52 protein-coding genes and 4 pseudogenes (1 of these 56 only partly in view) are annotated in these 55,935 nt (G+C 71.2%); 35 read left to right on the top strand and 21 right to left on the bottom strand.

All coding sequences use genetic code 11. From position 1 onward, the window contains the following. From uraD to ACIBK0_RS43015, 5 genes are all read left to right on the top strand, one after another. Positions 1–509, top strand: partial view of a 2-oxo-4-hydroxy-4-carboxy-5-ureidoimidazoline decarboxylase gene (uraD, locus tag ACIBK0_RS43035; protein ID WP_399092977.1) — the 3' portion only. It extends 7 nt beyond the left edge of the window; the window shows 509 of its 516 coding nt (coding positions 8–516); its start codon lies beyond the left edge, outside the window; its stop codon occupies positions 507–509. After that, positions 506–907, top strand: a complete 402-nt coding sequence (gene uraH / locus ACIBK0_RS43030; protein WP_399092974.1) for a hydroxyisourate hydrolase — start codon at positions 506–508, stop codon at positions 905–907. The genes uraD and uraH overlap by 4 nt, the downstream gene beginning before the upstream one ends. 5 nt (positions 908–912) lie before the next feature. Then, complete coding sequence (gene pucL, locus ACIBK0_RS43025; RefSeq protein WP_399092971.1) at positions 913–1,836, top strand: factor-independent urate hydroxylase; 924 nt, start codon at positions 913–915, stop codon at positions 1,834–1,836. A gap of 161 nt (positions 1,837–1,997) precedes the next feature. Then, on the top strand, positions 1,998–3,374 hold the full coding sequence (locus ACIBK0_RS43020) for an 8-oxoguanine deaminase (RefSeq protein WP_399092968.1): 1,377 nt from the start codon (positions 1,998–2,000) through the stop codon (positions 3,372–3,374). A gap of 361 nt (positions 3,375–3,735) precedes the next feature. Next, complete coding sequence (locus ACIBK0_RS43015) at positions 3,736–5,067, top strand: nucleobase:cation symporter-2 family protein (RefSeq protein ID WP_399093041.1); 1,332 nt, start codon at positions 3,736–3,738, stop codon at positions 5,065–5,067. Between the two features lie 65 nt (positions 5,068–5,132). Here ACIBK0_RS43015 and ACIBK0_RS43010 read toward each other — a convergent pair whose 3' ends face one another. Then, positions 5,133–5,948, bottom strand: a complete 816-nt coding sequence (locus tag ACIBK0_RS43010; RefSeq protein ID WP_399092965.1) for a chitosanase — start codon at positions 5,946–5,948, stop codon at positions 5,133–5,135. 169 nt (positions 5,949–6,117) lie between these two features. On the opposite strand from ACIBK0_RS43010, the gene ACIBK0_RS43005 reads away from it, so the two are divergent. Continuing rightward, complete coding sequence (locus ACIBK0_RS43005) at positions 6,118–6,756, top strand: TMEM175 family protein (protein WP_399092962.1); 639 nt, start codon at positions 6,118–6,120, stop codon at positions 6,754–6,756. Here ACIBK0_RS43005 and ACIBK0_RS43000 read toward each other — a convergent pair. Beyond that, positions 6,692–7,014 (bottom strand): annotated as a pseudogene (locus ACIBK0_RS43000) (helix-turn-helix transcriptional regulator); the annotation flags it as partial. The gene ACIBK0_RS43005 and the pseudogene ACIBK0_RS43000 overlap by 65 nt on opposite strands. A gap of 80 nt (positions 7,015–7,094) precedes the next feature. On the opposite strand from ACIBK0_RS43000, the gene ACIBK0_RS42995 reads away from it, so the two are divergent. Continuing rightward, positions 7,095–7,256: a hypothetical protein gene (locus tag ACIBK0_RS42995; protein ID WP_399092959.1), complete on the top strand. Its 162-nt coding sequence runs from the start codon at positions 7,095–7,097 to the stop codon at positions 7,254–7,256. Here the strand turns inward: ACIBK0_RS42995 and ACIBK0_RS42990 are convergent. Continuing rightward, positions 7,229–8,710, bottom strand: coding sequence for an MFS transporter (locus tag ACIBK0_RS42990; protein ID WP_399092956.1), 1,482 nt, complete (start codon positions 8,708–8,710; stop codon positions 7,229–7,231). The genes ACIBK0_RS42995 and ACIBK0_RS42990 overlap by 28 nt on opposite strands. 103 nt (positions 8,711–8,813) lie before the next feature. Between ACIBK0_RS42990 and ACIBK0_RS42985 the strand changes: the two genes are divergently transcribed. Both ACIBK0_RS42985 and ACIBK0_RS42980 read left to right on the top strand, forming a co-directional pair. Then, positions 8,814–9,215, top strand: a complete 402-nt coding sequence (locus ACIBK0_RS42985) for a winged helix-turn-helix transcriptional regulator (protein WP_369250113.1) — start codon at positions 8,814–8,816, stop codon at positions 9,213–9,215. A 240-nt stretch (positions 9,216–9,455) separates the two neighbouring features. After that, positions 9,456–9,578, top strand: a complete 123-nt coding sequence (locus ACIBK0_RS42980; RefSeq protein WP_399092953.1) for a hypothetical protein — start codon at positions 9,456–9,458, stop codon at positions 9,576–9,578. Between the two features lie 36 nt (positions 9,579–9,614). Here the strand turns inward: ACIBK0_RS42980 and ACIBK0_RS42975 are convergent, their stop codons facing one another. The 4 genes from ACIBK0_RS42975 to ACIBK0_RS42960 all read right to left on the bottom strand — a co-directional run bounded on the left by ACIBK0_RS42975 (position 9,615) and on the right by ACIBK0_RS42960 (position 12,802). After that, the gene (locus ACIBK0_RS42975; protein WP_399092950.1) at positions 9,615–10,037 is read right to left on the bottom strand and encodes an acyl-CoA thioesterase; all 423 of its coding nucleotides are present in this window, start codon (positions 10,035–10,037) and stop codon (positions 9,615–9,617) included. Between the two features lie 76 nt (positions 10,038–10,113). Further along, positions 10,114–10,740, bottom strand: a complete 627-nt coding sequence (locus tag ACIBK0_RS42970) for a hypothetical protein (RefSeq protein ID WP_399092947.1) — start codon at positions 10,738–10,740, stop codon at positions 10,114–10,116. A 127-nt stretch (positions 10,741–10,867) separates the two neighbouring features. Next, positions 10,868–11,518 (bottom strand): histidine phosphatase family protein, encoded by a 651-nt coding sequence (locus tag ACIBK0_RS42965; protein ID WP_399092945.1) that lies wholly within the window; start codon positions 11,516–11,518, stop codon positions 10,868–10,870. Positions 11,519–11,593: 75 nt separating this feature from the next. After that, positions 11,594–12,802 carry a pyridoxal phosphate-dependent aminotransferase gene (locus ACIBK0_RS42960; protein ID WP_399092942.1) on the bottom strand — a complete coding sequence of 403 codons (1,209 nt, stop codon included), beginning with the start codon at positions 12,800–12,802 and terminating at the stop codon, positions 11,594–11,596. An 85-nt stretch (positions 12,803–12,887) separates the two neighbouring features. On the opposite strand from ACIBK0_RS42960, the gene ACIBK0_RS42955 reads away from it, so the two are divergent. Then, complete coding sequence (locus ACIBK0_RS42955) at positions 12,888–13,514, top strand: winged helix-turn-helix transcriptional regulator (protein ID WP_399092939.1); 627 nt, start codon at positions 12,888–12,890, stop codon at positions 13,512–13,514. A 144-nt stretch (positions 13,515–13,658) separates the two neighbouring features. On the opposite strand, the gene ACIBK0_RS42950 is transcribed toward ACIBK0_RS42955, so the two are convergent. The 3 genes from ACIBK0_RS42950 to ACIBK0_RS42940 form a co-directional block, all read right to left on the bottom strand. Further along, positions 13,659–14,507 carry a hypothetical protein gene (locus tag ACIBK0_RS42950; protein ID WP_399092937.1) on the bottom strand — a complete coding sequence of 283 codons (849 nt, stop codon included), beginning with the start codon at positions 14,505–14,507 and terminating at the stop codon, positions 13,659–13,661. Next, on the bottom strand, positions 14,507–15,772 hold the full coding sequence (locus ACIBK0_RS42945; protein ID WP_399092934.1) for a VWA domain-containing protein: 1,266 nt from the start codon (positions 15,770–15,772) through the stop codon (positions 14,507–14,509). Before ACIBK0_RS42945 ends, ACIBK0_RS42950 begins: the two co-directional genes overlap by 1 nt. Before the next feature lie 129 nt (positions 15,773–15,901). After that, positions 15,902–17,425: an IucA/IucC family protein gene (locus ACIBK0_RS42940; RefSeq protein WP_399092931.1), complete on the bottom strand. Its 1,524-nt coding sequence runs from the start codon at positions 17,423–17,425 to the stop codon at positions 15,902–15,904. Positions 17,426–17,525: 100 nt separating this feature from the next. On the opposite strand from ACIBK0_RS42940, the gene ACIBK0_RS42935 reads away from it, so the two are divergent. The 3 genes from ACIBK0_RS42935 (at position 17,526) to ACIBK0_RS42925 (ending at position 20,332) form a co-directional block, all read left to right on the top strand. Then, complete coding sequence (locus tag ACIBK0_RS42935; RefSeq protein WP_399092928.1) at positions 17,526–19,043, top strand: IucA/IucC family protein; 1,518 nt, start codon at positions 17,526–17,528, stop codon at positions 19,041–19,043. Positions 19,044–19,145: 102 nt separating this feature from the next. After that, the gene (locus tag ACIBK0_RS42930) at positions 19,146–20,060 is read left to right on the top strand and encodes a HipA family kinase (RefSeq protein ID WP_399092925.1); all 915 of its coding nucleotides are present in this window, start codon (positions 19,146–19,148) and stop codon (positions 20,058–20,060) included. After that, entirely contained in the window at positions 20,057–20,332 is a 276-nt protein-coding gene (locus tag ACIBK0_RS42925) for a SelT/SelW/SelH family protein (RefSeq protein ID WP_399092922.1), read from the top strand. Before ACIBK0_RS42930 ends, ACIBK0_RS42925 begins: the two co-directional genes overlap by 4 nt. A gap of 4 nt (positions 20,333–20,336) precedes the next feature. On the opposite strand, the gene aceB is transcribed toward ACIBK0_RS42925, so the two are convergent. Both aceB and ACIBK0_RS42915 read right to left on the bottom strand, forming a co-directional pair. Further along, positions 20,337–21,971 carry a malate synthase A gene (aceB, locus tag ACIBK0_RS42920; RefSeq protein WP_399092919.1) on the bottom strand — a complete coding sequence of 545 codons (1,635 nt, stop codon included), beginning with the start codon at positions 21,969–21,971 and terminating at the stop codon, positions 20,337–20,339. 196 nt (positions 21,972–22,167) lie between these two features. Then, positions 22,168–22,767 carry an NTP transferase domain-containing protein gene (locus tag ACIBK0_RS42915; RefSeq protein WP_399092916.1) on the bottom strand — a complete coding sequence of 200 codons (600 nt, stop codon included), beginning with the start codon at positions 22,765–22,767 and terminating at the stop codon, positions 22,168–22,170. A gap of 210 nt (positions 22,768–22,977) precedes the next feature. Here ACIBK0_RS42915 and ACIBK0_RS42910 point away from each other — a divergent pair, with 210 nt between their 5' ends. Beyond that, positions 22,978–23,298 carry a DUF5955 family protein gene (locus ACIBK0_RS42910; RefSeq protein WP_399092913.1) on the top strand — a complete coding sequence of 107 codons (321 nt, stop codon included), beginning with the start codon at positions 22,978–22,980 and terminating at the stop codon, positions 23,296–23,298. An 18-nt stretch (positions 23,299–23,316) separates the two neighbouring features. Here ACIBK0_RS42910 and ACIBK0_RS42905 read toward each other — a convergent pair whose 3' ends face one another. Next, the gene (locus ACIBK0_RS42905) at positions 23,317–23,946 is read right to left on the bottom strand and encodes a response regulator (protein WP_399092910.1); all 630 of its coding nucleotides are present in this window, start codon (positions 23,944–23,946) and stop codon (positions 23,317–23,319) included. Between the two features lie 257 nt (positions 23,947–24,203). Next, positions 24,204–25,391: pseudogene (locus ACIBK0_RS42900) on the bottom strand (sensor histidine kinase); the annotation flags it as partial. Between the two features lie 179 nt (positions 25,392–25,570). On the opposite strand from ACIBK0_RS42900, the gene ACIBK0_RS42895 reads away from it, so the two are divergent. Together ACIBK0_RS42895 and ACIBK0_RS42890 are read left to right on the top strand one after the other, a co-directional pair. After that, positions 25,571–26,608 carry an ABC transporter permease gene (locus ACIBK0_RS42895; RefSeq protein ID WP_399092907.1) on the top strand — a complete coding sequence of 346 codons (1,038 nt, stop codon included), beginning with the start codon at positions 25,571–25,573 and terminating at the stop codon, positions 26,606–26,608. A gap of 203 nt (positions 26,609–26,811) precedes the next feature. Next, complete coding sequence (locus ACIBK0_RS42890) at positions 26,812–27,561, top strand: ABC transporter ATP-binding protein (RefSeq protein ID WP_399092904.1); 750 nt, start codon at positions 26,812–26,814, stop codon at positions 27,559–27,561. 13 nt (positions 27,562–27,574) lie between these two features. Here the strand turns inward: ACIBK0_RS42890 and ACIBK0_RS42885 are convergent, their stop codons facing one another. Next, on the bottom strand, positions 27,575–28,378 hold the full coding sequence (locus ACIBK0_RS42885) for an IclR family transcriptional regulator (protein ID WP_399092901.1): 804 nt from the start codon (positions 28,376–28,378) through the stop codon (positions 27,575–27,577). 326 nt (positions 28,379–28,704) lie between these two features. Between ACIBK0_RS42885 and allB the strand changes: the two genes are divergently transcribed. Then, the gene (gene allB / locus ACIBK0_RS42880) at positions 28,705–30,045 is read left to right on the top strand and encodes an allantoinase AllB (protein ID WP_399092898.1); all 1,341 of its coding nucleotides are present in this window, start codon (positions 28,705–28,707) and stop codon (positions 30,043–30,045) included. Positions 30,046–30,103: 58 nt separating this feature from the next. Next, on the top strand, positions 30,104–31,219 hold the full coding sequence (alc, locus tag ACIBK0_RS42875) for an allantoicase (RefSeq protein WP_399092895.1): 1,116 nt from the start codon (positions 30,104–30,106) through the stop codon (positions 31,217–31,219). 106 nt (positions 31,220–31,325) lie between these two features. Here the strand turns inward: alc and ACIBK0_RS42870 are convergent, their stop codons facing one another. Continuing rightward, positions 31,326–32,093, bottom strand: a complete 768-nt coding sequence (locus tag ACIBK0_RS42870) for an SDR family oxidoreductase (RefSeq protein ID WP_399092892.1) — start codon at positions 32,091–32,093, stop codon at positions 31,326–31,328. A gap of 63 nt (positions 32,094–32,156) precedes the next feature. On the opposite strand from ACIBK0_RS42870, the pseudogene ACIBK0_RS42865 reads away from it, so the two are divergent. Then, positions 32,157–32,291, top strand: a pseudogene (locus ACIBK0_RS42865) (AIM24 family protein); the annotation flags it as partial. 77 nt (positions 32,292–32,368) lie between these two features. Next, complete coding sequence (locus ACIBK0_RS42860; RefSeq protein ID WP_399092889.1) at positions 32,369–32,995, top strand: dihydrofolate reductase family protein; 627 nt, start codon at positions 32,369–32,371, stop codon at positions 32,993–32,995. A 9-nt stretch (positions 32,996–33,004) separates the two neighbouring features. Here the strand turns inward: ACIBK0_RS42860 and ACIBK0_RS42855 are convergent. Beyond that, positions 33,005–34,142, bottom strand: a pseudogene (locus ACIBK0_RS42855) (IS200/IS605 family accessory protein TnpB-related protein). 276 nt (positions 34,143–34,418) lie between these two features. Here ACIBK0_RS42855 and ACIBK0_RS42850 point away from each other — a divergent pair. Then, positions 34,419–35,324 carry a DMT family transporter gene (locus tag ACIBK0_RS42850; protein WP_399092886.1) on the top strand — a complete coding sequence of 302 codons (906 nt, stop codon included), beginning with the start codon at positions 34,419–34,421 and terminating at the stop codon, positions 35,322–35,324. Between the two features lie 86 nt (positions 35,325–35,410). Beyond that, entirely contained in the window at positions 35,411–35,803 is a 393-nt protein-coding gene (locus ACIBK0_RS42845) for a ribonuclease domain-containing protein (protein WP_399092884.1), read from the top strand. Between the two features lie 61 nt (positions 35,804–35,864). On the opposite strand, the gene ACIBK0_RS42840 is transcribed toward ACIBK0_RS42845, so the two are convergent. Next, positions 35,865–36,077, bottom strand: a complete 213-nt coding sequence (locus tag ACIBK0_RS42840; RefSeq protein ID WP_399092881.1) for a hypothetical protein — start codon at positions 36,075–36,077, stop codon at positions 35,865–35,867. Between the two features lie 232 nt (positions 36,078–36,309). Here ACIBK0_RS42840 and ACIBK0_RS42835 point away from each other — a divergent pair, with 232 nt between their 5' ends. Next, positions 36,310–37,563, top strand: coding sequence for a sensor histidine kinase (locus ACIBK0_RS42835; protein WP_399093038.1), 1,254 nt, complete (start codon positions 36,310–36,312; stop codon positions 37,561–37,563). Between the two features lie 117 nt (positions 37,564–37,680). Here the strand turns inward: ACIBK0_RS42835 and ACIBK0_RS42830 are convergent, their stop codons facing one another. Next, positions 37,681–38,652, bottom strand: a complete 972-nt coding sequence (locus tag ACIBK0_RS42830; protein ID WP_399092878.1) for an NADPH:quinone reductase — start codon at positions 38,650–38,652, stop codon at positions 37,681–37,683. A gap of 291 nt (positions 38,653–38,943) precedes the next feature. On the opposite strand from ACIBK0_RS42830, the gene ACIBK0_RS42825 reads away from it, so the two are divergent. The 3 genes from ACIBK0_RS42825 to ACIBK0_RS42815 all read left to right on the top strand — a co-directional run bounded on the left by ACIBK0_RS42825 (position 38,944) and on the right by ACIBK0_RS42815 (position 41,420). Beyond that, a complete protein-coding gene (locus ACIBK0_RS42825; RefSeq protein WP_399092875.1) occupies positions 38,944–39,615 on the top strand; it encodes a response regulator in 672 nt (223 codons plus the stop codon). 97 nt (positions 39,616–39,712) lie between these two features. Continuing rightward, the gene (locus ACIBK0_RS42820; RefSeq protein ID WP_399092872.1) at positions 39,713–40,885 is read left to right on the top strand and encodes a cytochrome P450; all 1,173 of its coding nucleotides are present in this window, start codon (positions 39,713–39,715) and stop codon (positions 40,883–40,885) included. A 31-nt stretch (positions 40,886–40,916) separates the two neighbouring features. Further along, entirely contained in the window at positions 40,917–41,420 is a 504-nt protein-coding gene (locus ACIBK0_RS42815; protein ID WP_399092869.1) for a hypothetical protein, read from the top strand. 23 nt (positions 41,421–41,443) lie between these two features. Here the strand turns inward: ACIBK0_RS42815 and ACIBK0_RS42810 are convergent, their stop codons facing one another. Then, positions 41,444–42,457 (bottom strand): Gfo/Idh/MocA family oxidoreductase, encoded by a 1,014-nt coding sequence (locus tag ACIBK0_RS42810; RefSeq protein ID WP_399092866.1) that lies wholly within the window; start codon positions 42,455–42,457, stop codon positions 41,444–41,446. Between the two features lie 128 nt (positions 42,458–42,585). On the opposite strand from ACIBK0_RS42810, the gene ACIBK0_RS42805 reads away from it, so the two are divergent. From ACIBK0_RS42805 to ACIBK0_RS42770, 8 genes are all read left to right on the top strand, one after another. Further along, positions 42,586–43,323: a GntR family transcriptional regulator gene (locus ACIBK0_RS42805; RefSeq protein WP_399093035.1), complete on the top strand. Its 738-nt coding sequence runs from the start codon at positions 42,586–42,588 to the stop codon at positions 43,321–43,323. Positions 43,324–43,592: 269 nt separating this feature from the next. Beyond that, positions 43,593–44,597, top strand: a complete 1,005-nt coding sequence (locus ACIBK0_RS42800; protein ID WP_399092863.1) for a sugar ABC transporter substrate-binding protein — start codon at positions 43,593–43,595, stop codon at positions 44,595–44,597. After that, positions 44,594–45,655, top strand: a complete 1,062-nt coding sequence (locus tag ACIBK0_RS42795; protein ID WP_399092860.1) for an ABC transporter permease — start codon at positions 44,594–44,596, stop codon at positions 45,653–45,655. Before ACIBK0_RS42800 ends, ACIBK0_RS42795 begins: the two co-directional genes overlap by 4 nt. A gap of 14 nt (positions 45,656–45,669) precedes the next feature. Beyond that, a complete protein-coding gene (locus ACIBK0_RS42790) occupies positions 45,670–46,473 on the top strand; it encodes an ATP-binding cassette domain-containing protein (protein ID WP_399093032.1) in 804 nt (267 codons plus the stop codon). A gap of 119 nt (positions 46,474–46,592) precedes the next feature. Then, on the top strand, positions 46,593–47,738 hold the full coding sequence (locus ACIBK0_RS42785) for an ROK family glucokinase (protein WP_399092857.1): 1,146 nt from the start codon (positions 46,593–46,595) through the stop codon (positions 47,736–47,738). Beyond that, entirely contained in the window at positions 47,735–48,316 is a 582-nt protein-coding gene (locus ACIBK0_RS42780) for a sugar kinase (RefSeq protein WP_399092854.1), read from the top strand. The genes ACIBK0_RS42785 and ACIBK0_RS42780 overlap by 4 nt, the downstream gene beginning before the upstream one ends. Before the next feature lie 105 nt (positions 48,317–48,421). Then, complete coding sequence (locus ACIBK0_RS42775) at positions 48,422–51,358, top strand: DEAD/DEAH box helicase (protein WP_399092851.1); 2,937 nt, start codon at positions 48,422–48,424, stop codon at positions 51,356–51,358. 101 nt (positions 51,359–51,459) lie between these two features. Continuing rightward, a complete protein-coding gene (locus ACIBK0_RS42770; protein WP_399093029.1) occupies positions 51,460–53,877 on the top strand; it encodes an SWIM zinc finger family protein in 2,418 nt (805 codons plus the stop codon). A 161-nt stretch (positions 53,878–54,038) separates the two neighbouring features. Here the strand turns inward: ACIBK0_RS42770 and ACIBK0_RS42765 are convergent, their stop codons facing one another. After that, positions 54,039–55,142: a TauD/TfdA family dioxygenase gene (locus ACIBK0_RS42765; protein ID WP_399092848.1), complete on the bottom strand. Its 1,104-nt coding sequence runs from the start codon at positions 55,140–55,142 to the stop codon at positions 54,039–54,041. A 188-nt stretch (positions 55,143–55,330) separates the two neighbouring features. Between ACIBK0_RS42765 and ACIBK0_RS42760 the strand changes: the two genes are divergently transcribed. Continuing rightward, positions 55,331–55,935: AraC family transcriptional regulator ligand-binding domain-containing protein (locus ACIBK0_RS42760; RefSeq protein WP_399092845.1), on the top strand; the 605-nt coding region annotated here is incomplete at its 3' end.

The following is a 55,935-nucleotide window of genomic DNA, read 5'->3' as shown; positions in this document are numbered from 1 at the left end:
CGAGTACGACACCTGGCGGCCTCGCCCGGTTCAACGCCCTGGAGGAGCCCGCGGCCCTCGCCGCCCTCCACGAGGTGTGCGCTTCATCGGCGTACGGGAGCGGCGTGCTCGCCCGCCGCCCCTTCGCCACCGTCGACGACCTCTTCGCCGCGAGCGACGCCCTCATGGCCGAGCTGACCACCGCGGACCTGGAGGAGGCGATGGCGGGGCATCCACCGATCGGGCGCCCGAAGCCCGGGGACCCGACCTCCTCCCGGGAGCAGCGCGGCATGGCCGGCGCCTCCGAGGAGCTCAAGGAGGAGATGCTCGAACTGAACCTGGCCTACCAGGAGAAGTTCGGCCACGTCTTCCTCATCTGCGCCACCGGCCGGGCCGGCGAGCAGATGCGCGACGCGGTCAGGGAGCGGATCGGCAACTCGCCCGAGCAGGAACGCGAGATCGTCCGCGCCGAGCTGGGCAAGATCAACCGCATCCGCCTCGGCAATCTCGTAGAGGAAGAAGAGGCATGAGCACCGACACCACGGCCTCCGTGTCCACGCACATCCTGGACACCAGCGTCGGCCGCCCCGCCGAGGGCGTCGCCATCCAGCTCGCGGCCCGCTTCGGGCGTGACGCGGACTGGCAGGCACTCGGCGGCTCCGCGACCGACGCTGACGGCCGGTGCAAGGACCTTCCGGCGCTGCCGGAGGGGACGACCCACGTACGGCTCGACTTCGCAGTCGAGCGGTATTTCGAGTCGGATTCAGAAAAAAAGCAAGCCGATGCGCAGCAGGACGCCCCCGCGAATCGGGACAGCGGCGCGTTCTTCCCGGAAGTGGCGATCACCTTCGCCGTCGAGCCGGGCGAGCACTACCACGTACCGCTGCTGCTCAACCCGTTCGGCTACTCCGTTTACCGAGGGAGCTAGCAGACATGCCCACGATTCTGGGACAGAACCAGTACGGCAAGGCCGAGAACCGCGTCGTCAAGATCACCCGCGACGGCGACACGCACCACATCAAGGACCTGAACGTGTCGATCGCGCTGAGCGGCGACATGGAGGAGGTCCACTACTCGGGTTCCAACGCGAACGTCCTGCCGACGGACACCACGAAGAACACGGTGTACGCCTTCGCCAAGGAGTACGGCATCGAGTCCGCCGAGCAGTTCGGCATCCACCTGGCCCGGCACTTCGTGACGAGCCAGGAGCCGATCAAGCAGGCGCGCATCCGCATCGAGGAGTACGCCTGGGAGCGCATCGAGACCTCGGACGCCAACTCCAAGTTCATCGGCGCCGACGCGGTCAAGCACTCCTTCGTACGCAAGGGACAGGAGACCCGGGTCACCCAGATCACCTTCGACGGTGAGAAGTGGGAGGTCATCTCCGGTCTGAAGGACCTCGTCGTGATGAACTCGACGAACTCCGAGTTCTGGGGCTACGCCAAGGACAAGTACACGACGCTCCAGGAGGCGTACGACCGCATCCTGGCCACCCAGGTCTCCGGCCGCTGGCGCTTCAACTGGAGCGGCGACGAGCAGAAGATGCCCAACTGGGAGAAGTCCTACGACCAGGTCAGGAAGCACATGCTCCAGGCCTTCGCGGAGACTTACTCGCTGTCGCTGCAGCAGACCCTGTACCAAATGGGTTCGCGCATCATCAACCACCGCAGCGAGATCGACGAGGTCCGCTTCTCGCTGCCGAACAAGCACCACTTCCTGGTGGACCTGAAGCCGTTCGGGCTCGAGAACGACAACGAGGTCTACTTCGCGGCCGACCGTCCGTATGGGCTCATCGAGGCCACCATCCTGCGCGACGGCTGCGAGCCGCACATCCCGGTGGACCTCACCAACCTGTAGTACTGCACTGCAGGACTACTTGCTCGACCCCCGACGCGGGCGCCGGCGTCAAGTCCCAGGGGGAGAGCGGGGGCATCTGCGCAACAACAGCACCACGGATCCGGTCGTCACCCCGCTCGACCCCCGGGTCCGTCCACCAATGGGAAGAACGAGGAACCGCCGTGGCAGCTTCGCGCATCGTGATCGAGAACTGCGCCATCGCGACCGTGGACGCGGGCGACACCGAATACACCTCGGGCTACATCGTCGTCGCCGACAACAAGATCGAGTCGTTGGGCGCCGGAAAGGCCCCCGAGAACCTGGAGAACGTGGTCCGCCGCATCGACGGCACCGGCCACCTGGCAACCCCGGGTCTGGTCAACACCCACCACCACTTCTACCAGTGGATCACCCGCGGCCTGGCCACGGACCACAACCTCTTCAACTGGCTCGTCGCGCTCTACCCGACCTGGGCCCGCATCGACGAGAAGATGGTGTACGCCTCCGCACAGGGCTCCCTCGCGATGATGGCCCGCGGCGGCGTCACCACCGCCATGGACCACCACTACGTCTTCCCGAAGGGCTCCGGCGACCTGTCCGGCGCCGTCATCCGCGCCGCACGCGAGATGGGCGTCCGTTTCACTCTCGCCCGCGGCTCCATGGACCGCAGCGAGAAGGACGGCGGTCTGCCGCCGGACTTCGCCGTCGAGACCCTCGAAGGAGCCCTCGCCGCCACCGAGGCGACCGTCGACGAGCACCACGACGCGTCCTTCGACGCCATGACCCAGGTGGCCGTGGCCCCCTGCTCGCCCTTCTCCGTGTCGACCGAGCTGATGAAGCAGGGCGCCGAGCTGGCCCGCCGCAAGGGCGTACGCCTGCACACGCACGGCTCGGAGACCGTTGAGGAGGAGCAGTTCTGCAAGGAACTGTTCGGCATGGGCCCGACCGACTACTTCGAGTCGACCGGCTGGCTCGGCGAGGACGTGTGGATGGCGCACTGCGTCCACATGAACGACTCCGACATCGCCGCCTTCGCCCGTACGAAGACGGGTGTGGCCCACTGTCCGTCCTCCAACGCCCGTCTGGCGGCCGGTATCGCGCGTGTCCCCGACATGCTGGCGGCCGGCGTCCCGGTCGGCCTCGGCGTCGACGGCACCGCCTCGAACGAGTCGGGCGAACTGCACACCGAGCTGCGCAACGCCCTGCTCATCAACCGCCTCGGCGCCCACCGCGAGGCCGCCCTGAACGCCCGTCAGGCGCTGCGCCTCGGGACGTACGGCGGCGCCCAGGTCCTGGGCCGCGCCACGCAGATCGGCTCCCTGGAGGCGGGCAAGCTCGCCGACCTCGTCCTGTGGAAGCTCGACACCCTGGCGCACGCCTCGATCGCCGACCCGGTGACCGCGCTGGTCTTCGGCGCGGCGGCCCCGGTCACCCTCTCGCTCGTCAACGGCAAGCCGGTCGTTGAGGACAGCCGGCTGCTGCACGTCGACGAGGACGCCATCGCCCGCTCCACGCGGGAAGAGGCGCAGCGCCTGGCGCAGATCGCCGCGCAGGCCTGAGAGTCCCAGTCCTGGCCCCGTCCGGGGTCCGGGCCCATTTCGAACAACTGGAGATCTCCGGCTGAGGGGGACGGCCCTCGGCCGGTAGCCGTGGACCCGAGCGGGGTCCATGGCGGCCGTATCCGGGGCGTGCATGGACGTGCGCGCCCCGGAACGGTCTCCGTCGCAGAGACTCCCGTCTCCGTGACGGTCATCGTCCCGGTCCCGCACGACCGCGCATCACCTCCCTGACCCCCGCGTCAACGCCGACGTGTAACCGACCGGAGGAGCCGCCGTGGCCGCCCAGCCCGAGCCCAGCACCGATGCACAGCCAACTGGCCAGTCCAAGCACCCAGTTGACGAGAAACTCCCCGCCCTGAAGATGGCGACCAGCGGTCTGCAGCACGTCGCCGCCATGTACGCGGGAGTCGTCGCCCCGCCGCTGATCGTCGGCGCCGCCGTCGGTCTCTCCGGAACCGAACTGACCTTCCTCACCGGCGCCTGCCTGTTCACCGCGGGGCTCGCCACCTTCCTGCAGACCCTGGGCTTCTGGAAGATCGGAGCCAGGCTGCCCTTCGTCAACGGCGTCACGTTCGCGGGCGTCGCGCCCATGACCGCGGTCGTCGCCTCCGCCAAGGACAAGAGCGACGCCCTGCCGATCATCTTCGGCGCGGTCATCGTCGCGGGCATCCTCGGTTTCATAGCCGCGCCCTTCTTCAGCAAGGCCGTCCGCTTCTTCCCGCCCGTCGTCACCGGCTCCGTGATCACACTCATCGGCGTCTCGCTCCTGCCGGTCGCCTTCGGCTGGGCGCAGGGCCCCAACCCCTCAGCCGACGACTACGGTTCGACGACGTACCTGGGCCTGGCGGGCGCGACGCTCGTCATCGTGCTCCTTCTGCGCCGCTTCACGCGCGGCTTCGTCAAACAGATCGCCGTGCTCCTCGGTCTGGTCATCGGCACACTCGTCGCGATCCCCTTCGGCGTCACGGACTTCGGCCCGGTGGCCGACGCGGACGTCGTCGGCTTCCCGACCCCGTTCCACTTCGGCGTCCCGCAGTTCCAGGTCGCCGCGATCCTGTCGATGATCGTCGTGATGGTGGTCTCGATGACCGAATCGACCGCGGACATGCTCGCGTTGGGCGAGATCGTCGAGCGCCCCGCCGACGAGAAGACCATCGCGGCGGGCCTGCGCGCCGACACTCTCGGCTCGGCGATCAGCCCGCTCTTCAACGGCTTCATGTGCAGCGCCTTCGCGCAGAACATCGGCCTGGTCGCGATGACGCGGATCCGCAGCCGGTACGTCGTCGCGACCGGCGGCGGCTTCCTGGTGCTGATGGGCCTGTGCCCGATGGCCGCGTCGCTCATCGCCGTCGTCCCGCGACCCGTCCTCGGCGGTGCCGGCGTCGTCCTCTTCGGTTCGGTCGCGGCGAGCGGCATCCAGACCCTCGTACGGGCGGGCCTGGAGAAGGACAACAACGTCCTCATCGTCGCCGTCTCGCTCGCCGTCGGCATCATCCCGATCACCGCGCCGGACTTCTACCACGCCTTCCCCCAGACGGCGAGGATCGTCCTGGACTCGGGCATCTCCACCGGCTGTGTCGCGGCCGTGGTCCTCAACCTCGTCTTCAACCACCTCGGCAAGGGTCAGAACGCCGGCGAGGTCACGCATCCCATGGAGGCGGGGGAGGACCTCAAGGCTGCACCGGTCCACTGACGGCCCGGGCATACGGAGGGCGCGGCACCAGGAGCGTGCCGCGCCCTCCGCCGTACCGGGGGTCGTCAGCCGATGTGGTAGCTGTCCCCGTACACCTTCCAGTCCAGCGGCGGATCGAGGTTCAGATTCCGCTTGCGCAGGAAGACCCGCTGCTCGGTGTCGACCCGGCTGGTGTCGGAGTGGGCCTCCTCCTGCTTCATCGCCCACACCCGTGCGTCGAGGAAGGCGTTCAGATAGGTCACCTCGTCGCCGCCCCGGGAGGGCGGCTGGGCCTTGGCCAGTGCCCGCCTGCGGATGTTGCCGAAGCTGGTGCTGTCGCCGCCGTCGCCGTGCATCACGATGGCGTCGTAGTACGTGAACTGGCCGAGGACACCGATACCGTCGGCCTTGCCCTGTCGTACGGCCGGGTTGAAGTAGACGCGGTCGCGCTCGTCGTTCTGGGCCTGCTGGAACGCCGAGTCCTGGGCCGCCCTGCGCCAGTCGCCCTCGAAACCGGGGTCCAGGCCCTCGTGGGAGTCGCTGCCGTTCACCTCGCGCAGCGCGGGCAGGTACTTGGCCAGGACATTGCCGGGCTTGCGCTGCGTGTAGAGCTCGACGAGGTCGAGCATGTCGCCGGTGCCGGAGCAGAAGCCGATGATCCCGGCGGTGTAGCCGCGTCCGTCGCCGATGTCCTCGATGTACTTGTACTGCGCCTTCCAGTCCAGGGAGGAGTTCTCCGCGCTGGAGACCAGCTTCATGGCGATCTCCTTCTTCGCCGGGTCGTCCAGACCGGCCGGCGCGGCGGTCGCGGACTGGGTGGCGACGAGTGGCCCTGCCACCAGCGAAGCTCCGATCAGGGCGAGCAGGGTGCGACGTGAAGTGCGTATGTGGGGGGTGTGCACGGTACCTCCGATGGGGGAGTGTGTCGTTGCCGCGTACTGTTAGGAAAGTTTCCTACCAGAGATTGCAGGTCGCGTACACCCGTACGGCGAGGGCGAGTTGGTGATCGGGGAAAGCGGATGCTGGGCTACGGTCTGAGCGCAGTCATGACCACGAGGGGGATTTCACGTCATGAACGAGTCGGGCCGTGTGGAGGCCTTCAGCGACGGCGTCTTCGCCATCGCCATCACGCTGTTGATCCTGGAGATCAAGGTCCCGGAGGTCGGTGAGCACGGCGGCCTGTGGCACGCGCTGGGCGCGCAATGGCCCTCCTACGCCGCCTATGTGGTCAGCTTCCTGGTCATCGGCATCATGTGGATCAACCATCACCAGGTCTTCAGTTACGTCGCCCGGATCGACCGCACCGTGATGTTCCTGAACCTGCTCGTCCTGATGATCGTGGCCGCCGTCCCCTGGCCGACGGCGATGCTCGCGGAGTATCTCCGCGAGGACAAGGCGTCCCATGTCGCTGCGGCCGTGTACAGCATGGTGATGGTCGCGATGGCCCTGGCTTTCCAGGCCCTGTGGTGGCACCTCACCCGCACGGGCCACCTCTTCGACACCCGCGTCGACTTCGAGGGCGCCCGCCGCACCCGCGTCCGCTTCGCCCTCGGCTCCCTCGCCTACCCCGCCACGGTCGGCCTGGCCTACGTCTCGGCCCCGCTCACCCTGGCCGCGCACGGTCTGATCGCGATCTACTACGGCTTCAACCAGGTACCGGTGCCGACCCGAACGCCTGACAAGGCCGCGCTGCCGGAAGACGGCCGGTGAAGAACGACGTGGGCGGGACACCCATCAGCGAGCGGAAGTCGGCGGTCATGTGCGACTGGTCGTAGTAGCCGGTGGCGGCGGCCGGTTGGGCCCACGGGATGTCCGGGACCGGCGTGCGGAAGTGAGGATGTGGCGGACGCGGTCGATGCGGGCATAGTGCTTGGGCGAGACACCGACACCGTCCGAGAAGAGGTTGCGCAGCTGCCGCTCGCTGACGGCGAGACGGTCCGCCACCTCGCGTACGCCTACCGGGAGACGGCTCCCGGATCCTCGACCGGCCGGTCACCGCCGCCGACGTACCCCCGGACGCGCTCCACGAGCAGTTCCTCCGGGCCGGTATGTCCGGGACCTACGCCGAGGGCGTCCTGGCGTGCACGGCGTACGTCCGCAAGGGCGGGAACGCGGTGCTGACGGAGGACGTACGACAGGTACTGGGCCGTGCACCGCGTACCTATACCCGGTGGGCGTGCGATCACAAGGAGGCGTTCGCGCGGGACTGACGGCCGGCCCGCGGAGCCGGGGCGGTGACCGCGCGCCCCGGCCGCAGGAGCGCCGCCGCCAGCAGCAGAGCCGCCCCCGCGATGCCCGTGGCCACGGTGAACGCCAGTCGATAGCCGTCCGCCGTCGCCGCCACGGCGTGCTTGCCCCCGCCGATCAGCCGCTGCGTGCGGCTCGCCGCCAGCGTCGTCAGGACCGCGAGCCCCAGTGAACCGCCCACCACCTGGGTGGTGTTGAAGAGACCGGAAGCCAGTCCCGCGTCCTCCTCGCGGGCGCCCGACATGGCGAGCCCGGTCACCGCGGGCATCGCGGCTGCGAACCCGGCGGAGAGCAGGAGCAGCGGGGGGAGCACATCGGCGACGTACCTGCCGTCGACCGGAGCCCGGCTCAGCAGGGCCATGCCCGCCGTGATGAGGGCGAGCCCGGCGAGCAGTACGCGGTACGGGCCGAAGCGGGCGATCGTGCGCGCCGACAGGCCGAGCATCAGCACCCCGATCGCGATCGGCGCGGGCAGGAATGCCGTGCCGGTGAGCAACTCGCTGTAGCCCAGGACGCGTTGGAGGTACAGCGCACCGATGTACTGGAAGCCGTACATCCCCGCGATCATCAGGATCTGGACGCCGTTCGCGCTGGTCAGGGCGCGGGAGCGGAAGAGCCGCAGCCGCAGCAGGGGGCGGGCGGCCCGCGCCTGGCGGACGGTGAACGCCACGAAGAGGGCGAGCGAGACCGCCGCGAGGGTCAGGGTGCCGCCGAGCCCCCGGTCCCCGGCGCCCACGATCGCGTACACCGTCAGCATCAGCGCACCCGTGACCAGGGCCGCGCCGGGGTAGTCGGCGCCCCTGCCGAGACCGACTCCCTTGTCCGGGGCGAGAATCCGCAGTGCGGCGAGCCAGGCCACCACCCCGATGGGCAGGTTGATCAGGAAGATCCAGTGCCAGTTGAGCGCCTGCGTCAGAGCCCCGCCGAGAAACGTGCCGAGCGCCCCACCCGCCGCGCCGACGGCGCTGAACACCGCGATGGCACGGGCCTGTTCGCGCGGCTCGGGGAAGAGTGCCACGAGCATGCCGAGGACGACGGCGGAGGTCATGGCCCCGCCGACGCCCTGCAGCGCGCGGGCCGCGACGAGCGTGCCCTGGCCGGTGGCCACTCCGCACAGCACGGACGCCGCGGTGAACACCGCGAGCCCGGCGGCGAACATCCGCTTGCGGCCGACCAGGTCCCCGAGCCGCCCCACCAGGAGCAGCAGTCCGCCGAAGGGGATCAGATACGCGTTCACCACCCAGGCCAGCCCCGGTCCCGAGAAACCGAGATCGCTCTGGATCGCCGGCATCGCGACCGTGACGATGTTCCCGTCCAGGATCGTCATCAGCGTGCCCGCGCACAGGACGACGAGCGAGGCCCAGCGGGAGTACGTTCCTGGTGTCGATGGCGTGGGTGGCTCGGTCCGGGACAGCATGGCGACGACCTCCGTGTTCTCCGCAGGTGCACTCCATAGGTGCACGACTTGTAACGGGGTACATCGTGGGTGACCATGGAGACCGGTATAAGGAGGCACTTCGATGTCCCAGGGGAACACCGGTGTTACCTCGCAGGCAGTGCTCGCGCAGGCGTGCCCGGTCCGCGAAGTTCTTGACAGGGTCGCCGGAAAATGGAGCGTGCTGATCATCGTGGCCGCGGCGCACGGCCCCATCCGCTTCACCGAGTTGGAGCGGAGCGTGGAGGGAATCAGCCGCCGCATGCTGACCCTCACGCTGCGCAATCTGGAACGCGACGGACTTGTCACGCGGACCGTCCATCCCACGGTGCCGCCGAAGGTCGAGTACGAACTCACGCCGGTGGCCCGCGAGTTGCACGCGACCCTGCTGTCCCTGACCGACTGGGCCGAGCGGCACCGCGTGACCATCGCCGAGTCGCGCGCGGCCTACGACGCCCAGCACTCGCCGGAGTTGCTGGACGCGTAGGCCGGTTCCCTCAAGGGACCGCGAGCGCCTCGGTCGGCGACAGCCGCGACGCGCGGATCGCCGGATACGACCCGGCCAGGCCGCCGATCGCCGGGTGGACCCGATGCCGCTGGCCGGCGCCCACAGCGGCCCGACGGTCGGCCACCCCTGGTAGAGGGCGTACCCGGTGGTGACGGCCAGGCCCAGCAGGGACTCGGCGCGGAACTGCGCGTCGTCATCTCCAAGGGTGCGGCCCTCGGTTTGCCCATCGTCCACCCCATCGCCCGCGCCCACGACGGGGAGATCGTCGCCCGCCCACGCGAGGAGGGCGGCCTGACGGTGACCGTCACGCTGCCGCGATGCCCCGAGGACATGCGCCCGTGACGGCGACGGCTGGGCAAAGACTCATGCCCGTGACGGTCAGAGCCCGAAGAGCCGCGGATCGGTGGCCAGCGCCCGGAAGTACTCACGCGGGTCGGTGACCAGCCTGCGCTCCTTGAGGTCGAGCAGTCCGCCGACCGCGGAGATCTCGGCGGACACCGTGCCGTCCGTCTTCCGGATCGTCTGCTCGATGCGGAAGCTCTTGCCCTCGCCCCAGTGGAAGTCGCAGGTCACCTCGACCTCGTCCCCGGCGCGCAGCTCCCGTTTGTAGCGGATGGTGGTCTCCAGGGCCACCGGGCCCACGCCCTTGCCTATCAGCTCCGTCTGACCGATCCCGGCCGCTTGCAGCAGCGACCAGCGGGCGTGCTCGGCGTACTGCAGATACACGCTCTGGTTGAGGTGTCCCTGCACATCGGTCTCGTACCCGCGGACGGTCACTGCGACGGAAAACGGCTCTGTCACGACTTCCCCTTTTCAACGGCGGTCAGGACTGATCCATCCAACTCCCTTGTACCGCAAGCCATTCCGGCCCCCCTCCTCACACGCGTCGCGGCGAGGCGAGCACATACCGCGCCCCCGTACGCGGCTCCGTGTGCTCGCCCACCTGCCAGCCCGCCTTCTCCAGCGTGGCCGCGCAGGCCCGCAGCGCCCCGGAATCCGGCTCGCGCACGGCGACGGCCTCCGGTTGCGGTGTCGCCCGCACTCGGTAGCCGCCACCCTCCGTCCCCGCGGGCCGGTGCCCCGCGGCCTCCAGAGCGAGCGCGGCGGCCTGCACCAGATGCGTACGCTCCCACCCGCACGGACGGTCGATCTCACCGTCAGGATTGGTCATCCGGCGCAGCTCAAGCAGCCCCTCCCAGGCGCTGCGCACCTCGCGCATGCGTGACGGCCCCGCGCCGGTCGCCTCCTCGCCGCCGATCCGCGCGGCGAACACACCGGCCTCGGTCGCCGCGGGAGGCTCCGCGGCGGCGACCGGCTCGGGCGTCTCGCGTATGCGATGCCCTGCGGGGGTCAGAAAATGGTCGTGCGGCGGCCGTGGATGCCGGAAGGCCAGCCCGCGTTTGACCAGGGCGGCGAGCTGCGCCTCCGTGCCCTTCAGACGTCCGGTCACGGGGTCGGCGGCCTCGATGACACGTCGCTGCGCGGCGGTCGGCGGTCGAGTCATCTCGCACTCCCTCCCTCCACCGGTCGTCTCACGGCGGGCTGCCCTGCACCGGTCGTCTCACGGCGGGCTTCTCTCCGTCGCCCATCGTGTGACGACGCCGCGTGCTCCTCTGCGCCCGCCCCGTCGCTCAGTGCTCGCCCGGCCCCTCTCCCGCCGAGGAGAGCGGCTGATGGGAACAGTACGCGTCGGGTCTGACATTCCACCCGGCCACCACATGCCGCCGGTGCTCGGTGCTCAGCCGGCTCATCGTCCCGGTGCCGAGCTGGAACAGCGCGCCGTCCGAGGCGGGCAGCCCCAGCCGCCGGGCGGTGAGCACCCGCAGAAAGTGCCCGTGCGAGACGACCACGACACTGCCCTCCGCCTCGGCGAGCGCCGCGTCGATCTTGGCCAGCATCCGCTCCGCGCGCGCCCCGACCTCGTCCGGGCTCTCGCCGGGGTGCTCGGGCGGTCCGGCCGCGACCCCGTCCGAGAACAGGAACCAGTCGGGCCTGCTCCGGTGGATCTCGACGGTCGTGATCCCCTCGTACCCGCCGTAGTCCCACTCGGACAGATCCGCGTCCACCCGCGCCCCGCCGACCCCCGCCAGCCGCGCCGTCTCCCGCGCCCGCTGCATCGGGCTGACGAACGCCGCCGCGATGTGATGGCGTGCGATCAGCGGAGCCAGGCTCCGCGCCTGCTCCCGGCCCTTGTCGGTCAGCGGGATGTCGGTCGACCCGGTGTGCCGCCCGGACAACGACCACTCGGTCTCTCCGTGCCGTACGAGGAGGAGGTCACCCATCGCCGAACCCTTTCTGTCCCCTCGTACGGTGGCATCGACGGCCGACCGGCGCAGCCCCGGCTCGGCCGGGTGGCCCTACTGCCGGTACCCGCTCAGGAACCGCCCGATCCGGCTGATCGCCGCGTCCAGGTCGTCGGCGTGCGGGAGGGTGAGAATGCGGAAGTGGTCGGGGCGGGGCCAGTTGAAGCCGGTGCCCTGGACGACCTGGATCTTCTCGCGCAGGAGGAGGTCCAGGACGAACTTCTCGTCGTCGTGGATCTTGTGCACCTCGGGGTCGATACGCGGGAACGCGTACAGCGCGCCCTTCGGCTTGACGCACGAGACACCGGGGATCTCGTTGAGCTTCTCCCAGGCGCGGTTGCGCTGTTCGTGCAGGCGGCCGCCGGGGGCCGTCAGTTCATGGATGGACTGGCGGCCGCCGAGCGCGGCCTGAATGGCGTACTGGGCGGGCGCGTTGGCGCACAGCCTCATGGAGGCGAGCATGGTCAGGCCCTCCAGGTAGTTGCGCGCGTGCTGTTTAGGGCCCGTGACGACCAGCCATCCCGAGCGGAAGCCCGCCACCCGGTACGTCTTGGACAGGCCACAGAACGTGAGGACCACCAAGTCCGGGGCGAGCGCCGCGGCGGAGTGGTGCACCGCGTCGTCGTACAGGATCTGGTCGTAGATCTCGTCCGCGAACACCATCAGTCCATGTCGGCGGGCGAGGTCGAGGATGCCCTCGACGATCTCCTTCGGATACACCGCGCCCGTGGGGTTGTTGGGGTTGATGATGACGACCGCGCGCGTGCGGTCCGTGATCTTCGCCGCCATGTCGTCCAGGTCCGGGTACCAGTCCGACTGTTCGTCACAGAGGTAGTGCACCGCCTTGCCGCCGGCGAGGGTGGTGACCGCCGTCCAGAGCGGGAAGTCCGGGGCGGGGATGAGGACTTCGTCGCCGTCCTCGACCAGGGCCTGCACCGCCATCGACACCAGCTCGGAGACTCCGTTGCCGAGGAAGACATCGTCCACATCCACCTCCAGGCCCCGGTCCTGGTAGCGCTGGGCGACGGCCCGGCGGGCGGAGAGGATGCCGCGCGAGTCGGTGTAGCCGTGCGCCCGGGGCAGCATCCGGATCATGTCCTGGAGGATCTCCTCCGGCGCCTCGAAGCCGAAGAGCGCGGGGTTGCCGGTGTTGAGGCGCAGCACACTGTGGCCCGCCTCCTCCAGCGCGTTGGCGTGCTCGATCACCGGGCCGCGGATCTCGTAACAGACCTCGCTGAGCTTGCTCGACTGCCGGAACTCCATGCGCTGTGCCCTCCGGTTCGTGGTGTTGCTTGGTTTTACCAAGTTCGAGCTTGGAAAGTCCAACAAGATAGCTAGACTGCGCCGCATGTCACCTCGCCGAAGCTACGACCAGTACTGTTCCGCCGCCCGGGCACTCGATGCCGTCGGCGACCGGTGGACCCTCCTGATCGTCCGCGAACTGCTCGGCGGACCGCGCCGCTACACCGATCTGCACGCCGACCTGCCGGGCGTCAGCACGGACGTGCTCGCGTCCCGGCTCAAGGACATGGAGCGCGACGGGCTGACCACCCGGCGGCGCCTTCCGCCGCCGGGCGCGGCGTACGTCTACGAACTCACCCGACGGGGACGGGAGTTGCTGCCCGTGCTGCAGGCCCTGGGGGAGTGGGGGGCGCTCACGCTGGGGGAGCGGCGGCCCACGGATGCCGTGCGGGCGCACTGGTTCGCGCTGCCGTTGCTCCGGGGGCTTGAGGGGGAGGGGCTCGTCGAAGTGCGTCTGGACGAAGGGGAGTTCCATGTGTGGCTCGGGGCCGGGGAGGGGCCGGTCTACGGGGACGGGCCCGCCCCGGAGGAGCCGGATGCCCGGCTGACGCTCGACACGGAGACGTGCGAGGCCGTGAGTCGCGGGGCGGTGGCGCTGCTGGACGCGGTGCGTGCGGGGCGCGTTGAGGTGACGGGGGAGGGCACGGTGGCCAAGGTGCTGCGGGAGGCGTGACGCGGGAGGGGGTTACCGCTCCCACCGCCCCCCGGCCCGCACTTGGGGGCTGCCGCCTTCCAGACCCCCGTATCGCGCTTCGCACTCGTCCTCGAACGCCGGGCGGGCTGAAGATCTTCGGCCCGCCCGGCGTTCCTTGAAGAGTCAGGCGCCCGGCGGCACCCGCGAAGGCCGTCCCGCCCCGCGTGTCAGCGCGTACCCGCCGATGCCCGCGAGGGCCGCGAGGATGCCGCCGATCGCGGTCCACACCCAACGGTCGGACCACCAGCCGGAGGTCCAGCCGTCGTCGGGTTCGAGCGAGGACAGTGCGGCCGTCGACGAGTCGGAGTCCGCGTCGGACTTCTCGGCGCTCGTCGCGATGCCCGGGACGAGCGGCTCGGCGAGCGCGCCGTCGACCGCCGCCGAGCCGCCGATGTCCTTGGAGTCCACCTTGACCTCGGTGCTCACCGGCAGGCCCAGTTCGGACGCCCCCAGACCCGTGGCGGTCAGCCGGATGTAGTACGTGCCCGGCAGCGGGTCGTTGGCCCAGGTGTCCGACCAGGCGCGGACGGTGCGCAGGGTGCAGGACAGGTCCACGGAGGCCGCGTCCCGCGCCGCCGTCCGCGTCTGGGCCCCGTACTGGCACGCCTGGCGGCGCCGCAGCCCGTCGTACACGTCGATCTGCCAGGTCTCGGCGGCGTTCCGCGTGGAGGCCTCGGGCAGCTTCACCGTCGCTTTCACGGTGGGCCGCTGCCCGGCGTCCGCGGGGAACGACCAGTACAGGTAGTCACCCGTGGAGCCGCTCGCGGTGGCCTCTTGACCCTGCTCGATCTCGGTCGCCGTACGGAACGACGTACCGGCCTCGGTGGGCGCGCCGCCGTCGTCCGACGGACTCGCCGAAGCCGAGGGCGAGGAGTCCGCGACGGCAGGAGCGGCCGGGACGCCGAGCAGAACGGGAGCCACGGTGGCGCCCAGCATGAACGCCGTCGTCGTCAACACACGTCGGATACGCATCAGTTGGTCCTCCAGACCGCGACCCGCCAGCGCGAGATCCAGCCCCACAGCACACCCGCGAGGAAGCCGGTGAGTACGAGGGCGCCGAGCAGCCACCAGCCGCGGCCGAGTCCGAACGAGGCCACGTCGCCCGCCTTGTCGGGCCCGTCGACGACGTCGACCGTCAGCTCCAGCGGCAGACCGGGCGTCGTCTTCACGCTCGCGCCGGCCGAGAACGCATGCGACACCTGGAGGCACACGACCTCGGCGGTGGCGTTCTCGTCGTCGCTCTCGGCCTTCGGGTAGCGCAGACCGGTCGAGATGACGTCGGTGCGTCCGTTGCCCGCCGCCTCGCCACGGACGATCTCGCGACCGTGCACGGTGACGGCCCGCAGCAACACCCCGTAGTCGGGGTTGACTTCGCGGTCCGCCGCGACGCTCACCGAGGCCCGCAGCTCCTGGCCCGGCTCGACGTTCACGCGGTACCAGCGGTGCTGCGCGAACTCCTCACGGTCGGTGTAGAGGCCCGACTTGAGGGTGGGCGCCTTCGCGCACTCGGCGGCGCCTTCCACGGCGACCGGCGTCACCACCGGATCGGCGGCCCGGTCGACCAACTGGCCCACGCGGTCGGCGAGTTCCTCCTTGTGCCGGACCGACGTGTACGTGCCGCCGGTCGCGTCAGCGATGCAGCTGAGCTGGTCACGGGTCTTGGCGTCGGGCACCAGACCGAGCGTGTCGATGGTGAGGCCGATGCCCTTGGCCGCGATCTCGCGAGCCACCTCGCACGGGTCGAGCGGCTGGCAGGTGTCCTCGCCGTCGCTGATCAGCACGATGCGCCGGGTGCCCTCGCCGCCGTCGACGTCGTCGGCCGCTTTGAGCAGCGCCGGACCGATCGGCGTCCAGCCGGTGGGCGTGAGGGTCGCGACCGCGGTCTTCGCCTCGGTGCGGTCCAGGGTCCCCACCGGGTACAGCTGCGCCGTGTCCTTGCAGCCCGTCTTGCGGTCATTTCCCCGGTAGTTGGCGCCGAGGGTGCGGATGCCGAGCTGCACCTCCTCCGGCGTCGCGTCGAGCACCTCGTTGAACGCCTGCTTCGCCGCGGCCATCCGCGACCCGCCGTCGATGTCCCGAGCCCGCATCGAACCGCTGACGTCCAGCACGAGTTCGACCTTGGGAGCGGCCTGCTCCGCCGTTTCGTCGGCGACCGCTCCGGCCGGGAAGGCGATCCCGGCCGTCAGGGCGGCAAGCAGGGCGCAGACTCCTGCTGCCAGCCGTTGTCTTGTGATCATCGGCGGATCCTATTGATCAAAGGTGCCGCGCTTCAAAACGATCTTCAAACCGGGCTTCGACGAGTTCTTGCCCGTGCTCCAAAACCTGCTCCAAAACGTGCTGCCTCGAGGCGTGCCTCAAGCCGTCCCTCAAGACGTGCGGCCGCCGGAGCCGAGCCCCGCGAGCGGGTTGGGCAACCACGCCCAGATGTCTCCGGGCGTTTCCGGCGACAAGCGCATCAAGGTCAACGCCTTGGTGGGCAGCGGTTCGTCGCGGAGGGCCGCGAGATCGGCGCTGGCCGGCAGATCCCGTACGACGGTGTCCAGTGCCGCGCGCAGAGCGGCCGTCGAACCCGCCGTCGCCCCCAACGTGCCGCCGACGAGCGAGCCGAAGAGCTTGCGGCGCAGCGTGGTCTCGTCGTCCGTCACGATCCGGCCGGTCAGCGCCGGGGCCGGGATGCCGTGGTGGGCCAGGCGGGCCGGGCTGATCCGGATGTCGGCCAGGTCGCGGTAGATCAGTCGGAGCGGGGTGCCCGCTGGGGAGAGGACCACCAACAGGTTCTGACCGTGTGCCTCCAGGGCCACGCCCAGGTCGAGCAGCCGCAGCCCGACGGTGAGGACGAGTCGGGTGAACTCGCCCAGCCAGGCGGGGTCTTCGGCCAGGCCGGTCAGGGGAAGGGCGGCCACCGGGACGACCTGCTCGCCCGGCCGCGCGTACTCGTCCGGGGACTCCCGCAACACGGCGGCCAGATCAGGGCTGTTGGCGGTGACGGCGCCCAGGGTCCGGGTGATGTGCAGCGGCATGTCCAGGCGATCGGCCACCGCGTCCATGAACGCCGAGACGGTCTCGGCCGTTTCGACCGAGTACACCGAGATGTCGCGCACCGAGGAGGTCAGCCGAGCGCTGAGCGCGGTCTTGACGTGCGGGCCGTCCGGCAGGGCGAGGGTGCGCAGGGACATCAACGGATGGGCGGTGAGCCTGTCCTGGACCGGCCGGTCCAGCACATGGGCCGACTGCCAGGGGTGGACCGGAATCAGAACGCGCTCCCCGTCCCGCAGCCACTTCGGCCACTCGCCCGTGACGAGGCAGTCGTCCGCGGCCACCAGCCCCAGCTCCACGAGCGGCCGGTGCTCCGGCGCGTACGCGAGCTGCTCGGCCGCCGAGAACCCGGGCCGTGAACGGCAGTTGGGGTGATACGGATGCCCGTCGACGACGCGCTGCTCCCAGGTCCGGCTCGGCACGGACTCGGCCGCGTCGCGCGAGGCCGGCTGCCCCGCGCGGGACAGCGCCAAGGAGGCCACGCTGTTGTCCAGCTCGGCGGCGAAGGCGGGACCGTGCGGGACCGCGAGGGCTTCCAGGAGCCGGGCCGGGTGAAGGTACGCCTTGTCGTCGAGGCGCACCTCGGTGACGTACGCGGTGGTGGCGTACGGGTCCGCGTACGGGCCGTGCAGCCGGCGGCCGTCGGTCAGACGGAGCGTGAGACCGTCGTGGCCCGGGTCGCGGCGCGCGATCCACGGCAGCGGCTCATGCGCCAGCGCCCGCCACAGACGGGTCAGCACGGCCGCCCGGGCGCCGGGCAGCGCCTGCGCGTACGGCGCCGACAGGCCGGGGCGTACGACGTTCAGCTCGTCGGCCAACGCCGCCTCGGCCTCGGGCGTGGGGGGACGGTGCACGGTCGGGCTCCTTGGGTACGGGGACTGCGTCGCGGTCGTCCGCGACGGCAGACATACTGATCACCAGTGCACCGTATGGACGAATGGATCGCGTGGACTCATGCCCCCCAAGCTCTCCCCGCTCGACAGGGGCGACACGGACGAGGCCGCCGACGCGTACGCCTCCGCGCCACTGCTCAATTGTCTCCTGCGGGAAGTGGGGGAGCCCGCGCAGGACGCGGGCGTGTTCCGGCTCCGGGCCAGTGGCCGACTGCTGCGCGTGCGGGGTGCTCGGCGGCCCATGGAACCCGAGGTCTACGCGGGCGGCGCCTGGCACCGGCTCACCCACCCCGAGCTGGTCAAACTCACCGCCGAGGAACTGCGCCGCTGCACCGGCCTGTCCAACTCCGAGCTGCCCGCCGAGATGATCGACAGCCGGGACGCGGTGGCCGCGCTGCTCACCGCGCGCGGCCGCACGACACCGCCCGAGGACCCGTATCTGCGCTCCGAACAGTCCCTGATCACCGGGCACCCGCACCACCCCGCGCCCAAGGCCCGCGGCGGCGGCCCGGTCACCGGCTGGCTGCCGTACGCGCCCGAGGCGTACGCCCGCTTCCCGCTGGACCTGCTCGCCGTGCGGGCTGACGCGGTCGTGGAGGAGGGCGACACGACGGCGCTCGACGCCCTCGGCAGGACCCCGCCCGGCTACCGGCTGCTGCCCGCCCACCCCTGGCAGCTAGACCTGGTCGGCGCCCGCCCGGAGATCCGGGACGCCTTCGCGGACGGCCGGCTGCTACGCCTGGGGCGCACCGCACGGCTCCTGTGGCCGACAGCCGCCGTCCGCACGCTGTACGCGCCCGAGGGCGATCTGTTCGTGAAGTTCAGCCTCGACGTGCGCATCACCAACGACATTCGCCGGCTGTGGCGGCACGACCTGCTGAAAATGCTGCGTACCGATGAGGCGACCGCCACGGCCTTCGCCGCAGTGCCGGGTCCCGCGGCCTGGCTGAGTGACCGCGGCTACCGCACCGTCGACTTCGCCTTCGAGGAACTTGCCGTCCTCGTCCGCGACGGACTGCACGAGCACTTGGTGCCGGGCGCGACCCCGCTCCTCGCGGCCGCCCTGGTGGAAGGCTTCGACGGCAGCCCCCTCGACCGGCTCACCGACCCCTCTTCCTGGTGGGCGGCGTATCTGCGCCAGATGGTGCCCCCGGTGCTGGAGGCGTTCGCGCGGCACGGAGTCGTCGTCGAGGCGCATGTGCAGAACTCGCTGGTCGCCGTCGACGCCTACGGCATACCCGTGCAGGCACTCTTCCGGGACGCCGAGGGCGTGAAGCTGCTGTCCGGGGTGACGCGCGCGGCCGGCTGGGAACGCCTCGTGTACTGCCTGATCGTCAACCACCTCACCGAACTCGCCGCGCTCCTCGTCGAGCGCCACCCGGGCCTCGACCCGTGGCCCGCCGTACGACGGGAGCTGATCCGCTACGACACGGAGCGCGGCCTCCCCGAGATCGCGGACCTGCTCTCCTCGCCGACCCTGCCCGGCAAGACGAACCTCCTGCTGCGGTGGACGGGCGCGGACGGCGCGGACGCGCGGTATGTGCCGCTGCCCAACCCGCTGCGGGAGACGTCGAGTTGATCGTCCGCCCGGAGTGAAGGGCGTGACTTGCGATCATGGCCGGGGCCGGGCGGCGCGGAGATGCCGATCACCTGTCCCGTCCGCTGCCTTAGGCTGGCCGGTGTGCTGCGCGACGTGACCGCTGTTCGATACGTGACCCCGCTGAGGGCGGGCGGCTCCGTGCCCGGAGTCGTCGAGGCCGATGACCTGGGCACGTACGTCGTGAAGTTCACGGGCTCCGCGCAGGGCCGCAAGGCGCTGGTCGCCGAGATCATCGTCGGTGAGCTGGCGCGCGCCCTCGGGCTGAGGTTCCCCGAGCTGGTCCTCGTGCACTTCGACCCGGCGGTGGGCGAGCACGAGCCTCACCAGGAGGTCCAGGACCTCCTGCGCTCCAGCGCCGGCCTCAACCTCGGCATGGACTATCTGCCGGGCGCGAAGGACTTCACTCCGGAGATCGCCAAGACGTTCCCCGTCGACCCGCTGGAGGCGGGCAAGGTGATCTGGCTCGACGCCCTCACGGTCAACGTGGACCGCACGGTGCACAGCTCGAACCTGATGATCTGGCCCACCTTCGGCATCGCGCCCCCGCGGCTGTGGCTCATCGACCACGGCGCCGCCCTGGTCTTCCACCACCGCTGGGACGCCTCGGCACCGGAGAAGTCGTACGACTTCCGGCGCCACGCCCTCGGTGGCCACACCCCGGACACGCGGGCGGCGGACGCCGCACTCGCCCCCTTGGTGACCGAGGAACTCCTGCGCTCGGTCCTGGCCGAGGTGCCCGACGCCTGGCTCACGGAAGAGCCCGGTTTCACCACCCCCGACGCGGTGCGCGAGGCCTACGTCGGCTATCTCCATGCCCGCGTGCGGGCCTCCGCGGCCTGGCTGCCCACGGACTTCCCCACCCGGGAGGAGCTCGCCGCCGAAGACGCCCACCGCGCGGCGAAAACCCAGGAAGGCCGGCCGGACTGGCTGAAGCGGGTCCCGGACCTGCACGGCAAACCGGCGGCGGAACAGGATTGGTCGGTACACCTCGGATGACAGAGATGCACCGCGTTCAGATCGAGTACTGCACCCAGTGCCGCTGGCTGCCTCGCGCCGCCTGGCTGGCCCAGGAACTGCTCACGACGTTCGAGACCGAGCTGACGGAGCTGTCCCTGAAGCCCGGCACCGGCGGTGTCTTCGTCGTACGGGTCGACGACGAGGTCGTCTGGGACAGGCGGGAGCAGGGCTTCCCGGAACCCACCGCGGTGAAGCGCCTCGTACGCGACCGAGTGGCCCCGGGAAAGTCCCTGGGCCACTCGGACAAGTGACGGTTCAGCCGGCCAGCTGCTCGTAGGCGGGCAGCGTCAGGAAGTCCGCGTAGTCCTCGTCGAGCGCGACCTCCAGGAGCAGGTCGTGGGCCTGCTGCCAGTGGCCGGCCGCGAAGGCCTCCTCGCCGATCTCGGCGCGGATGTTCGCCAGCTCCTCGGCGGCGACCTCGCGGGCCAGTTCCGGCGTGGCCTTCACGGACTTTCCTTCGTGCTCGAACTCGACGCCCGCGTTGATCCACTGCCAGATCTGCGAGCGGGAGATCTCGGCGGTGGCCGCGTCCTCCATCAGATTGAAGATGGCGACCGCGCCGAGGCCGCGCAGCCAGGCCTCGATGTAGCGGATGCCGACCTGGACGGCGTTGACCAGACCGTCGTACGTGGGCCTGGCGTCCAGGGAATCGATGGCGGTCAGGTCTCCGGCGGCGACGGAGACGTCCTCACGCAGCCGGTCCTTCTGGTTGGGCTTGTCGCCGAGGACCGCGTCGAAGGAGGCCATCGCGATCGGCACCAGGTCCGGGTGGGCCACCCACGACCCGTCGAAGCCGTCGTTCGCCTCGCGGTCCTTGTCGGCCTTGACCTTCTCGAAGGCAACCTTGTTGACCTCTTCGTCGCGACGCGAGGGGATGAACGCCGCCATGCCGCCGATCGCGTGCGCACCGCGCTTGTGGCAGGTGCGGACGAGCAGCTCGGTGTACGCGCGCATGAACGGGGCCGTCATCGTGACCGCGTTGCGGTCCGGGAGCACGAACTTCTGGCCGCCGTCACGGAAGTTCTTGACGATGGAGAAGAGGTAGTCCCAGCGGCCTGCGTTCAGCCCGGAGGCGTGGTCGCGGAGTTCGTAGAGGATCTCCTCCATCTCGTACGCGGCCGTGATCGTCTCGATCAGGACGGTCGCGCGGACCGTGCCCTGCGGGATGCCGATGTAGTCCTGCGCGAAGACGAAGACGTCGTTCCAGAGGCGGGCCTCCAGGTGGGACTCGGTCTTCGGGAGGTAGAAGTACGGGCCCTTGCCGAGGTCGAGCAGGCGCTGCGCGTTGTGGAAGAAGTAGAGGCCGAAGTCGACGAGCGCGCCCGGCACGGGCTTGCCGTCCGCGTCGAGGAGGTGGCGCTCGTTCAGGTGCCAGCCGCGCGGCCGCATGACGACCGTCGCGAGCTCGTCGTTCGCCTTCAGGGCGTACGACTTGCCGGACTTCGGGTCGGTGAAGTCGATGTTCCGGGTGTACGCGTCGATCAGGTTGAGCTGGCCGAGGACCACGTTCTCCCAGGTGGGCGCGGAGGCGTCCTCGAAGTCCGCGAGCCACACCCGGGCGCCCGAGTTGAGGGCGTTGATGGTCATCTTGCGGTCGGTGGGGCCGGTGATCTCGACACGACGGTCGTTCAGGGCGGCCGGAGCGGGAGCCACCTTCCAGGAGTCGTCCGCGCGGATCGCGGCGGTCTCCGGAAGGAAGTCGAGCGTGGAGGTGCGGGCGATCTCGGCGCGGCGCTGCGCGCGGCGGGCGAGGAGCTCGTCACGCCGGGGCGTGAACAGCCGGTGCAGCTCGGCCACGAAGGCGAGGGCCGCTTCGGTGAGGACCTCTTCCTGCCGGGGCAGGGGCTCGGCGTCGACGATGGCCAGCGGGGACGGCGCTGGTGCGGACATGAGCTGTCACTTCCTTCAGCGAGCTGCGTACTTACGGCACTGGGTGCCACGGGCACCGGATGCGGCTGACCGCGCCTTCGGGGCGGTCCAGCGCTTCTGAGCAGTGGATACTAGTTTCCTCATGGTGGAAGTTCAATGGTTTGTTGATGTCGAGATTCTCTGAGTCGAGGCAAGGTGGCGCTCGGTGCCACCATGCTTACTCAAGGTGGATCAGATCGCCTTCCGTGTCGATGTCGTACGCCTGTGCCACATCGCCGCACTCGACGAGCGTGATCGCGTCCTCGTGCGCCTTCAGGTAGGCGCGTGCCCCGCGGTCACCGGTGGCGGTCGCCGCGATCCCGGCCCAGTGCCCGGCGCCGAAGAGCACCGGGTGGCCGCGCTCTCCGTGGTACGCCGCCGCCGCGAGTGACAGGGGCGACTCGTAGGCGGCCAGTACCCGGGCCACCGCCTCCTGCCCGATCCCGGGCTGATCGACGAGTGACACCAGAGCGGCCCGCGCCCCCGTGCCGGCCAGCGAGTCCAGTCCCGCCCGCAGCGAGGAGCCCATCCCCTCCTCCCACTCCGGGTTGTCGACGAGGACGCAGCCCGGCAGTTCCGCCCGCTCCCGTACGGCGTCGGCCTGGGCGCCCAGCACCACATGGACCCGGGTGCAGCCCCCCGCACGCAGGACGTCGACCGCGTGTTCGACAAGGGGGCGCCCCCGGTGGGACAGGAGTGCCTTGGGGCGACCTCCGAGGCGCCGTCCGCCGCCGGCCGCCAACAACAGCCCGGCCACCTGGTCTTTGTTCTCCGTCATGTCCCCTGCATACCCGACCCTGCCGGAGCGCGCCCCGGAACCAGGGCGGGCCCTGTGGTGACCATGGGCTGAATTTCGGTCCGCGGAGTGGCGCCGGGCGCACGGGGTGGCGTTTACTGGCCCGCGTCCCCCGGCGCCCGACCACCGCCAAGGGGAGCTGGGGCCGACGTACGAAGGACTGACGCACGAAGGCGTGCGAGGGGGAGAGCTGTGTTGCGGAGCTTGGGGCAGAGGCCAGTGACCGGCAGGGACGAGGATCCGAGGGTGGCGGAACTGAGCACCGCCGTCTCCCGGCTGCGCCGTGCACTCGCCGCGCACCCGGCCGAGTTCCCCGACCGCGGCATAGCCGAGGACGAACTCGCGGCCCTCGCCGCGATGGCCGTCAGCGGCATCCCCGAGATCCCCCGGCTGCGTCGCTCCCTGCTCCTGATCGCGGGCGCGATCGGCTCGGTCAGCGCACTGGCGACGAGCCTCGCCGATGTCCGCAGCGCGGTGGAGCTGTTCGGAGAAGCGCCGCGGCGACAGCCGTAGACCTCCGGCTCGGCCGGTTCAGCCTCTCCGGATGACCCCTCGCTCCGTGGCCACCGCCACCGCCGCCGTGCGCGAATCCACGCCCAACTTGGCGTAGATGTGCACCAGATGGGACTTCACTGTCGCCTGACTCAGGAACAGTCGCTTGCTGATCTGATGGTTGGAGAGACCGTCCTTGACCAGTTCTAGTACCTCCAGTTCGCGGCGGCTCAGGGCGGCCGCCGGGGTGCGCATCCGGTCCATCAGGCGGTCGGCGACCGAGGGAGCGAGAGCAGAGTGGCCCGAGGCGGCGGTGCGGACCGCGGCGGACAGCTCCTCGGGTGGGGCGTCCTTGAGGAGGTAGCCGGCCGCGCCCGCCTCGACCGCCGCGAGGATGTCCGCGTCGGTGTCGTAGGTGGTCAGCACCAGGACGCGGGGCGCGCCGGGGCGGGCCGTGATCGCCGCAGTGGCCTGCGCGCCGTGCATGCCGGGACCGAACTGCAGGTCCATGAGCACGACGTCGACGCCGCCCGCTCCGGCGCGGTCGACCGCCGCCTCCGCCGTCGGTGCCTCCGCGACGATCTCGAAGTCCGGCTCCGCGGACAGGACGGCGCGCAGCCCGGCGCGTACGACGGGATGGTCGTCCGCGAGCAGCAGACGGATGGTCATGCGCGGCTCCCGACGGAACGCGCGGAGGGGAGCCGGAGGGGCACTCGGTCCCTGGTGAGGGCCGGATCTCCGGCGACGGCGGGCTCTCCCGCACTGGTCGGCTTCCGGGTGGCGGGCGGTTCTCCGGTACTGGTCGGCTTCCGGGTGGCGGGCGGTTCTGCAGTACCGGTTGGCTTCTTGGGGACGGGCGACGCTCCCGTACCGGTCGGCTCCTCGGTGAGGGTCGGCTTTCCGGTACCGGTCGGCTTCTCCGTACCGGCCGGGTTCCCGGTGATGGGCAGCGGGAGTGTGACCGCCACCGCCGTGCCCTGGCCCGGCGCCGACTCGACGGTGAACGTCCCGCCCAGCGACTCCGCGCGCGAGCGCATCGCGGGAAGACCGAAACCGCCGTCCTCGCGGGCCCCCTCGGGCCGCACGGTATCGGGGGCGAAGCCCACGCCGTCGTCCACGACATCCAGGGCGACCGCCGTGTCCATGAAGCTGAGGGTGATCTCGGCGCGGCCTGCGCGCGCGTGGCGCAGCGTGTTGCCGAGGGCCGACTGGGCGATCCGCAGGAGGGCCACTTCGTACGGGGTCGGGAGCTCGGCCGGGGGGCCGCTCACCGAGAAGTGGATCCTCGGGGTGTCGACGGCGGCCGACCGGCACAGCCGCTCCAGGGCTCCGGCGAGCGAACCGCGTTCGAGGTCGGGCGGGGTGAGGGCGCGGACGAAGCGGCGGGCCTCGGCGAGGTTGTCCTGGGCCGTCGAGCGGGCCTGTTCGATGTGCGGGGCCGCCCGGGAGTCCGCGGGCAGCAGGCGCTGGGCGGCGCGCAGCAGCAGCTGGATGCTGGACAGGCCCTGCGCGAGCGTGTCGTGGATCTCGTGAGCGAGCCGCTCCCGCTCGGCGAGCGTGCCCGCGGTGCGCTCGGCGTCGGCCAGCTCGGCGCGGGTGGCGATCAGCTCCTCGATGAGCTCCCGGCGGCGCTCGCTCTCCCGGTACAGCGCCTCGTACCCGAGGACCGTGGCCACCGCGACCGCCGCCCCGAGGAGCGGGCCGATGAAGGCGCCCGGCGTGATGTGCGAACCGTGCGCCAGGAAGCTCGCGATGGCCGCCGCGGCGGTCAGGGCGACCGCGGGCAGACTCCAGCGCACGGGCAGCAGGTGCAACTGCAGGAAGTAGAGCGGGAACGCCACCCACAGGCCGTCCGGCGACAGGGTGAGGAGCACCAGCCAGCTCGCGCTCAGGGCGGCCAGCCACACCGCGGCCGTACGCCGAGAGCGGTGCACCGCCGGGGTGCACACGCCCGCCGCGAACACCGTGCCCGTCCCGAGGGCCGACAGCACGACGGCCAGGGGCTGCGCGCTGTCCCCGGAACGGACCGCGGCCAGCGCGAGGAGCCCCGCGAGCAGCGCGTACAGGCACAGGCGCAGGGTGGCGACGACGGGGGAGTGGCGGCGGACGTCCATGGTCGTTCCAGGGTAGGCGGGGCCGGGCGGGGCCCGGTCAACCGAAAGTTTGAATGTGGGGTGCGTACTTCGGCGGCGCGGGGTTCCGCCCTTCGACAGACCCGGCTCGCTCCTTCGATTCGGGTGAACCGTGCCGTGGCGCGATGCCCCGGACGCGGCCCGGGCCGCAGGGTGGGGGCATGTTCGTCGCATGGAGAGACCTCCGGTTCGCCAAGGGGCGGTTCACCCTCATGGGGGCCGTGGTCGTGTTGATCACCCTGCTCGTGGGGCTGCTGTCCGGGCTGACCGCCGGGCTCGCCGAGGAGAACACTTCGGCGATCACCGGCCTGCCCGCCGACCACCTCGCCTTCGCCGTGCCGCCCGACGGCCAGTCGGTGACCTTCACCGGCTCGACGGTGCCCCCGCGCGCTTGGCGGACCTGGGCCGAGCGTCCGGGCATCATCTCGGCGGAGCCGATCGGCGTGCGCACGCTGAACGCGGTCGCCGGGAACCGTACGGCCGCGGTGTCGACCTTCGCCGTCGAGCCGGGCTCCGGGATCGCTCCCCGCGGCGTCGGCCCCGACCGGATCGTGCTCTCCGAGAAGGCCGCCGGTGAACTCCGCGTCGAGGTCGGCGACCGCGTACGGCTCGGCGGCACCGAGCGGACCGTCGCGGCGGTCGCGGGCGACGCCTCGTACAGCCATACACCGGTGGTGTGGACGGCCCTGTCCGGTGACGCCACCGTGGTCGCCCTCCGCACCGACGGAACCGACCTCACGGCGGGGGACCGGGTCGCCGGTACCAAGACCCTCACCAAGGACGCCGCCCTCACCGCGATCGGCTCCTACCGCGCGGAGAACGGCTCGCTGCAGCTCATGCGCGGATTCCTCTTCGTCATCTCGGCGCTCGTCATAGGGGCGTTCTTCACGGTCTGGACGATCCAGCGCTCCGGCGACATCGCCGTACTGAAGGCACTGGGCGCCTCGACGCCGTATCTGCTGCGCGACGCGCTCGGGCAGGCAGTGCTGATGCTCACGGCCGGGACGCTCCTCGGCACGGGGCTCGCCACCGCCATCGGCGGACTCGTGCGGGGTGGCGATGTGCCGTTCCTTCTCGACACGCCGACAGTCCTCGGGCCCGCCGCCGTGATGATCGCTCTGGGGGCGCTCGGCGCGGGCCTGTCCATCCGACGGATCACAGCCGTCGACCCGCTGACCGCGCTGGGGAGCGCTCGATGATCACGTCGCGAAGCGCCCGTTGACCACGCCGCGAAGCGCTCGTTGACCGCGCCGAAAAGTGCCTGATGACCACGCCGGGGAGTGCTCGACTACCACGCCGCGAAGCCCCCGTTGACCACGCCGGGAAGTGCCTGATGTCCACGCCGCGAAGCCCCCGTTGACCACGCCGGGAAGTACTTGATGACCACGCTGGGAAGAGACCGATGAGCCTGACTCTGGACGACATCACGCTTACCTATCCGGACGGCGAGGGCCGCCTGACCGCCCTCGACCGGGTCGGCCTCGACGCCCCGGCCGGGACCATGACGGCGATCGTCGGCCCGTCCGGCTCCGGCAAGTCCAGCCTGCTCGCCGTCGCCGCGACCCTGGCCACGCCGGACCACGGACGCGTCCTCGTGAGCGGTACGGAGACGGGGACGCTGAGCCCCGCCGAGCGAGCCGTGCTGCGGCGGCGGGAGATCGGCATCGTCTTCCAGCAGCCGAACCTGCTGCCCTCGCTGACGGCGCTGGAACAGCTCCAGGTGATGGGCCACCTCGACGGACGACGCCACGTGGCGGACCGAGCAAGGGAGTTGCTGGCCGCGGTGGGGCTCGCGGAGCTGGCGCACCGGCGGCCGCACCAGCTCTCCGGCGGTCAGCGGCAGCGCGTGAACATCGCCCGCGCGCTGGTCAACGAGCCGTCCGTGCTCCTCGTCGACGAACCGACCAGCGCGCTCGACCACGAGCGGGGCGCGGCCGTCCTGGACCTCCTGGTCCGGCTCACCCGGGAGCGCGCCACCGCCACCGTCCTGGTGACGCACGACCGCGCCCACCTCGGGGAGGCGGACGCGGTACGGGAGATGGCCGACGGCCGGATCGACGCGCCGCCTCGGCGGGCGGCGGACGACCGGGAACGGCGGGCCGGCGACAGACGGCCGACAACGGATGATCGGCGACAGGCGGCCGGCGCCTGAGGGGACGGCCCGATCAGGCCCCGGGCCCCGAGCTCGCCAGCGCCTCCGACAGCTCGACCGCGACCTGCTGCAGCACGGGCACGATCTTGTCCGTGGCCGCCTCGGTGACACGGCCCGCCGGGCCGGAGATCGAAATGGCGGCGGCGGTGGGGGAGTCGGGCACGGAGACGGCCAGGCAGCGGACCCCTATCTCCTGCTCGTTGTCGTCGACCGCGTAGCCGAGCCGGCGCACCTCGTCGAGTGCGTCGAGGAAGCCGTCAGGCGTGGTGATGGTCTTCTCCGTCGCGGCGGGCATGCCCGTACGGGCCAGCAGCGCGCGCACCTCGTCGGCCGGGGTGTGCGCGAGCAGCGCCTTGCCCACGCCCGTGGAGTGCGGCAGCACGCGACGGCCCACCTCGGTGAACATCCGCATCGAGTGCTTCGACGGCACCTGCGCGACGTAGACGATCTCGTCCCCGTCGAGCAGCGCCATGTTCGCCGTCTCGCCGGTCTCCTCCACGAGGCGTGCCAGGTAGGGGCGGGCCCAGGTGCCGAGCAGTCGGGAGGCGGACTCACCGAGCCGGATCAGGCGGGGGCCGAGCGCGTATCGGCGGTTGGGCTGCTGGCGTACGTATCCGCAGGCCACCAGCGTGCGCATGAGCCGGTGGATGGTGGGCAGCGGCAGGCCGCTGCTCGCGGAGAGCTCGCTCAGGCCGACCTCGCCCCCGGCGTCCGCCATACGCTCGAGCAGGTCGAAGGCGCGCTCGAGGGACTGGACGCCGCCACTGGGGGCGGATGTTTTGGCGGCGTCGGTGGTGCTGGCGCTGGACGTCGGCACGGGCGCGGTCCTTTCAAGGCTCAGAATCGAGAGGTGCGGCCCGCAGGGCCTCGAAGAGGGTGGTGGCGGGTGATCGGGTGGGCAGATGCAGCCTACCCGGCAGTCGGTTGACTGCCTGGTTGTGTGTAGCTACGTTCTGCTTCACGGAATTCTAATTCCGCCTTGTGGAAACGTCCAGAGGTTGTGCAGCGGGGGCAGAGTGGAGGGGTGTGCCCTTGACTGTGCGAAGGCCGGAGTGAAGACTCCTTCAACAGAACGTTGAATTTCGTTACGTGGACGTGAACCCGCGGTATCGGGAGTCAACAGCGGCAGAGAGAGGGGTCCGGGTGTCCGACGTCGAACTGGTGCTGCGCTCGACGCGCGTCATCACTCCCGAAGGGACGCGCGCCGCATCGGTCGCGGTCGCCGCGGGGAAGATCACGGCCGTGCTCGCGCACGACGCCGAGGTACCGGCCGGTGCACGCTTCGAGGACTTCGGCGACGATGTCCTGCTGCCCGGCCTCGTCGACACCCACGTCCATGTGAACGACCCTGGCCGCACGGAGTGGGAGGGCTTTTGGACCGCGACGCGCGCCGCGGCCGCCGGTGGCATCACCACCCTCGTCGACATGCCGCTCAACTCCCTCCCGCCGACGACGACGGTCGACAACCTCCGTACCAAGAAGGACGTCGCCCGCTCCAAGGCGCACATCGACGTCGGCTTCTGGGGCGGCGCCCTGCCCGGCAACGTCAAGGACCTGCGGCCGCTGCACGACGCGGGCGTCTACGGCTTCAAGGCGTTCCTGTCGCCCTCGGGCGTGGACGAGTTCCCCGAGCTGGACCAGGACCAGCTCGCCCAGTCCCTCGCCGAGATCGCCGGCTTCGGCGGCCTGCTGATCGTGCACGCCGAGGACCCGCACCACCTCGCCGCCGCCCCGCAGAAGGGTGGCCAGAAATACGCCGACTTCCTCGCCTCGCGCCCGCGCGACGCCGAGGACACCGCCATCGAGAACCTCATCGCCCAGGCCAAGCGGCTCGACGCGCGCGTGCACGTGCTGCACCTGTCGTCCAGTGACGCGCTGCCGCTGATCGCCGCCGCCAAGGCCGAGGGCGTACGGCTCACCGTGGAGACCTGCCCGCACTACCTGACGCTCACCGCCGAGGAAGTCCCCGACGGTGCCAGCGAGTTCAAGTGCTGCCCGCCCATCCGTGAGGCCGCCAACCAGGACCTGCTGTGGCGGGCGCTCGCCGAGGGCACCATCGACTGCGTCGTCACCGACCACTCGCCGTCGACGGCCGACCTGAAGACCGACGACTTCGCCACCGCGTGGGGCGGCATCTCCGGCCTGCAGCTCAGCCTCTCCGCCGTCTGGACGGAGGCCCGCAAGCGCGGCCACGGCCTGGAGGACGTGGTCCGCTGGATGTCCTCGCGCACCGCGCAGCTGGTCGGCCTCGACGACCGCAAGGGCGCCATCGAGGCCGGCCGCGACGCCGACTTCGCGGTCCTCGCGCCCGACGAGACCTTCACCGTGGACCCCGCGGCGCTCCAGCACCGCAACCACGTCACGGCGTACGCGGGCAAGACCCTCAGCGGCGTCGTCAAGTCCACCTGGCTGCGCGGCGAACGCATCGTGGCCGAGGGCGAGTTCGGCGAGCCGACCGGACAGCTCCTGACCCGCCACCCGTAAATCGCGCACCCGCCCCGCACCCGCAGCGGCCGACCCTCGAAAGGCAGACCTGATCACCGTGACGGCGATACCTCATTTCACCGGCGACGCGAACCCCTACGGAGGAGGCGACCCGTACGCGGACTACCGCACCGCCGACTTCCCCTTCACCCAGTACGCCAACCTCGCCGACCGGCAGCTCGGCGCGGGTGTCATCGCCGCCAACGACGAGTTCTTCGCCCAGCGGGAGAACCTTCTCGTGCCCGAGGCCGCCGAGTTCGACCCCGAGCACTTCGGCCACAAGGGCAAGATCATGGACGGCTGGGAGACGCGGCGGCGCCGTGGCGCCTCGGCAGAACATCCGTGGCCCACGGCGGAGGACCACGACTGGGCGCTGGTCCGCCTCGGCGCGCCCGGCGTGATCCGCGGGATCGTGGTCGACACGGCCCACTTCCGCGGCAACTACCCGCAGGCGGTGTCGGTCGAGGGTGCGTCGGTACCCGGCTCCCCGTCTCCCGAGGAACTCCTCGCCGACGACGTGAAGTGGACGACGCTCGTGCCGCGCACGGCGGTCGGCGGCCACGCGGCGAACGGCTTCGCCGTCGCCGTCGAGCAGCGCTTCACGCACCTGCGCGTCAACCAGCACCCCGACGGCGGTATCGCCCGCCTGCGGGTGTACGGCGAGGTCGTGCCCGACCCGACGTGGCTGTCGGTCCTCGGCACCTTCGACGTCGTCGCCCTGGAGAACGGCGGTCAGGTCGAGGACGCGTCCAACCTCTTCTACTCGCCCGCCACCAACACCATCCAGCCGGGCCGGTCCCGCAAGATGGACGACGGCTGGGAGACGCGTCGCCGCCGCGACACCGGGAACGACTGGATCCGGTACCAGCTCGTCGGCCAGTCCGAGATCCGTGCGATCGAGATCGACACGGCGTACTTGAAGGGCAACTCGGCCGGGTGGGCGTCGGTGTCGGTGAAGAACGGCGCCGACGGCGACTGGACGGAAATCCTCCCCCGCACCCGCCTCCAGCCCGACACCAACCACCGCTTCACCCTCGCGGCCAACACCGTCGCCACCCACGCGCGCGTGGACATCTTCCCCGACGGCGGCATCTCCCGACTGCGCCTGTACGGCTCCCTGACGGCCGAGGGCGCATCCCGCCTGGCGGCCCGCCACCAGGAACTCGGCGGCTGACTTCAGGGGCGCGGGGAACTGCGCAGTCTTTTGGCGCGGGGCCGGGGGCGCAGCCCCCAGGGACGGACGGGACGGGTAGGGGCGGAGGAGGCGAATCAGGCCGCCCCTACGCCGCGTACCCCCCGTCCACCGCGAACTCCGCCCCCGTGACGTACGCCGCCTCCGCCCCCGCCAGATAGGCCACCACCGACGCCACCTCACCCGCCGCCCCGAACCGCCCCAGCGCCGTCATCGCCGCCTGGCCCGCGGCATGCGGCCCGTCCGCCGGATTCATGTCCGTGTCGATCGGCCCTGGATGCACGATGTTCGCGGTGATGCCACGATCACCCAACTCGCGCGCCAGAGCCTTGGTCAGACCGATCAGGGCGGACTTGCTCGTCGCGTACAGGGTTCCGCCGGGCCCGGGCACCCGCTGTGTCATACACGTGCCGACGGTGATGATCCGCCCGCCGCGGTCCATGTGGGCGGCGGCGGCCTGGGAGGCGAGGAAGACACCGCGTACGTTCACGGACAGGACCCGGTCGACATCGGCGAGGGACAGGCTCTCCAAAGGGGCGAGCAGGCCGATGCCCACGTTGTTCACCAGGATGTCGAGGCCGCCGAGCGTCTCCACCACCCGTCGCACGGCGCCGCCGGCCTCCTCCGGGTCCGCGGAGTCCGCCCGCAGCGCGAGCCCGCGCCGCCCCAGGGCCTCTACGGCTCGTACGACGTCCTCGGCCCCCTCCTTGCCGTTCACGTAGGTGAGGGCGATGTCCGCTCCTGCCCGCGCGAGCCGGGCCGCCGTTGCGGCGCCTATGCCCCGGCTCCCGCCGGTCACCAGGGCCACCTTGCCGTTCATTGTCGCTTGCGAAGTCGTGGTTCCTTGTGAGGTCATGCGTCCATCCCAGCGGCCCGGGCAGCGAGGTGCTGGCGGCGAACGGACACCGAACTCGGGTTCCTGGCCGCCCTGGAGGGCAACGGGCGTGTGATCCTGCAGTCACGCACCGTCGAAAGCCTCGCCAACGCCCTGAGGAAGGCCCAGGGCGGCGACAAGCAGGGCCCGGCCGGAGGAATGTTCTCGACGCACGCCGGGTGCAGCGATGAGTTGCGGGGGCGGGCGGGGTCTGAAGTGATGACAACGGACCCCGCATCAGAAAGCAGGCACCCGCCATGGGCAAGCTCGTCTCCACCATCTTCGTCACTCTCGACGGCGTCTACCAGGCCCCCGGCGGACCCCAGGAGGACCCTCGCGGCGGCTTCGAGCAGGGCGGCTGGAGTTTCCCGTACGGCGACGACGACTTCGGCCGGTTCATCAACGAGGTCTTCGACGGCGTGGGCGCGTTCCTGCTCGGCCGGCGTACGTACGACATCTTCGCTTCGTTCTGGCCGAAGGTGACCGACCCGGCCGACCCGGTCGCCTCCAAGCTCAACGCGCTGCCGAAGTACGTCGCCTCATCGAGCCTCACCGAGCCGGACTGGGCCGGCACGACCGTGATCGGCGGTGACCTCGCCAAAGAGGTCACCGCCCTGAAGGAGCGCACCGACGGCGAGCTCCAGGTTCACGGCAGCGGAGCCCTCGTCCAGTCCCTGCTCGCCCTGGACCTCGTCGACACGATCCACGTACTGACCTTCCCGGTCGTACTCGGCACCGGTCTGCGCCTGTTCCCCGAGGGCGCCGTCCCGACGGCCTTCCGGCACACCGGCGGCCGCGTCACCGCCGCCGGGGTCTCCATCCAGTCGTACGACCCGGCGGGCCGCCCGGAGTACGGCTCGTACGAGCTCCCGGAAAACGCCTAGTCACCGTTCCTAAAGACTGAGCGGAAGTGAGTCCTGTTGCCAGAACCCATGCTCAGCCGCGTGCCCCGAACGGTGCTGGGCACACTGGTCCTCCGCTTTCACTCCGTATCCGGCGCACACGGATCGTGTCCGTGGTCCGGGCATACGGGGGCGGGTTCCCTCACGCCCCAAGGCCACCGGTTCGGCCTGGACGGTCCGATGCCCCACACGATCGCTCCGGTCGTGCGGGGGCGGTGCCGTCCGTCGCCGGATCGGGTGCCCCAGGGCGCGCCTGCCGATCGCCACCGCTGCCGCGTCGTGGCGAGTGGTCTTCCTGTTCTTCGTGGTGAGGGGTTTCTGCCAGTGCTGGGCGCCCCACTTGCTGGTGTAGGCGGGATCGACGGCGACGACGGGGATGCCGAGTTCGGCGGCCATCGACACCAGCCGGGCCCGCAGCCGGGCCACGGGCATGCCGGAGATGAGCCGGCGGAACTTCTTGCGGCGTCCGTGCTTCTCCCGCGTCTTGTCCGTGGCGAAGTCCAGGTCCTCGACCGCGATGGCCAGGCTGTGCCGCTGGGCGAAGTGCAGCAGCCGGATCAGGGCGTGGCGGACCTGGGCGTCGCGGTGGGCGGCGGTGCCGGACAGGTCGTAGTCGAAGCGGTGCGGCCGGCCGACCGGGTTGCCGTGGACGTCGAGCCGCCAGGCGGCGAAATGGTCGGCGTTGGTGTCGACGCCGACCAGGCCGCCCGCCCGTGCCTGGGCCAGGGGCACGGTCTGGACCGGCGGGATGGTCCAGGAGGCGGTCAGATACCAGCGGCCCCGCTGGACGTCCTCGTGTATGCGGTACGTCACCGCCCGGTTCACAGCGATGCGGTCGGCCCACTCCTGGCCCCGGTGAGGGAAAGCGACGCGACATCGACCCGGCCCAGCGCGAGGACGACTCCTCCGTCAGGGCCCGCTTGCGCTGCGCCCACGCGTCCGCGTCGTGCCCCAGCCCGGCGGCGCACCGGGCCTTGAGGTCCCGCCCGGCCAGCGTGCCGAGATGGTCGCCGACCAGCCGCAGCACCTTCTCGTCCCCGGGTGTCAGATGCTTGAGCCGGGCGCGGACAGCGACGCCCGACGGGCCGAGGGCGACGAACGGCGCTGCCACCTCGCGCAGCCCACCCATCCTCTCGCCCCCTGCCCGACACCGAAGATCCCGTCACCCTACCCAACGAGCACCTCCCGCAAAGGTCACGCATTCGATGCAAGAACCCCTGTTCCGCCGCATCCGCGCGCACCCCAGCCGCCGCGCTCACTCACTCATGCACACTCCAACGCACCCAAGCACGGTCAACCGGCAACAGTTCCCAACCCCGTCGCCGCGCAGGTACGGTGATCGTTCCCGTGCGAGCCGCAGCCGTCTCCACGCTTGCCCGTCCGCCGGAGCCCCGGAGCCGCTCCCATGTCGTCGTTCGCCGTACCCGGCGCGCTCGCGCCCCGCCGTGCCTGGCTCACCGACCTGCCCCTGCTGCTCGTGGCCGCGGTGTGGGGCGCCAGCTATCTCGCCGCCAAGGACATCACCACCGCGCGGACGGTGATCGCCGTCCTGGTGCTGCGTTTCGCGGTCGTGCTTCCGGTGCTGGTGACCGCGGGATGGCGAGCGCTGCGGGCCCTGACGGCGGCACAATGGCGCGGGGCCGGAGTGCTCGGGCTGATCCTGAGCGGCATCTTCCTCCTGGAGACATACGGCGTCGTCCACACCTCGGCGACCAACGCCGGTCTCATCATCAGCCTCACCGTGATCTTCACGCCGCTCGCCGAAGCGGCCGTGACCCGCGTACGCCCTTCACGCGCATTCCTCGCCGCGGCCGGCGTCTGCGTGCTCGGCGTCGTCCTGCTCACCCAGGGCGGCGGCTTCACCCGGCCCTCGCTCGGCGACCTGCTGATGCTCCTCGCGGCCCTCGCCCGGACTGTGCACGTGCTCGCGATGTCCCGCATCAAGTCCGTCCAGGGCGCCGACGCGCTGCCGCTGACGACCGTCCAACTGGGCGCCGCCGTGGCGGTGTTCGCCGTCCTGTCGACCGGCGCCGACGCCACGCCGTGGAGCACGGCCGCGGGGTTCGGTGCGCGGGAGTGGGCCGGGCTGCTGTTCCTCTCCGCGTTCTGCACGCTGTTCGCCTTCTTCGTGCAGATGTGGGCGGTGCGCCGGACCTCGCCGTCGCGGGTCAGCCTGCTCCTTGGAACCGAGCCCCTGTGGGCCGCCGCGGCGGCCATCGCCCTCGGCGGTGAACGCCTCGGGGCGATGGGCCTGGTGGGCGGCGTACTGGTGCTCGCGGGGACCGCGTGGGGACGGCGCGTGACAGGTTAACTCCCGGAAAATTCATCGGACTTGGCGGGAGAAATCAGTTGCCTTGACATTGACATGCCATGGTCTACGCGCGTCATCCTGAGTCCATGAGATTCCCCCCACGCACCACTCGCATCGGCGCTCTGGTCGCCCTCATGTCCGCCCTGCTCGTCGGCGGTACCGCCGTGGTTCCCGCCAACGCGGCGGCGACTGCCGTGGGCAGCATCTGCTACGGCGCGCTGCCGTCACAGGCGTACGACACGCTGGACCTGATCGAGTCGGGAGGCCCCTTCCCGTACTCGCAGGACGGGTCCGTCTTCCAGAACCGGGAGAGTGTCCTGCCCTCCCAGTCGACCGGGTACTACCACGAGTACACGGTCATCACGCCCGGCTCCTCGACGCGTGGTGCCCGTCGCATCGTCACCGGCAAGAAGACGCAGGAGGACTACTACACCTCCGACCACTACGTCACGTTCAAGCTGATCAACTTCAGCTGCTGATCCGAGGGTGAGTCGCCGGTGATCCACCGGTGACCCGGTCCGCCGGAAGTCCGGTCCGCGTTCAGCCGGACTTCCGGCTCTCGGCGGCCGCGAACAGCGCGAACGCTAGGACGAGAAGTGTGACGCTCGCGTAGATCTCGTAGCCGTCGAGGAAGCCGAGCCGCTGTACGAGCCCCCACCCGTGCAGTAGGCCGATGCCGGTGATCTCGTGCACCAGGCCCAGCGCGCCCTGGACCAGGGCGACAAAACCGAGTAGCTCCAGAATCTGCTTCATGTGCTGACCCTCGCCCCGCGGACCCCCCACACTCATCGGCCGCGGGGCGAGGCATGCCCGACCGAAGTCGCCGGCCGTGGTGACGACGGTCGGACGAAAGTCTCAAGGGGCTGCGACTTTGGTCGGTGATCCCGGTCGCGGGGGAGGTGACGGCGGGCCTGCCTGCGTAGATTTGTCGACCGTGAGTGATGACGATCCGGAGCGCGAGTCGGCGACATCGTGGCAAGGGCCGATCGGGTGGACGTGGCCCGAGGCCCAGACGCTGCCGGGGCGGCGGTGGCTGCTGCCCTCGGCCGTGGTCGCCGAGCTCGACCCGGACGCCGAGCGCGCGGGCCGCTCCGGACGGCCACGGCGCACGGTTCGCGACTGGGTCGTCGACTTCGGGTGCTTCCTGCCGGCCGTCGCCATCGGCCTGGCGGCCGCGGACACGCTGACCCACGACCCGAACATCCCGCACGGCCTCGTCGTCACCGACCAGTTGCTCGGCGCGCTCGCCTGCGCGGCGGTCTGGTTCCGGCGCCGTTGGCCGCTGGGGCTCGCCATCGCCATGATCCCCGTCGGACTGATCTCGACCACCGCCGGCGGCGCGGGCATGGTCGCCCTCTTCACCCTCGCCGTGCACCGCCGCTTCAAGTACGTGGCCTGGATCGTCGGCGCCCAGCTCGCACTCGTTCCCGCTTTCTTCTGGCTTCGCCCCGACCCCGATCTGCCGTACCTCGTCGCCGTCGCCGTCACCGCGCTGCTCACCTCGGCGGTGGTCGGCTGGGGCATGTTCGTACGGTCCAAGCGCCAGCTCATGCTGAGTCTGCGGGACCGGGCGCGGCGGGCCGAGACCGAGGCGGAGCTGCGGGCCGAGCAGGCACAGCGACTCGCGCGCGAGGCCATCGCGCGTGAGATGCACGACGTGCTGGCGCACCGGCTCACCCTGCTGAGCGTGCACGCAGGGGCCCTGGAGTTCCGGCCGGACGCGCCCCGGGAGGAGGTCGCGCGGGCGGCCGGCGTGATCCGGGAGAGCGCGCACGAGGCGCTGCAGGACCTGCGGGAGATCATCGGCGTCCTGCGAGCCGGGGACTCCGACGACGCCGGACGGCCGCAGCCGACGCTCGCCGCGCTCGACGGGCTGGTCACCGAGTCCCGCTCGGCCGGTATGAAGGTCGTCCTCGACAACCGCGTCACCGATCCGGCCGCAGTCCCCGCTTCCGTCGGACGCACCGCGTACCGGATCGCCCAGGAGGGTCTGACCAACTCCCGCAAGCACGCGCCGGGTGCCGAGGTGACGGTGACGGTTCGCGGGGCTTGCGGAGACGGCCTGACGGTCTCCATCGGCAATCCCGCACCGCCGGGCGACGTCCCCCATGTCCCCGGGTCGGGTCAGGGGCTGATCGGACTGACGGAGCGGGCGACGCTGGCCGGGGGCTGGTTGGAGCACGGGGTCGAGGGGGACGGGGGCTTCCTGGTGCGCGCGTGGCTGCCGTGGACCGGCTGACGTTTCAGGGGCGCGGGGAACGCGCAGCTCTTTGGCGGGGGTCCTGGGCGCAGCCCCCAGGTACGGGACGGGTAGGTGCGGAGGGGGCGAAAGAAGCCTGCCGCTCCCCCCGACGGCTCAGGAGTCGGTGCGCAGGACCACCCGCATGCCGTGGAGTTCGCCACGCTCCATGCGTCGGTGGACGTCCGCCGCGGCGCTGAGCGGCAGCGTTTCCGTGGTGCGGGGCCGGAGCAGGTCCCGGGAGAAGAGGTCGTTGAGGGCGGTCGCCGCCGACGCGAGCTCCCCGGTGCTGGCGTGGGAGATGGCGAAGCCCCGTACGGACGCGTCCTTCATGTAGAGGGGACCCACCGGAAGGACGGGTTCGTCCTTGGTGCCGGCCATCAGGACGATGCGGCCGCGATGCGCGAGCAGGGCGACGGCGGAGGCGAGGTCGTTGTGCCCGGAGGTGTCGACATGGAGGTCGACTCCGCCGGGGGCCAGCTCCGCGAGACGCCGCGGGAGCTCGGCATCGCGGTAGTCCACCACCTCGCCGGCTCCCAGATCCCGGCAGTAGTCGTGGTCGCGCGCCGACGCCGTCGCGATGACTCGGGCGCCCGCGCGGACGGCGAGGACCACCAGCGCGGCGCCCACATTGCCCGCGGCTCCACCGACCAGGACCGTCTCGCCCGAGCACAGGTCACCATGGGTGAACAGGGCGAGATAAGCGGCGGCGGCCGGGTGGACCACAGCCACCGCGACTTCGGGAGGTACGCCAGGTGGGAGCGGGTAGAGCCGGTCGACGGGCACCGCCGCCTGCTCGGCCGCCGCACCCTGACGGCCCCCGTGGCCGAGGCTGTTGCACCACACGGCATCGCCGACGGCGAACCCGCCCCCGGCCGACGCGACGGTGCCCACCAGGTCCCGGCCGATGACGAAGGGGAACTCCAGCGGCGTACGGAAGACCCCTGAACGGACAAAAGCGTCCACGGGGTTGACCGTGGTGGCCCGTACGTCGACGAGGATCTCGTCGGGACCTGGCACGGGTGCGGCGAGTTCTCCGTAGCGAATGACGTCGGGTGGGCCGAGTTGTTCGACATAAGCGGCACGCATGACCAAGGTTCCTTCCACCGCGGGGTGCCCTCGCGCGAGGTCCACGCGGTCCTTTTCAAGTCGTCGTCACGTCGCTGTCCAAGCGCCCCGAATTCCCGTCCGTCGCGACGTGGCGGACCCTCACGGGCATTCTTGCCCCGGCTTCCCGACCCGCGCGGCATTCCGGGGATCAGCGGTGAGTCGCGCGCGGCGCCCGGAGCGCGCGCCGGGAAAAGGGGCGGGCGGCGCTGATTTGAGACGTCCTGATCGCAGGCGTCCTGGCGAAGGCGGCGACCTGGTTAGGTGGATCCCATGACTGCGATCCGACTGCTGCTCGTCGACGACGACCCTCTGGTGAGAGCCGGACTGTCCTTCATGATGGGCGGCGCCGACGACATCGAGATCGTCGGAGAGGCCGCCGACGGCAGCGAGGTGGAAGCGCTCGTCGACCGCACCCGGCCGGACGTCGTCCTGATGGACATCCGGATGCCGACGGTCGACGGACTCACCGCCACGGAGCGGCTGCGCGGCCGCCAGGAGGCGCCGCAGGTCGTGGTCCTGACCACCTTCCACGCCGACGAGCAGGTGTTGCGGGCGCTGCGCGCCGGGGCGGCCGGGTTCGTACTGAAGGACACCCCGCCCGCGGAGATCCTCGCGGCGGTGAGGCGGGTCGCGGCCGGTGATCCCGTGCTGTCGCCCACTGTCACCCGCCAGTTGATGGAACACGCGGCGGCCGGCGCGCCCGACACCCGCCGTACGACCGCCCGCGACCGGGTCGCCGCCCTCAACGACCGGGAACGCGAGGTCGCCGTCTCCGTGGGACACGGCAGGTCGAACGCGGAGATCGCCGCCGAGCTCTTCATGAGCGTCGCCACCGTCAAGACCCACGTCTCGCGCATCCTCGCCAAGCTCGGCCTCAACAACCGCGTACAGATCGCCCTGTTGTCGTACGACGCCGGGCTTCTGGAGGAGGACGGGCGCTGAGCGCAGGACGGGCGCTGATCGGAGGGCAGGTGCTGATCGGAGGACGGGCACTGATCGGGGGCCGCGATCGTTGGTCGGGGCAACGGGAGGAGGAACCATGATCGATCTGGGGGAGTACGGGCCAGGCTTCACGAGGGACCCGTACCCGGTGTACGCGGCACTGCGCGAGCGGGGTCCCGTGCACTGGGTGCGCACACCGCCACCCGGTGCGTACGAGGGCTGGCTCGTCGTCGGGTACGAGGAGGCGCGGGCCGCCCTCGCCGACCCGAGGTTGTCCAAGGACAGCACCAAAAGGGGACTGAGCTCGTTCGAAGAGGAGCTGATGGGCCGGTATGTGCTGATCAGCGACCCGCCCGAGCACACCCGGCTGCGCTCGCTCGTCACGGGCGCGTTCACCATGCGGCGTGTCGAGGCGCTGCGCCCGCGCGTCCAGCAGATCACCGACGAGTTGCTGGACGCGATGCTGCCGAAGGGTCGCGCCGACCTCGTGGACGCCTTCGCCTATCCGCTGCCCATCACGGTCATCTGCGAGCTCCTCGGCGTCCCCGACATCGACCGGGAGGCCTTCCGGGCCATGTCCAACGAGATCGTGGCCCCGTCCGACGGAGACACCGAACTGGCCGCCATCGAGCAACTTGCCGCATATCTCGACGAGTTGATCGAGGACAAGCGCTGTGCGGCACCGGCCGACGATCTGCTCGGCGCCCTCATCCGCACCCGCGCGCAGGACGGCGACCGCCTCTCGCGCGCCGAACTGCGCGGGATGGCGTTCATCCTGCTGGTCGCGGGCCACGAGACGACGGTCAACCTGATCACGACCGCGGTGCACACCCTGCTCACCCACCCGGACCAACTCGCCGCGCTGCGGGCCGACATGACCCTCCTCGACGGCACGGTGGAGGAGGTCCTGCGCTTCGAGGGACCGGTGGAGACGGCGACGTACCGTTACGCGGCCGAGCCGATCGAGATCGGGGGCAGGTCCATCGCGGCGGGCGACCCGGTGATGATCGGCCTCGACGCCGCCGACCGTGACGCGGCGTACTGCCCGGACCCGCACCGCTTCGACATCCACCGCGCCCCGCAGGGCCATCTCGCCTTCGGGCACGGCATCCACTACTGCCTGGGCGCGCCCCTGGCCCGCCTCGAAGCCCGGGTCGCGCTGAGCTCCCTGCTGGAGCGTTGCCCGGATCTCGCGCTCGACGGACCCCCTGGGGACTGGCTGTCCGGCATGCTGATGCGCGGCCTGCGAAGCCTGCCGGTGCGCTGGTGAGTGGCCCTGTTCCGGGAGAGGAGTGTCATTCGTGCTGCGTACGGCCGAGATCACCGCGGAGCTGACCGGCGAGGGCCTGCGCGGTGAGCAGTCCCACCGGCTGTACTGGCGCGGCACGCTGGAGGTCGCGTTGGACTGCTTCGTCTGCGAACGGATCGGCCGGACGACGGTCTTCGAGCGCGGTGCCGAGCGGGCGCTGTGCTCCGGCAGCCGCAGCGGATTCAAGCGGCACCACACCGCCGCGAGGATCGCCGCGTTCGACACCACCGACGGCCGGGAGCGCCTCGCGGTCCGGGCGCTGGTCGACTTCTGGTGGGCGCCCTTCACGGACACCCGGGACGGCCACAAGGCCGCGGCGCCCACCAGCCACCCCTGGGTCCGGCTGCATCTCGGCTACTACTGCCAGGACGCCAAGGAGTCGGGCACCAACAGCATCCAGACCAATGCCATGCGGCCGAACGACCTGAAATGCGGGCACTGCGACCGCGTCATCGCAGTCGATGCACAGACCCCGGCCGTGCGCCTCCTCGTATGACGCCCACCGCGGGGGCGCTCGACTCAGTCCCGTCCGCCCGGAATCTCGGCGAGACGCACCGGTCGCCGCTCCCGCCGCGACAGCACACACGCCTCGGCGATCCGCAGCGCGTCCAACGCCTCACGGCCGTCGCACGGATTGGCGCGCTCACCGCGGACGACCTCGACGAACGCGGCGAGTTCGGCCTCGTACGCCGGGGCGAAGCGCTCCAGGAAGCCCATCCACGGCTTGTCGGCGGGCGGCGGCCCGGCCGGTTCGGTGGACGCGATCGGCGTACGGTCGTCGAGGCCGACGGCGATCTGGTCGAGTTCGCCGGCGAGCTCCATCCGGACGTCGTAGCCGGCGCCGTTCACCCGGGTCGCCGTCGCTGTGGCCAGGGTTCCGTCGTCGAAGGTGAGCACGGCCGCGGCGGTGTCGATGTCACCGGCCTCGCGGAACATCGGGGGCCCGGCGTCCGACCCGGTCGCGTACACCTCGACGATCTCGCGGCCGGTGACCCAGCGCAGCATGTCGAAGTCGTGGATCAGGCAGTCCCGGTAGAGCCCGCCGGAGAGCGGGAGATAGTCGACCGGGGGCGGCGACTGGTCGGACGTCATGGCCCGGACCGTGTGCAGTCGGCCGAGCCGTCCCGACCGCACCGCCTCGCGGGCCGCCGTGTATCCCACGTCGAAGCGGCGCTGGAAGCCCAGCTGTAGAACCGTTCCGGCGGCGTCGACCTCGGCCAGCGCGGTCAGCGTGCCCGTCAGATCGAGGGCGATGGGCTTCTCGCAGAAGACGGGGAGCCCGGACCGTGCTGCCCGACCGATCAGTTCGCCGTGGGCCGAAGTCGCCGCCGTGATGACCACCGCGTCCACGCCCCAGGTGAAGATCTCGTTCACGCTGGGCGCCGCCGTCGCGCCCAGGCGGTCCGCCAGTCGATGGGCCCGCGCGGTGTCCGCATCCGTGACGATGAGGGAGCCGCCCACCTCGCGGTGACGGCTGAGAGTGGTCGCGTGGAATGTACCGATACGACCCGCTCCGATGAGTCCGATGCGCATGGGAACAAAGTGCGGGCCGACCCGGCACGATGTCAATGGTTTGTCCGGACAACCGAACTTCACAACTTCCCGTCAACATCTCCCGGAGCTACGCTCGGGCCGTGCCGAAACCAGATGTGGATCCGACCGTGTCGCTCCAGCTCAGCGTCGACCGCAGCAGTCCGGTCCCGCTCTACTTCCAGCTGTCCCAACAGTTGGAGGCCGCGATCGAGCACGGAACGCTGACCCCGGGCAGCCTCCTTGGCAACGAGATCGAGCTCGCCGGGCGGCTCGGCCTGTCCCGGCCCACGGTCCGCCAGGCCATCCAGTCCCTCGTCGACAAGGGTCTGCTCGTACGGCGCCGCGGCGTGGGCACCCAGGTCGTGCACAGCCAGGTCAAGCGCCCGCTGGAGCTCAGCAGTCTCTACGACGACCTGGAATCGGCGGGCCAGCGTCCGGCGACCCAGGTGCTCGTCAACACCGTCGTACCCGCGTCCGCCGAGGTCGCGGCGGCCCTGGGGGTGGCCGAGGGCGGTGACGTGCACCGTGTGGAGCGGCTGCGCCTCGCGCACGGGGAGCCGATGGCGTACCTCTGCAACTATCTGCCGCCCGACCTGCTGGAGCTGGACAGCGCGCAGATGGAGGCGACCGGCCTGTACCGGCTGATGCGCGCGGCGGGGATCACCCTGCACAGCGCCCGGCAGTCCGTCGGCGCCCGCGCGGCCACCGCGGAAGAGGGCGACCGGCTCGGCGAACCGGCCGGCGCGCCCCTGCTCACCATGGAGCGCACGACCTTCGACGACACCGGCCGGGCCGTCGAGTTCGGCTCCCACATCTACCGGGCCTCGCGTTACTCCTTCGAGTTCCAGCTCCTCGTACGGCCATGACGGCTCGGTGAGTGCAGCCCTGAAGGCTCGCTGATTTTCCGGCTCTCGCACGCCCATGACGCTCCCGTGATGCCGCCGGGAAGGGCGTACCCGCCCCCGGGAAAGTCCACCGCGCGCGGGACCCGCTGGTCGGGTGCGTGATTCGCGTGGTTGATACTTGGACGTTTGGGGCCGGTGGGACACCGGTCCCAGGGGCCTATGTGACGGCCCCTCCGGGTCAGTCCGCATGGCCCGGCGCACCAAGGAGCAAGTAAGAAGGGCACGGCCTCGTGGCACGCACTCGGACCTGGGTAAGCATCGCGCTCGCAGGGGCGCTGGGGGTGTCCCTCGCGGGATGCAGCAGCACCGGCGGGAAGCGGGCCGAGGACGCCCGCAAGGCGGCGGCAGCCCAGGGCAGGGCCGCGGTGAACACGCCCAGGTGGACCTTCGCGATGATCACCCACTCGGGCGACGGCGACACGTTCTGGGACATCGTGCAGAGCGGCGCCAAGCAGGCCGCGGTCAAGGACAACATCAACTTCCTGTACTCGCACAATGCCGAGGCGCAACAGCAGGCGCAGCTCGTGGACGCCGCCGTCGACAAGCAGGTCGACGGCATCATCGTCACGCTCGCCAAGCCCGACGCCATGAAGGCGGCCGTCGCGCGCGCCCAGAAGGCCGGCATCCCCGTGATCACGGTGAACTCGGGCTCCGAGGAGTCCAAGGCGTTCGGCGCGCTCACCCACATCGGCCAGGACGAGACGATCGCCGGCGAGGCGGTGGGTGACGAGCTGAACAAGCGGGGCCGCAAGAAGACCCTCTGCGTCCTGCACGAGCAGGGCAACGTCGGCCACGAGCAACGCTGCGCGGGCGTCAGGAAGACCTTCCACGGCACCGTGCAGAACCTCTACGTGCAGGGCACCAGCATGCCCGACGTGCAGTCCTCCATCGGCGCCAAGCTGCAGGCCGACAAGTCCATCGACTCGGTCGTCACGCTCGGCGCCCCCTTCGCGGACACCGCGGTGAAGGCCAAGCAGGACGCGGGCAGCAAGGCCGAGATCGACACCTTCGACCTCAACGAGAAGGTGGCCGCGGAGCTCAAGAACGGGACGCTCGGCTTCGCCGTCGACCAGCAGCCGTACCTCCAGGGGTACGAGGCCGTGGACCTGCTCTGGCTCTACAAGTACAACGACGACGGCCTCGGCGGCGGCAAGCCGGTCCTCACCGGACCGCAGATCATCACCAAGGACCAGGCCGGCGCGCTCGCGGGCTACGCGAAGCGGGGCACCCGATGAGCACCACGGCACCCGCCCCCGCGCCGTCGCCGGGCACCAAGGCCGACGAGCGCCTGCTGAAGACCTCGCCGCTGCGCAAGCTCATGGGCCGCCCCGAGCTCGGCTCCGTGGTCGGCGCGGTCGCCGTCTTCGTCTTCTTCGCCGTCTTCGCGGACAGCTTCGTACGGGCCGCGAGCCTCAGCACGGTCCTGTACGCCTCGTCGACCATCGGCATCATGGCGGTCCCGGTCGCCCTGCTGATGATCGGCGGTGAGTTCGACCTCTCCGCGGGCGTCATGGTGACCAGCTCCGCGCTGATCTCCTCGATGTTCAGCTACCAGATGACCGCGAACGTCTGGGTCGGCGTCTTCGTCTCGCTGCTCGTCACCCTGGCGATCGGCCTCTTCAACGGCGTCATGCTGACCCGCACCGACCCGCCGAGCTTCATCATCACGCTCGGCACCTTCCTGATGCTGACCGGCATGAATCTCGGCTTCACCAAGCTGATCAGCGGCACCGTCTCCACCAAGTCGATCTCGGACATGGAGGGCTTCTCCTCCGCGAAGGACGTCTTCGCCTCGACGATCACCATCGGCGGCGTCGACTTCAAGATCACCATCCTGTGGTGGCTGGCCCTGGTCGCCGTGGCCACCTGGATCCTGCTGCGCACCCGCGTCGGCAACTGGATCTACGCCGTCGGCGGCGGCGAGGAAGCGGCCCGCGCGGTCGGCGTCCCGGTCGACAAGACCAAGATCGGCCTCTATATGGGCGTCGCCTTCGGCGCCTGGATCTCCGGCCAGCACCTGCTGTTCTCGTTCGACGTCGTGCAGTCCGGCGAGGGCGTCGGCAACGAGCTGATCTATATCATCGCGGCCGTCATCGGCGGCTGTCTGATCACCGGCGGCTACGGCTCCGCGGTCGGCGCGGCGGTCGGCGCGCTGATCTTCGGCATGGTCAGCAAGGGCATCGTGTTCGCCGAATGGAACCCGGACTGGTTCAAGTTCTTCCTGGGAGTGATGCTGCTCCTGGCGACCCTGCTCAACCACTGGGTCCGCAAGCGCGCGGAGGCGACGAAGTGACCACGGACGCGAACATGACGACCGACTCGGCCTCCATGGACCGTACGGCGCTCGTCGAGCTCGACGACGTCAGCAAGTACTACGGCAACATCCGCGCCCTCGAAGGCGTCTCGCTGGAAGTCCACGCCGGGGAGATCTCCTGTGTGCTCGGCGACAACGGCGCCGGCAAGTCCACCCTCATCAAGATCATCGCGGGACGTCACCAGCACGACGCGGGCACCTTGCGCATCGAGGGCCGGGAGACCCGGCTGTCCTCCCCGCGTGAAGCCCTCGACCACGGGATCGCCACGGTCTACCAGGACCTCGCCGTCGTTCCGCTGATGCCGGTCTGGCGGAACTTCTTCCTCGGCTCCGAGCCCAGGAAGGGCGTCGTCCCCTTCAAGCGCATGGACGTCGACTTCATGCGCCGGACGACCCATGCGGAGCTCCTGCGCATGGGCATCGACCTGCGCGACGTCGACCAGCCCATCGGCACCCTCTCCGGTGGTGAGCGTCAGTGCGTGGCGATCGCCCGCGCCGTCTACTTCGGCGCCAAGGTCCTCGTCCTCGACGAGCCCACCGCGGCCCTGGGGGTGAAGCAGTCCGGTGTGGTCCTCAAATATGTGGCTGCCGCACGGGACGCGGGACTGGGTGTGGTGTTGATTACCCACAATCCGCATCACGCGTATTTGGTGGGCGACCGTTTCGTGCTCCTGAAGCGCGGCACCATGTTCAGCAGTAACGCCCGCGACGAGATCACCCTGGACGAGCTGACCCGCCAGATGGCGGGAGGAAGCGAGCTGGAGGACCTGCGGCACGAACTGGAGCGCACCTCGTGAGGAGCACCTCGACAGGGCCGCGAGGAACCGCGCGACCAGCCGCAGGTGGCACGCAGGTCACAGGCGGCCCTGCGCTCCCACAGTGCAGCCCCGGCGGAGCGTAGGGCAGAATCGGCCCGATGAGCACCTACCGCGACCTCGCACACCGCGGCTCCGCGCGGGCCACCGTCCTGCGGACCGTGGGGACGCGCGAGCGCCGTTCCCACCTGACGGCGCCCCGTGTCCCCACTGTCGGCATCGACATCGGCGGCACGAAGGTGATGGCGGGCGTCGTGGATGCCGACGGCAACATCCTGGAGAAGGTCCGCGCCGAGACGCCGGACAAGTCCAAGAGCCCCAAGGTCGTCGAGGACACCATCGTCGAGCTGGTCCTGGACCTCTCCGACCGGCACGACGTGCACGCGGTCGGCATCGGCGCGGCCGGCTGGGTCGACGCCGACCGCAACCGCATCCTGTTCGCGCCCCACCTCTCCTGGCGCAACGAACCCCTGCGCGACCGCATCTCCGGCCGCCTCTCCGTGCCTGTCCTGGTCGACAACGACGCCAACACCGCCGCCTGGGCCGAGTGGCGCTTCGGCGCAGGCCGTGGCGAGGACCACCTCGTCATGATCACGCTCGGCACCGGCATCGGCGGCGCGATCCTCGAGGACGGCCAGGTCAAGCGCGGCAAGTTCGGCGTCGCCGGCGAGTTCGGTCATATGCAGGTCGTGCCCGGCGGCCACCGCTGCCCGTGCGGCAACCGCGGCTGCTGGGAGCAGTACAGCTCGGGCAACGCGCTGGTCCGCGAGGCACGCGAGCTCGCCGCCGCGGACTCCCCGGTGGCGTACGGGATCATCGAGCACGTCAAGGGCAACATCGCCGACATCACCGGCCCGATGATCACCGAGCTGGCCCGTGAGGGCGACGCCATGTGCATCGAGCTGCTCCAGGACATCGGCCAGTGGCTCGGCGTGGGCATTGCGAACCTGGCCGCCGCCCTGGACCCCTCCTGCTTCGTCATCGGCGGCGGCGTCAGCGCGGCCGACGACCTGCTGATCGGCCCCGCGCGAGACGCGTTCCGCAGGCACCTCACGGGCCGCGGCTACCGCCCCGAGGCCCGTATCGCCCGCGCCCAGCTCGGCCCCGAGGCCGGCATGGTCGGCGCCGCCGACCTCGCTCGACTCGTCGCCCGCCGCTTCCGCCGTGCCAAGCGGCGCCGCGTGGAGCGCTACGAGCGGTACGAGCGCTACACGCAGTCCCGCCGTACGACCCAGGGGTCGCTGTGACGGCCTCGCTGCCGCGCCAGGCATCGCCGCCGGACGAGCCACGACGGCCGCCGGAGGATCCACGCCACAAGTTCCGCCGCCGTGCCCTCACGCTGCTGATCATCGTGCTGCTCATCGGCGTACCGGCCGGCTATCTGGTGGTCTCCGCCAACCAGAGCCGCAACAGCGGCAAGCAGAAGGAGGAGAAGTACTCGGCGACCGGCCTCACCGCGGGCTGGCCCTCGCGCGTCCAGCGCCGCCTGTACCAAGTGCGCATGCCCGCGGACTCCACGGAGGTCGCCTACTACGAGACCAACAACTGGAAGACCAGCCGCCTGTACGTGCAGTTCGGCACCACCGACGCGGGCCTGGACTGGTTCCTCAAGACCGTCGGCACCAGCCGGAATGCGCTGAAGAAGGACGACATCACCATCAGTGCCCGCGACCAGAAGGTCGTCGGCTGGGAGTTCACCGGCGTCGGCCCGTGGTCCGGTCTCGTACACAAGCAGAAGGACCCGGCGCCCACGCAGGACATCGTCGTGAACTTGTCCGAGCCGCAGCACCCCATGGTGTACGTGGTCTCGCGCACGATTCCCTGACCGGTCCCGATCCGGTCCGGCACGGTCGCCGAGGCCGATTGTCAGACCCCGCCCGTAGAGTCGAAGACAACTGATTCGACTGAGGGGCGGGAGGTGGCCGGGCGTATGGGGGACGGGGTGGATGCGGTGGCCGAGCGGTCGCTTTCCGCGCGATCACTGTCCGTGCGGCTCGCCGCCGTCTTCCTGCCCGCGCCGCTGCCGCGCGAGGGGCGGGTCGCGTTCTGGGATCCGGACGGGGACGTGCTGCCGTCCGACGAGAAGGTCGGGGTCACGGCGCCGGGGGAGCAAGCCGCGGGGGTGTCCTCGGGTGAGCGAGTCCCAGGTGCGTCGTGGGGTGAGCCGGTCGACGGTGCCCTGTCCGGCGAGCCGACCCGGCTGACGGTCGTACGACCCCACGGTCCCGGAGTCCGCAGAGGCACCGTCCCCGCCGTGACGCTGCCCGTGGGTGAGGCCCTGTCGCTGCTCGCCGGAGCCCGGCGTGACCCCGGCGCGCATCCCGCCACGGCCTGCTGGGGCGCGGCCGCCCTGCATGCCCTGCGGCTCGTCGCGCGTGGGCGGCTGCTGCCGGGGCTGACGGCCGAGGGGCTCGACGCATGGCGCGCGGGCCCGCTCGACCAGGACGACATCGCCCACCTCAGGGCGGTGGCGGCGGCCCTTCCGTACGAGGGACATGCCGTCCCGCTCCCCGGCAAGGGACCGCTCCGGCTGCCCGAGCCGGAAGCGCTGATGCGGTCCTTCCTGGACGCGGTCGCGGACACACTGCCGCGCACCCCGGCCGCGCCGTACACCTCCGGGAAACCCTTCGCGGCGAGCGAGCCGCAGCGGCTGCCCGGTGCCCACGACTGGGCCGCCGAGGTCGCCGCCGGCATGGACGCGGGCGTACGGATCTCGCTGCGCCTGGACCTGTCCGCCTACCAGCTCTTCGACGACGACGAGGGAGCGCGCCGCGCGGGCGCGGCCGTCGTCCAGGTGCACAGCCTCGCCGACCCCACCCTGGTGGTGGACGCGACGGCCCTGTGGGCGGGAGAGGCCGACGCCACCTTCGGCCCCCGCGCGCGCGTCGACGCGGCCCTCGCCGTCCGCCGCGCGGCCCGCGTCTGGCCACCCCTCGACCGACTGTCCGAACAGGACGTGCCCGACGTACTCGCCCTCTCCGAGGAGGAGTTGTCCGATCTGCTCGGGATCGCGGCCACCCGGCTCGGCGCGGCCGGGGTCGCCGTGCACTGGCCCCGCGACCTCGCCCACGACCTGAGCGCGACGGCGGTGGTACGCCCGGCGCCGGGGTCGGCGACGGACGGCACCGGCTTCTTCGAGAGCGAAGAACTGCTTCAGTTCCGCTGGCAGTTGGCCCTCGGCGGCGATCCCCTCACCGAGGCCGAGATGGACACCCTGGCCGAGGCCCATCGCCCGGTCGTCCGGCTGCGCGACCAGTGGGTGCTCGTCGACCCGGCGCTCGTCCGCAAGGCACGCAAGCGCGAACTGGGCCTGCTCGACCCGGTCGACGCGCTGTCCGCGGCGCTCACCGGCAGCGTCGAGGTCGGCGGTGAGACGGTCGAGGCGGTGCCGGTCGGCGCGCTGGCCGCACTGCGTGACCGGCTGACGGCGGGCGTGGCTTCCGTGGACCCGCCGCCGGAGCTTCAGGCCCGCCTTCGCGACTACCAACTCCGTGGCCTCGCCTGGCTGGACCTGATGACCTCCCTCGGGCTGGGCGGCTGCCTCGCCGACGACATGGGGCTCGGCAAGACCGTCACCGTCATCGCGCTGCACCTGCGGCGGGCCCACGGCGAGCCGACCCTGGTGGTCTGCCCGGCGTCGCTGCTGGGCAACTGGCAGCGGGAGATCGCCCGTTTCGCGCCCGGCGTGCCCGTCCGTCGCTTTCACGGACCCGACCGCACCCTCGATGACCTCGACGGCGGCTTCGTCCTCACCACATACGGGACGATGCGGTCCACCGCGCCGTTGCTCGCCCAGCAGAAGTGGGGCATGGTCGTCGCGGACGAGGCGCAGCACGTCAAGAACCCCTACTCGGCGACGGCGAAGGCCCTGCGGACGATCCCGTCCCCCGCGCGCGTGGCACTCACCGGCACCCCCGTGGAGAACAACCTCTCCGAACTCTGGGCCCTGTTGGACTGGACGACCCCCGGACTGCTCGGCCCCCTCAAGTCCTTCCGGGCCCGGCACGCGCGCGCCGTGGAGAACGGCGAGGACGAGGAGGCGGTCGCCCGCCTGGCCCGGCTGATCCGCCCCTTCCTGCTCCGCCGCAAGAAGTCGGACCCCGGGATCGTCCCGGAGCTCCCGCCCAAGACGGAGACCGACCACCCCGTTCCCCTCACCCGGGAGCAGGCCTCCCTCTACGAGGCGGTGGTCCGGGAATCGATGCTGGCGATCGAGACGACCGAGGGCATCGCGCGCCGGGGCCTGGTCCTCAAACTCCTCACTTCCCTCAAGCAGATCTGCAACCATCCGGCGCTGTTTCTCAAGGAGGACACCCGAGCCGCCCACGGGCCCTCCGCCCGCTCCGGCAAACTCGCCCTGCTCGACGAACTGTTGGACACGCTGCTCGCCGAGGACGGTTCGGCACTCGTCTTCACCCAGTACGTCGGGATGGCCCGCCTCATCACCGCGCACCTCGCCGCCCGCGCCGTCCCCGTGGAGCTCCTGCACGGCGGCACACCGGTCGCGGAGCGGGAACACATGGTGGACCGTTTCCAGAGCGGGGCGACCCCGGTCCTGGTGCTGTCCCTCAAGGCCGCGGGCACCGGTCTGAACCTGACCCGCGCCGGCCATGTCGTGCACTTCGACCGCTGGTGGAACCCCGCCGTCGAGGAGCAGGCCACCGACCGTGCCTACCGCATCGGCCAGACCCAGCCCGTCCAGGTCCACCGCCTCATCACCGAGGGCACGGTGGAGGACCGCATCGCCGAGATGCTCGAAGCGAAGCGGGCGCTGGCCGACGCGATCCTCGGCTCCGGCGAGGCGTCCCTGACAGAACTGACCGACCGCGAGCTGTCGGACCTGGTGTCGCTTCGGAGGTCCTCGTGAACGGTTCCGAGAGCGAAGAGCGGCCGGTGGCAGCCGGGGCGGAGGAGGAGCGCGAGGACAGCGACCGGCGTGGGGACACGGGTAGGCCCGCCGGCACCGATCTGCCCCGTCCCGTTGCCGGGGCGCGGCCTGCGGACGAGGCCCGTCGGGCGCTGCGGGCCGCGCGGGAGCGCGATGTTCGGGAGGGCGGGCCGGCCGACGCGGCTGACGACCAGACGGCCCCGCTTGCCGCGCGGGGCGCGGTCGGGACGCCGCAGAGGACGGCGTCCTCTCCGGGGGCGCGACCGGGCGACGCGGCGCGAGAGGCCTTGCGCCGGGCGACCGGGGCGGGGAGTACTCCGGCGAGCCGTCCTGCTGAGGGCGCTTCCGGGGGTGCGCGTCCCGGTGACATCGCGCGCGAGGCGTTGCGCGCCGCGCGGGACGAGGCGAGGCGGGCGGCACACTCGGAGGCCGGAGAAATTGGGGTAACGGGCCCTGGAACCAGTGGAGTTGAGGCCGGACGCCGATCGGCCGAGCCGAACCCGAACGCTTCCCGGACTCGGCGGAGCAGACCGCGCCAGGCAGGCGGGTCCCGGGCCCGGGACCTACGCGATCTCCTCGCCGGCGCCTTCGAGTTGCCCACCGACGTGACGTCGGACCCGCATACGGCGCAGCCCCGGGACACTCGTGAGGCGGCTTCGGACGTGCCTCGCGAGCCGCCCGGAGACGTCCGCGAGGCGGCTTCGGACTCGCATGATGCGTTGTCTCAGGACGTCCGCGAGGCGGCTTCGGACTCGCATGATGCGTTGTCTCAGGACGTCCGCGAGGCGGCTTCGGACTCGCATGATGCGTTGCCTCAAGACGTCCGCGAGGCGGCTTCCGATGCCTATCGCGCGCTGCCCCAGGACGCGCACGAAGCGACTTCGGAGCCGCAGCCTGCGCAACTCGGAGACGCACGCGAGGCGACGTCACATGTTCACCCGGCGCAACCCGGAGTCGCGCGCGAGGGGACCTCGCATGCCCACTCGGCGCAACCCGGAGTCGCACCCGAGGCGGCTTTGGAGCCGCACCCGGCGCAGCCCGGAGACCCGCGCGTGGCGACGCCGGACTCGTCGGCCGTGCAACCCGGCGACGACGGCGAGGCGTTCCCCGGGCGGCGCCCCGCGCGGCCCGACTCCGTACCCGATGCGACCGCCGACCCGCGCCCGGCGCATCTCGGATCGCACTCCGGATCAGAGCGGCGGACCGCCCCCCGCGCCAACCGGCTCCCTCGTTCCATGGGATCCCCGGGCCGCGACGGTGAGCTGCGTCGTACCTTCCCCGCCTTCGCCGCGCGGGCGTCGGAGGCCGACGCCTTCGCGGAGACGTGGTGGGGGAATGCCTGGGTGACCGCCTTGGAGGAGGGGGCGCTGGACGCGGCGCGATTGGCGCGTGGGCGGGCCTATGCCGGGCACGGGTACGTCGACGCCATCACGGTCACGCCGGGGCTGGTCCTCGCGTATGTGCACGGGAGCCGACCGCGGCCGTACCGCGTGCAGGTCAGGGTGCGGACGCTGTCCGACGGCGACTGGGACCGCTTCCTGGACGCGGCCGCCGAGCGTCCCGGGCACATCGCCGCGCTGCTCGACAAGGAGATGCCCAAGTCGCTCGCGGAGTGCGGCGTCGCGCTGCTCCCGGGCCCCGGCGGGCTCGAACCGCACTGCAGTTGCCCCGACTCCGGGCACCCCTGCAAGCACGCGGCCGCCCTCTGCTACCAGACGGCGCGGCTGCTGGACGAAGACCCCTTCGTGCTGCTCCTGTTGCGCGGCCGCGGCGAACGCGAGCTGCTCGACGCGCTGTCCCGCCGTAACGCCGCCCGCGCGGCTCGCGCCGCCCAGGAACAGGAACCGGCGCCTCTGCCCGGCGTACGCGCCGGCGACGTGATCGCCCGGCGCGCGCTGCCGCCGCTCCCGGCGCCGTTGCCACCGCCCGCGCACCCCGAGCAGCCGCCGACCTACCCGGGGGCGCCGGGCGGTCCGGACCCGTTCGCGCTCGACCAGTTGGCCACGGACGCGGCGGCTCGTGCGCACGCGCTGCTCACCACGGGCCGCGATCCCGTCGCGGAGCTGACGCTCTGGCAGGACGCGGTGCGTCTGGCCGCCGCCCGCCCCGGATCCGGGCTCACCGCCGCCACCCGCGCTCTGTACTCCTCGCTCGCCTCCGCGACCGGGCGCACCCCGGCCGACCTGGCGCGCGCGGTCGCCGCCTGGCGGCAGGGCGGATTCGAAGCGCTCCGTGTCCTCGAAGAGCCCTGGGAGCCGCCGGCCGGCCGTTTCGACCGGGCCCGTCCGCTTCTCCTCGCCGCTGACCTCCCCGCCTTCCGCCCGTGGCGCAACCACCTCACCCACCCCCGGGGCCACGCCCAACTCCGCCTCGGTCACAACGGCCTCTGGTACGCCTACGAATCCGAACCGGGCCACGACGACTGGTGGCCCCGCGGCACCCCCGACCTCGACCCGGTCGGCGCACTGACAGGCCTCGGCGCACCCGGCGACCTCTGACACAGGCCACGGGACCGCGCCGCCCGCCGACTGGCCGGATTCCTGGGCGAGTCGAGCCGCCGAGCCCCGGACACCGACCGTCCGGGGAACGCGAGTCTCCCGGTCGGCGGGGAAGGTCGCCTCACGGTCGTGGTCCGGCGCCGGTGGGTGGTCGATTCGTCTCAGTGGGTGTGCGGCGGCGGACAGCTGCAGCCAGGGCGTGCCATGCGCAGGCTCCGGGTGCGGATGACGTCGCGTGGGGTGATCCCGGCGCGTGTCACGGGGCGGGAGTGCGGTCCGGCTGCCCATCCTGCGGGGTCGGCACCTTCGTGGCGGGCAAGCCACAGTCGCAGTAGGTGCCGTTTGTGTTCCGGGGCGTCGAAGTCCTCGTACGCCGAGCGGGCGTGCAGCACCATGTGGTTGTCGAGCAGCAGCAGATCACCGGGCTGGAGATCCAGTTCGAGCCGGACGGCGGACGAAGTCGCCGTCGTCTCGATCAGGTCGTACAACTCCCTGTCAGCGGCCCGGTCGGGACCACTGCCGCGAGCAGTGCGTGCACCGTCGGCCAAGCGGGCGCGGTCGTAGCGCATGCTGGGCCTGTCGCTGTGCCGGGTGATAAGCGGGGAGGCCAGGTACGCTCCCTCACCGGACGCGCGCTCCTCCTGGCTGTCGAAGAGGTGGCTGCGGTACAGGCGCAAGGCGAGGTCCGGTCCGGCGTCGAGCACGGCGTTGTGCACGGCGGCAGCACTGGCCAGCAGCGTACGGCCGCCCGAGCGGCCCGGCCGCAGGCACATCAGGCCGAGCAGGTCCGACTCGGCGGTGTGGAACGGGAGCGCCGCCCGGGTCAGACAGGCGGGTGGCGCCGGGCCGTCCAGCACCGGGCCGACGTCCCGGATGTGGCAGAGGGTGCGGCCGTCGACGGTCTGCGGGACGGGCCTGCCGAGGTACTGGCCGATGCCGCGCAGCACGGTGCTCGCCTCCGCCTCGCCGAGCAGATCCGGCGGGACAGCTTTGATCAGAAGGAAGCCCCGCCCTTCGACAAGCGCCGCGGCGGCGCGCTCGAGCTCGGCGGCGAGCGTGGGCAGAGGGAAGTCGCCGACGGTCATCCGCAGCAAGGTGGCGGCGCGCCCGCGGGCGGTGTGCACAGCCGTACGCAGTTCCTCACCGTGCTCGGCGGACAGCCGCACCACCCAGTCGTCACGGCCCGCCAGATCGAGTCCGTACCACAGGGCGGGGCCCGTGAACGGTTCGGTCGGCACCGCCGGCGTATCCGGGGTTTCGGCCATGGTCGCCTCCGCGAGGGTCTGGTGAGCCGAGCAGCCTCTTCCGGCGGCGCGGCGGGCGAGCGGCACGGCCGCCGGTCGCCCTACGGGCAGCGTTGAACGGGGATGCTACGAATCACTCTTCCGTCATGCTTGACGTACGGGGACGGGAAACTTAACTTCTGGGGACCCGCCGCCTTTGGAGCGTGCCCATGAGGCCCCTTGCCCGCACCGCCGCGCTGAACGGCTATGTCGAGCTCAGCCGATCCCTCGGTCTCGATCCCCGTGTGCTGATGAAGGGCGTCGGCCTGGACACCGCGGACCTGGCCGTGCAGGACCGGTGGATCTCCGGCACGGCGGTGGTCAGGCTGCTGGAACTGTCGGCCGCTGCCTCCGGGCGCGAGGACTTCGGCCTGCTCCTGGCGGAGCTGCGGCGCTTCTCCAACCTCGGCCCCATCAGCCTGCTCGTCCGTGAAGAGCCTGACGTGCGCAGCGCGTTGTCACTGCTGATCCGCCATCAGCACACGTACAACGAGGTCCTGCACGCCCGGCTCTCGGAGGGCAACGGGGTGGCCACGCTCAAGGTGGACCTGCGGCTCGGGGAGCCGCAGCCGGCCCGGCAGGGCACGGAACTAGCCGTGGGCGCGTTCCACCGCGTGCTGTGCGGCTTCCTCGGCCCGCGCTGGCGCCCGTCGTGGGGGGGGGGGGGCGCCCCCCCCCCCCCGGGCCCCCCCCCCCCCCCCCCCCCCCGGGGGGGCGGGGGGGGGGGGGGGGCCCGGGGGGGCGGCGGGGGGGGGGCCCCCCCCGGGCCGGCGCC

Origin of the sequence: Streptomyces sp. NPDC050564, assembly GCF_044457265.1 — a bacterium.
Taxonomy (GTDB): domain Bacteria; phylum Actinomycetota; class Actinomycetes; order Streptomycetales; family Streptomycetaceae; genus Streptomyces.
This window is presented reverse-complemented; position numbering and strand designations above follow the sequence as displayed.

What these genes read in the sequence shown, in the direction of transcription:
- ACIBK0_RS42870 (WP_399092892.1), bottom strand. Translation starts at nt 32,093, where the DNA reads ATGACCTCACAAGGAACCACGACTTCGCAAGCGACAATGAACGGCAAG.
- ACIBK0_RS42895 (WP_399092907.1), top strand. Translation starts at nt 25,571, where the DNA reads ATGTTCGTCGCATGGAGAGACCTCCGGTTCGCCAAGGGGCGGTTCACC.
- ACIBK0_RS42850 (WP_399092886.1), top strand. Translation starts at nt 34,419, where the DNA reads ATGTCGTCGTTCGCCGTACCCGGCGCGCTCGCGCCCCGCCGTGCCTGG.
- ACIBK0_RS42950 (WP_399092937.1), bottom strand. Translation starts at nt 14,507, where the DNA reads ATGCGTATCCGACGTGTGTTGACGACGACGGCGTTCATGCTGGGCGCC.
- ACIBK0_RS42995 (WP_399092959.1), top strand. Translation starts at nt 7,095, where the DNA reads ATGTCCGGGACCTACGCCGAGGGCGTCCTGGCGTGCACGGCGTACGTC.
- ACIBK0_RS42990 (WP_399092956.1), bottom strand. Translation starts at nt 8,710, where the DNA reads ATGCTGTCCCGGACCGAGCCACCCACGCCATCGACACCAGGAACGTAC.
- ACIBK0_RS42795 (WP_399092860.1), top strand. Translation starts at nt 44,594, where the DNA reads ATGAGCACCACGGCACCCGCCCCCGCGCCGTCGCCGGGCACCAAGGCC.
- ACIBK0_RS42935 (WP_399092928.1), top strand. Translation starts at nt 17,526, where the DNA reads ATGCCCCCCAAGCTCTCCCCGCTCGACAGGGGCGACACGGACGAGGCC.
- aceB (WP_399092919.1), bottom strand. Translation starts at nt 21,971, where the DNA reads ATGTCCGCACCAGCGCCGTCCCCGCTGGCCATCGTCGACGCCGAGCCC.
- ACIBK0_RS42845 (WP_399092884.1), top strand. Translation starts at nt 35,411, where the DNA reads ATGAGATTCCCCCCACGCACCACTCGCATCGGCGCTCTGGTCGCCCTC.
- ACIBK0_RS42765 (WP_399092848.1), bottom strand. Translation starts at nt 55,142, where the DNA reads ATGGCCGAAACCCCGGATACGCCGGCGGTGCCGACCGAACCGTTCACG.
- ACIBK0_RS42830 (WP_399092878.1), bottom strand. Translation starts at nt 38,652, where the DNA reads ATGCGTGCCGCTTATGTCGAACAACTCGGCCCACCCGACGTCATTCGC.
- ACIBK0_RS42965 (WP_399092945.1), bottom strand. Translation starts at nt 11,518, where the DNA reads ATGGGTGACCTCCTCCTCGTACGGCACGGAGAGACCGAGTGGTCGTTG.
- ACIBK0_RS42890 (WP_399092904.1), top strand. Translation starts at nt 26,812, where the DNA reads ATGAGCCTGACTCTGGACGACATCACGCTTACCTATCCGGACGGCGAG.
- ACIBK0_RS42960 (WP_399092942.1), bottom strand. Translation starts at nt 12,802, where the DNA reads ATGGAGTTCCGGCAGTCGAGCAAGCTCAGCGAGGTCTGTTACGAGATC.
- ACIBK0_RS42970 (WP_399092947.1), bottom strand. Translation starts at nt 10,740, where the DNA reads ATGACTCGACCGCCGACCGCCGCGCAGCGACGTGTCATCGAGGCCGCC.
- ACIBK0_RS43005 (WP_399092962.1), top strand. Translation starts at nt 6,118, where the DNA reads ATGAACGAGTCGGGCCGTGTGGAGGCCTTCAGCGACGGCGTCTTCGCC.
- pucL (WP_399092971.1), top strand. Translation starts at nt 913, where the DNA reads ATGCCCACGATTCTGGGACAGAACCAGTACGGCAAGGCCGAGAACCGC.
- ACIBK0_RS42840 (WP_399092881.1), bottom strand. Translation starts at nt 36,077, where the DNA reads ATGAAGCAGATTCTGGAGCTACTCGGTTTTGTCGCCCTGGTCCAGGGC.
- ACIBK0_RS42785 (WP_399092857.1), top strand. Translation starts at nt 46,593, where the DNA reads ATGAGCACCTACCGCGACCTCGCACACCGCGGCTCCGCGCGGGCCACC.
- ACIBK0_RS42820 (WP_399092872.1), top strand. Translation starts at nt 39,713, where the DNA reads ATGATCGATCTGGGGGAGTACGGGCCAGGCTTCACGAGGGACCCGTAC.
- uraH (WP_399092974.1), top strand. Translation starts at nt 506, where the DNA reads ATGAGCACCGACACCACGGCCTCCGTGTCCACGCACATCCTGGACACC.
- ACIBK0_RS42860 (WP_399092889.1), top strand. Translation starts at nt 32,369, where the DNA reads ATGGGCAAGCTCGTCTCCACCATCTTCGTCACTCTCGACGGCGTCTAC.
- ACIBK0_RS42945 (WP_399092934.1), bottom strand. Translation starts at nt 15,772, where the DNA reads ATGATCACAAGACAACGGCTGGCAGCAGGAGTCTGCGCCCTGCTTGCC.
- ACIBK0_RS42790 (WP_399093032.1), top strand. Translation starts at nt 45,670, where the DNA reads ATGACGACCGACTCGGCCTCCATGGACCGTACGGCGCTCGTCGAGCTC.
- ACIBK0_RS42925 (WP_399092922.1), top strand. Translation starts at nt 20,057, where the DNA reads ATGACAGAGATGCACCGCGTTCAGATCGAGTACTGCACCCAGTGCCGC.
- ACIBK0_RS43015 (WP_399093041.1), top strand. Translation starts at nt 3,736, where the DNA reads ATGGCGACCAGCGGTCTGCAGCACGTCGCCGCCATGTACGCGGGAGTC.
- ACIBK0_RS42955 (WP_399092939.1), top strand. Translation starts at nt 12,888, where the DNA reads ATGTCACCTCGCCGAAGCTACGACCAGTACTGTTCCGCCGCCCGGGCA.
- ACIBK0_RS42905 (WP_399092910.1), bottom strand. Translation starts at nt 23,946, where the DNA reads ATGACCATCCGTCTGCTGCTCGCGGACGACCATCCCGTCGTACGCGCC.
- ACIBK0_RS42810 (WP_399092866.1), bottom strand. Translation starts at nt 42,457, where the DNA reads ATGCGCATCGGACTCATCGGAGCGGGTCGTATCGGTACATTCCACGCG.
- ACIBK0_RS42985 (WP_369250113.1), top strand. Translation starts at nt 8,814, where the DNA reads ATGTCCCAGGGGAACACCGGTGTTACCTCGCAGGCAGTGCTCGCGCAG.
- ACIBK0_RS42825 (WP_399092875.1), top strand. Translation starts at nt 38,944, where the DNA reads ATGACTGCGATCCGACTGCTGCTCGTCGACGACGACCCTCTGGTGAGA.
- ACIBK0_RS42775 (WP_399092851.1), top strand. Translation starts at nt 48,422, where the DNA reads ATGGGGGACGGGGTGGATGCGGTGGCCGAGCGGTCGCTTTCCGCGCGA.
- ACIBK0_RS42915 (WP_399092916.1), bottom strand. Translation starts at nt 22,767, where the DNA reads ATGACGGAGAACAAAGACCAGGTGGCCGGGCTGTTGTTGGCGGCCGGC.